This window comes from Hymenobacter sp. NBH84, from assembly GCF_014217645.1.
Classification (GTDB): domain Bacteria; phylum Bacteroidota; class Bacteroidia; order Cytophagales; family Hymenobacteraceae; genus Hymenobacter; species Hymenobacter profundi.
This window is the reverse complement of sequence record NZ_CP043644.1, coordinates 4,072,501-4,130,171: the sequence shown is the minus strand read 5'-3', so window position 1 is coordinate 4,130,171 and position 57,671 is coordinate 4,072,501. Positions and strand designations below refer to the sequence as shown.

The window sequence follows — 57,671 nt, the reverse complement described above, 5'->3', positions numbered from 1 at the left end:
TCGCACCCTTGGCAAAACCGGCTTCTCTATCTCCGAAATTAGCCTAGGCACCTGGCAGGTAGGCGGCCGCTGGGGCGAGCCGTTCAGCCACGAAAACGCCGATGCCATTCTAAATGCCGCTGTAGATGGCGGTATCAACTTCATTGACACGGCTGACGTGTACGGCGACGGTGAGAGCGAAAAAGCGGTAGGTCGCCTCGTGCGCAACCGCCAGGAACGCATTTACGTGGCTACCAAGTGCGGCCGACAATTGCAGCCGCACACCAACGAGGCGTATCAGACTAAAGCCCTGCGGCAGTTTGTGGAAAACAGCCTGCGCAACATGCAATTGGAAACGCTGGACCTCATTCAGCTCCATTGCCCACCAACCGACGTGTACTACCGTCCCGAGATTTTTGAGTTATTTGATCGGCTCAAGGAAGAAGGCAAAATCCTAAATATGGGCGTGAGCGTAGAGCGCGTGGAAGAAGGCTTGAAAGCGCTTAGCTTCCCAAATGTGACCACCATTCAGCTCATCTTCAATATGTTCCGACAGCGCCCCACGCAGCTATTGTTTGCCGAAGCCAAGCGCCACGATGTGGGCTTGATTGTGCGCGTGCCGCTGGCCAGCGGCTTGCTCACGGGCAAATTCACGCCCCAAACCACCTTCGCACCCGACGACCACCGCCAGTTCAACCGCCACGGCGAGGCCTTTGATAAAGGCGAAACCTTCTCTGGTGTGGACTATGAAACGGGCCTCGCTGCTGTGGAGGAGCTAAAAAAGCTATTTCCTGATCAACCCAACCTCGCTCCTATCGCGCTTCGCTGGGTGCTGATGTTTGACGAAGTAAGCTGCGTGATTCCCGGCGCCTCCAAGCCCGAACAGCTCACGTCCAACCTGCAAGCCGCCGAGCTACCGACTCTTACGGAGGAGCAGATGCAAGCCGTACGCGCCGTATACGATCAGAAAATTCGCCCGCAAGTGCATCAAGTGTGGTAAAATCAATCGCACAGTAGATCGTCATTTCAAGCTGGTCGAGGAATCTCGCGCGCTGACAAAATATAGTATCCTACTTCAGCACGCGAGATTCCTCGACCAGCTTGAAATGACGGTCTTTTTACGCTTTGTTTGTCAAACAAGCTCTTTTAAAGCAACAACGCCCGCAGTAGATGCTACCGCGGGCGTTGTTGTATAAGGCAAAATTTAGCGTTTAAACCACTTCTGAGGCTTCGGCTGGGTCGCGGTGAATAGGTTGCACCGGATGTGCTTCGTGCGTAGGTTCAGCGAAGAAACGGCCCTGGAAAATCAGAATCAGCACTACGCCTACGAAGATGGCAGAATCGGCAATGTTGAAAATGGGCCACAGCGAGAGGTGCATGCCGCCCACCAGGGGCCACGACTCGGGCAGGAAACCTTCGTAGATGTCCACGTAAATCATGTCGATTACCTGGCCGTGCAGCCAGGGGGTAGGCGCGTTGAAAGGTGCATTATCATACACCACACCGTAGAAAATCGAGTCAACCAAGTTGCCGATGGCGCCGCCCAGAATAAGGCCACCACAGGCCAACAGGCCGGACGCCGCACCGAGGCGCCAGTACTTCTTAATCAGGTAGATAATGAAGCCTACGGCCACAATACGGAAGCTGGTGAGCAGCACCTTGCCGTAGGGCGGCGGTAGCTCTACCCCGAAGGCCATACCCGGATTCAGCGTGTAGTGTAGCTTCAGCCAGTCGCCGATGAGCGGGATTTCGCCGGGCATACCGGGTTGCATGTAGGTGTGCACGGCCCACTTCGAGAGCTGATCGACGAGGATGACCAGCAGGGCCACCAGGTAGTATTTCCAATACTTCATAGAGTACAAAGAGACGCTGAATTTTTGACTTTGCCGCACGGACTTCCTACCGCAGCTTCCGGGTAACAGTATATAAATTTCGGGCCGTTTGTGCCTTCTTGAACCAGAATCGGGAGGATTTGGACGGTTACATACGCCCTACCCCACCATTTAGACGCCGTTGTGCCTACCGACTTTTTTGTAGGAGCCGGTAGGCACTTCAGCTTTAGAAGCTGTTTGCGTTGCTAAGCGCACGGTGTAGAGACGCATATTTGCGTCTCGTCGTCTGCGCCCCGTGGCCAATGTCGTTCAACGACGAGACGCAAATATGCGTCTCTACACCGTTCAGATGGTCCAGAAGGCCCGTTTTAGCCATTTGCGACTTCCAGCCGCACGGGCACCGAATAATCATCGAATTCCAGCACCGATCCACCGTTTACGTCCGCCACAAAGTCCAGCGCCACGGCCTGCACTTCGGTGCGGATATAGTCGCCAAACGACTGCACGGCGGCTTTCAACTCGGGCTGATCGGCACCGAGCGTCACGCGGATTTTGTCCTGCACCTCCAGGCCCGAATCTTTGCGCAGGTTTTGGAGGCGGTTCACCAACTCGCGGGCCACGCCTTCCTGGCGCAGCTCGTCAGTTAGGGTCACGTCGAGGGCCACAGTCAGCGGGCCGTCGGTGGCTACCAGCCAGCCGGGCAGGTCCTGGGTGCGGATTTCCACGTCTTCCGGCGTCAGGGTATAGGCTTCGCCGTCAATTTCTACGGGTAGTGCGCCGGTCTTTTCCAGCTGGCTGATTTCCTCGGCCGTCATCTGCTGAATGCGGGCGCCTACTACTTTCAGCTTCGGACCGTATTGCTGACCCAAGCGCTTGAAATTAGGCTTCACCGACTTCACCAGCACGCCGCTCGTGTCGTCCAGGAACTCCACGTGCTTCACGTTCACCTCGGCGCAGATTAGGTCTTCTACCTTGCCTACCTGCTCACGCGTTGTTTCGTTGAGTACGGGCACCAGAATACGCTGCAAGGGCTGGCGCACCTTCAGTACCGACTTCTTCCGCATGGAGTGCGTGAGCGACGAAATGCGCTGGGCCAGCTCCATGCGTTCCTCCAAAGCCGTGTCAATCAGCTCCGTTTGGGCGGGTTGCAGCAGCGTCAGGTGCACCGATTCGGGCTTCTCCCCTACCTGCGCATTGGTCAGGTTTTGGTAGAGCCACTCGGCGAAGAACGGCGCGATGGGGGCCATTAACTGCCCCACGGCGTAGAGGCATTCGTAGAGCGTATCGAAGGCGGCACGCTTGTCGGCGGTCAGTTCGCCTTTCCAGAAGCGGCGGCGCGAGAGACGCACGTACCAGTTCGAGAGCTGGTCGGTCACGAAATCCTGCACAGCGCGGGCGGCTTTCGTGGGGTCGTAGCTGTCGTAGTGGCCGCCTACCTCCCGCACCAAAGATTGCAACTTGCTTAGCACCCAACGGTCCAACTCAGTACGCTCGGCGACGGGTACGGCCTGCTCCGGGGAGTAGGTGTACTGGTCGAGGTTGGCGTAGAGCGAGAAGAACGAGTAGGTGTTGAACAGCGTGCCGAAGAAGCGGCGCTGCACCTCCGTTACGCCGGCCGGGTCGAACTTGAGATTGTCCCATGGTGGCGCGTTCACAATCATGTACCAGCGGGTAGCATCTGGCCCAAACTGCCCAATGGTGGCAAACGGGTCCACGGCGTTGCCGAGGCGCTTGCTCATCTTGTTGCCGTTCTTGTCCAGCACCAAGCCGTTGGCCATCACGTTCTTATAGGCCACGGAATCTTCCAGCATCACGGCCAGCGCGTGCAGGGTGAAGAACCACCCGCGGGTCTGGTCCACGCCTTCGGCAATGAAATCGGCGGGGAAATTCTTCTGGAATTTCTCTTGGTTCTCGAAGGGGTAGTGCCACTGCGCATAGGGCATGGCACCCGAGTCAAACCACACGTCGATGAGGTCCGTCTCGCGGTACATGGGTAATCCGCTGGACGACACTAGGAAGATGTCGTCCACGTAGGGCCGGTGCAGGTCGATTTTTTGGCCGTTAGCTCTTAGCTGTTGGCTATCCGCTTGCTCGTTGGGCGACGTAGTGGGTAGGCCTTCTTGCAACGGATTTTTTGTCATGACGCCAGCCGCCACCGCCTTGTCAATCTCGGCGCTTAGCTGGGCAATGCTGCCGATACAGATTTCCTCCGTGCCGTCCTGGGTGCGCCAGATGGGTAGGGGCGTGCCCCAGTAGCGCGAGCGGCTCAGGTTCCAGTCCACCAGGTTCTCCAGCCAGTTGCCGAAGCGGCCGGTGCCGGTGCTTTCGGGCTTCCAGTTGATAGTTTTGTTGAGCTCGATGAGGCGGTCCTTAACTGCCGTGGTCTTGATAAACCACGAATCCAGCGGGTAGTAGAGCACCGGCTTATCGGTACGCCAGCAGTGGGGGTAGGTGTGCTCGTACTTCTCCACTTTGAACGCCCGGCCGCGCTCCTTCAGCCGTACGCTGATGTCCACGTCCAGCGTGCGGTAGTCGGCAGCCGATTCGTCGTGACCGTCGTAGTTCTTCACCCAACGGCCGCCAAACTCGCCCATTTGCTGCACGTAGCGGCCAGTGCGGTCCACGATGGGGCCTAGCTTGCCTTGGTCGTCGGCTACCAGTAGGGCCGGCACATCGTTTTGCTGGGCTACCTTAAAGTCATCCGCGCCGAAGGTGGGCGAGATGTGCACAATGCCGGTACCGTCTTCCGTCGTCACAAAGTCGCCGGGAATCACGCGGAAGGCTTTTTCCTCGCTTTCGAAGGCCGGGAAACCAGCTTCGTGACCAAACAGACGCTCGTAGTGAATTCCTACCAGCTCAGCGCCGCTGAACTCGCCTACCTGGCGCCACGGCAGCACTTTGTCACCGGCTTTGTAGTCTTCCAGCGACGCCTGCGCGCCTTTTTCCGTGAAGTAGCGACCCACCAGGACCTTTGCCAGCACCACTACCTGCGGCTCAAATGTGTAGGGATTGAAGGTGCGCACTACCGCGTAGCGGATGTTCTTACCCACCGCCAAACCCGTGTTGGCTGGCAGCGTCCACGGCGTGGTCGTCCAAGCCATGATGAACACCGGCAGGCCATCAGCCAACGCAAATAGCTTTTCCGACTGCTCGTCGCGCTTCACCTCAAACTCGGCCACAATCGTCGTGTCCTTCACGTCGCGGTAGGTACCGGGCTGGTTCAGCTCGTGCGACGACAAGCCGGTACCAGCCGCCGGGGAGTAGGGCTGAATGGTGTAGCCTTTGTAGAGCAATCCCTTGTCGTATAGCTTCTTAAGCAGCGCCCAACAGCTTTCGATGTACTCCGGCTCGAAGGTGATGTAGGGGTCGTTGAGGTCCACCCAGTAGCCCATCTTCTCGGTCAGGTCGTCCCACTGGGCTTTGAAGCGCATCACGGTTTCGCGGCAGCGCTGGTTGTAGTCCTCAATGCTGATTTTCTTCCCGATGTCCTCCTTCGTGATGCCCAGCTCCTTTTCTACCTGTAGCTCAATAGGTAGGCCGTGGGTGTCCCAGCCGCCTTTGCGCGGCACCTGCTTGCCCAGCATGGTGTGGTAGCGGCAGAAAATATCCTTCACCGTGCGCGCCATCACGTGGTGGATGCCGGGCGCGCCGTTGGCCGAGGGCGGTCCTTCGTAGAACACGTAGGTGGGCTGCCCTTCGCGGCTGCTCACGCTCTTTTCGAAGATGCCGTTCTGCTTCCACCAGGCCAGGATATCGGTACCGACCTGAGCGTAGTTGAGCGGCTGTTTTAAATTCGGGGTAGTTCATATATGCGTTGTGGGGAGCGTATGCAAAACTGTCATCCTGAGCTTGCGAAGGACCTTCTCACGATAGATTGTAATTATCTGACGTGTGGTCGTTCTAGCGTGAGAAGGTCCTTCGCAGGCTCAGGATGACAACTACTTTTAAGGGGTTAACTGTTCAACCGTTTCACCTGCATCTTATCCAGGTTCAATTCCACGTCGTCGTCTTCCTCGTGGTATTGGTCGTCGTAGTGGCGTAGGCCAGAGCGGTCAATTTCCTCGTCTACCCCGTGCTCGAAAGTAACCAGCAGGGAGGGTAGCAAAATCAGGTTGGAGAAGTTAGTAATTAGAAGACTAGCCGACATTAGTAGGCCCAGGGCCTTGGTGCCGCCAAACTCGGAGAAGGCAAACACCGCGAAGCCCAGAAACAGCGTGATGCTGGTGTAAATCATGCTAGTACCAGCCTCGCGCAGGGTAGTGCTGATAGCAGCGCGCACGTGGCGGCCGTTGGAAGCCAGTTCCTGCCGGAACTTGGCCAGCAGGTGAATGGAATTGTCGCCATCAATGCCCAGCGCAATGCTGAAAATGAGGGCCGTGCTGGGTTTCAAGGGAATGCCAAACAGGCCCATCAGCCCGCCCGTGAGCACCAGCGTAACGAGGTTAGGTAGGAGCGTGAAGAACACCGCTCGCACCGAGCGAAACAGCAGCAGCACCACCAGCCCTACCAATCCAAAGGCCCAGGCCAGGCTTTCTTTGAGGGTATTGATGAGGTACTCGTTGCCCTTGGTGAAGATGATGGTAGTGCCCGTCATTCTCACATCCATGCCCGTGCCGTTGAAGATTTCCCGGATTTGAGGCTGAATCTTATTGGCAAGCAGCGTATCGAGGTTGCGGGAGCCGATGTCGGCCACCTTCAGCGAGATGCGCGCCTGCTGGCTCGAATCGTCTACGAAGGAGCGCAGCAGCTTGCTGTTCATGGGGCCGCCGTTGCCCTGCGAGCGGGCCAGGTAGCTCAGGATGAAGTTCTTCTCGGAGTTATCGGGTAGGCGGTAGTAGTCCGGCTCGCCGTTGTAGAACGTTTGGGTAGCGGCTTTCAAAAAGGTCACGATGCTGACGGGGGCCGTTAGCTCGGGCTGGGTGCGCAGGTAGTTTTCCAGCCGGTCGATGCGCTCCAGGTTTTTCAGTTTCAGAATCCCCTTTTTCCGGCCCGTATCCACCACAATTTCCAGGGGCATAATGCCATTGAAATGCTGCTCAAAGAAGCTCAGGTCGGCATTCACCGACGAATCCTTGGGCAGGTCGTCCACCATGTAGGAAATGGCCTTCACGCGTGTGATGCTCAGCGCCGACAGCCCCACCAGCGCCAGGGCCAGAATGTATACCGTGCCGCGCCGCTCCAGTACCAGGTGCTCAAAGAACTCCAGCAGCTTGGTCAGCGGCTTGGCGTCTAGGTGCTCCAGCTGCTTGGGGGTAGGCGGCGGCAGGTAGGTGAAGATGGCCGGAATCATGATAAACGAGATGACGAAGGCGGCGAAAATGTTGATGGTCGCCACCAGCCCGAACTCGTAGAGAATGGCAATGTTGGTGAAGCAAAACACGAAAAAGCCGATGGCCGTGGTCGTGTTGTTCATCAACGTTACGAGCCCAATTTTGCGTACCACGCGCGTCATGGCCAGCACCTGGTTGCCGGATTTGCGGTAGTCGTAGTGGTAGCGCGAGAGTAGGTAAGTGCAGTTGGGGATGCCAATTACGATGAGAATGCTCGGAATCAGGCCCGTGAGCAGGCTGATTTTGAAGCCTAACAGCACCATGGAGCCAATGCACCACACCACCACAATCAGCACAATAAGCAGCGGAAACACCACGGCCGCCCACGAGCGGAAGAACATCAGCAGGGTAGCGCCCATGATGAGTACCGTCAGCAGCACGAAAAACTTCATCTCGCCGGCTACCTTGCTCGTCATGGTAGACCGCACGTAGGGTAGGCCGGCGTAGTGCAGCCGGATGCCGGTTTTCTTGCTGAAACGCTCGGCGTGGCCCAGAATCTTATCCATCACAGCCTGGCGGCGGCTGGAGTTCAGGTACTTCGGGTCCATCGTTAGAGCCAGCAGGGTAGCCCCGGTGCGCGGCGAAATCAGCTGGCCTTTGTAGAATTCCTGCTGGTTCACGATCTGCATCAGCGAGTCCAGCTGGGCCTGCGTCTGCGGAAACGTGCGGAAGATGGGCACCGCCTGGAACTGCCGGTTGGCCGTATCCTTGTCCAGCCGAATGAGCTTGGTGATGCTCAGCACACCACTCACGCCCTGCACTTTACCCAGGGTATCGGTGAGGGTGCGCAGCTCGTTGAAGTTGCCGAGCCGGTAGATACTGCTATCCTGCAAGCCCAGCACCAGCACGTTGCCGTCTTCCCCAAACTGCTTTTTGAAGCGTTGGAAATACACCATGTCCGGGTCATCGGGCCGGACCACCTGGGCAAAGTCGTAGGTCATTTCTACGTCTTTGGCTTTCCAGGCCATAAACACCGTAATAGCCGCCAGCAGCAGAAGTAGCAGCCGCCGGTTCTTGATGATGAATAAGGCGAGTTTACTCCACATAGGCTGCTAAAATGGAGCAAAGGTACGCAAAGCGGGGCAGCTAGTCTACGGCGTCGAAAAATGCACTAAAGCAACGGCAATGGCGTTTATAAAAAAAATGTAGGTACATACATAAAATTATATTTTAAATATAGCGACCTTTACCATTACGCTATACAGGTATAATACAATATAGTGTCGCATTTTTGCTGTATAAATGCATTTTAACATGGTATCATTACCATTGTTTTTCTCGCCTGATGATTTTGTTTCCAGCTCCGGAAGTCTTACTTACTTACCATCGTAAGACGGATATGTTGCAACTCACGTATAGTGCCACTAGCCTCTCTATGTCGTTTGGACAGGCTTATCAGCTGGCATTGGATGAGATGTTGCGTAAAAACGTGGGTAAGCTTCTGTTGGACCTCAAGCGCAACGCCCCACCAGCCGACGACGAAGAATATCTGCTGGAGCCATTGGCCCGCACCTTTCCCCCTACCCTCGACCGGCCGGTGTACATTGCCGCTGTGTTGTCTGAGGGACAGTACCAACACCAGATCGGCAGCTACCTGATGGGCAACACCAGCCTGACGCCCGCACAGGTGGAGTTCAACTATTTCACCTCCCGCCACGAAGCCAGCGCCTGGCTGAGTGATAATTGAGTTTTCTACCCTTTCTAACAACAGAAACGGCCCCGATTGCTCGGGGCCGTTTCTGTTGTTACTCAGTTCAATCACGCTTACAGCTTCTCGAAAATTCGGGCGAAGCTTACGGCCTGGCCAATGTAGGCGCGCAACTCCGAGATGGACATGCGGGTCTGCTCGCGCGAGTCGCGGTGGCGGACGGTTACGGTGTCGTCTTCCAGCGTTTGGCCATCTACCACAATGCAGAACGGTGTGCCGATGAGGTCCTGACGGGTATAGCGCTTACCAATGGCATCGCGCTCCTCCATAATCACGGGGAAGTCGAAACGTAGGCTGTTGAAGATTTCCTCGGCCTTCTCGGGCATTCCATCCTTTTTCACCAGCGGGAAAATGGCCGCTTTGATGGGCGCCAGCGCCGGGTGCAGCTTCAGGAACGTGCGGGTTTTGGTTTGCTCCTTTTCGCCTTCGCCCTCTGTAATGGTTTCTTCCTGGTAGGCCTGGCACAGGGTAGCCAGAAACAGGCGGTCGGCGCCTACCGAGGTTTCCACTACGTAGGGCACGTAGTTGCCGTAGGGCTTGCCGGTCTCGGGATTCACGTCGTTGTCGAAGTACTGCTGCTTCTTGCGGCTCAATTCCTGGTGCTGGGTCAGGTCGAAGTCGGAGCGGGAGTGGATGCCTTCGATTTCTTTGAAGCCGAAGGGAAACTCGTACTCGATGTCCACGGCAGCCTTGGCGTAGTGGGCCAGCTTGTCGTGGTCGTGGAAGCGCAGCTTCTCGGGCGCCAAGCCCACGGCCTCGTGGAAACGGCGGCGGGCGGCCTTCCAGGTGTCGTACCACTCACCTTCGGTGCCAGGGCGCACAAAGAATTGCATTTCCATCTGCTCGAATTCCCGCATGCGGAAGATGAACTGGCGGGCCACAATTTCGTTGCGGAAGGCCTTGCCAATCTGAGCAATACCAAACGGCACCTTCTGCCGCGCCGATTTCTGCACGTTCAGGAAGTTCACGAAGATACCCTGGGCGGTTTCGGGGCGCAGGTAAATCTGGGCGGCGTCGCCTTCCACGGCCGAGCCCTGGGTGGAATACATCAGGTTGAACTGGCGCACGTCGGTCCAGTTGCAGGTGCCGGAGATGGGGCACACAATCTTCTCCGACACAATCAGCTCCTTCACGGCGGCCAGGTCGTTGTCGGTAAGCAGGCGGCCGAGGGTAGTGAGCAAGTCGGCGGCGCGGTCTTGCTGACCGGCGGCTTCGTACTCGGCGGCTTTGTCTTCCACCAGCACGTCGGCGCGGTAGCGCTTCTTGCTGTCAAGGTTATCCACCAAGGGGTCGTTGAAGCCGGCTACGTGGCCAGAGGCAACCCAGGTTTGCGGCGCCATGAAAATGGCCGCGTCAATGCCCACCACGTTCTGGTGCAGCTGCGTCATGGCCTGCCACCAGAGGCGCTTGAGGTTGTTTTTCAGCTCCACGCCGTTGGGGCCGTAGTCATACACGGCGGCCAGGCCGTCGTAGATTTCACTGGACGGAAACACAAAGCCGTATTCCTTGGCGTGGCTGACAATATCTTTCAGCTGGGTATTCTCGATGGAGGATTTCTGCGGGGCGTTGCTCATAGCTGCAAAAGTATCACGGATTAGCGCGGATTTTAACGGATTTCACGGATTTTGTGGCGACTCAATGGCGTGGAGCTGTGCGCCGTGCCGTCTAGTAGCTGGCCTCTGGCCTACTCACTCGGATAACTTTTTCCCGAATATCGCCATTGGCGCGGACGACCGCAGGCCAGAGGCCTTGCTACTAGACGGCACGGACACAGCCTCGCGCCATCGTTCAGTCCTTGCTCATCTCTACCCTAATTAGTCTCCCAGTTCTTTAGCTTATCAGATTACCCATAAGTTACCGATTCGGCAATTCCAGTAACAATTTCATAATCTTGCTACCCTTTGGGGTACCTGTACCTTTGACTGCTGAAATCTGATTTCTCACCAACTACCCTCTTATGTTCGGCTTAGAGCCTCACGTGCTACTACTGCTGCTAGTTTGTTTGCTGGCAGCCTGCGCGTTCGAATTCGTTAACGGTTTCCACGACACAGCTAATGCCGTGGCTACCGTCATCTACACCAACACCCTGCGTCCGTGGGTGGCCGTGGTATGGTCGGCATTCTGGAATTTCATCGGCGTATTTTCCGGTGGTATTGGCGTTGCGATGGGTATTATCTACCTATTGCCCGTCGAAAGCTTAGTTGATCAGAACGTGTACCACGGCATTGCCATGGTAGGCGCCCTCATTCTGGCTGCCATTATCTGGAACGTGGGCACATGGTACTACGGCCTACCCTCGTCGTCGTCGCACGCCCTCATTGGGTCCATCCTAGGGGTAGGCATTGCGTTCAGCCTGATTTCGGGTGGTAATGGCTCCGGCGTGAACTGGGGCAAAGCCGGCGAGGCAGGCCTTGCCCTACTGGTAGGGCCGCTGTTCGGCTTCACGCTCACTATTTTGCTGATGTATATGCTCAAGCGCTTTGTGAAGAGCAAAACCATCTTCAAAGAGCCACACAAGCGCAAGCCCCCACCCCTCTGGATTCGTCTGACGCTGGTAACCACTTGTACGCTGGTGAGCTTTTTCCACGGCTTCCAACGACGGTCAGAAAGGCGTGGGCCTGATTATGCTGATCCTGATTGGCATTGTGCCTACCTACTTCGCCATCGACCAAACCTTGAACCCACTGGACATGCGCGAGTCATTGCAGCGGGTGGAGCTGGTGATGAACAAAGTAAACCCGCAGGAGCTCAGTGCCGATAATCGCCAGAATCTGCTAGAAGTGAAGTCCCAGACCGCTACCCTCGACAGCATCTTCAGCGGCAAAACCGACGTATCGCAGCTTCCCCAGGCCGAGCGGTTCCGCATTCGCAAGGCTATTCTGCTTACCTATAGCAGCGCTAAGAAAATCATTGGCAGCGATAAGGTGAGCCTAAGCACCAACGACCGCAACACCTACGAAGCCGCCATCACCGATATGCGCCGCTTCACGGATTACGCCCCGTGGTGGGTGCTCCTCATGGTGTCCCTATCCCTGGGTATTGGTACGATGGTAGGCTGGGAACGCATTGTGAAAACGATTGGTGAGCGAATTGGCAAGGAGCACCTAACGTATGCCCAAGGCGCTTCCTCGGAGCTGGTAGCAGCGGCTATGATTGGTGGCTCTACCTGGTTGAGCTTGCCATCCTCTACCACCCACGTATTATCGTCGGCCATTGCAGGTAGCATGGTGGCCAACCGCGGCGTGAAGAACCTGAACCCGCAGATGATTCGCAGCATTGCCTTGGCCTGGATACTCACGCTGCCTGTAACCATGTTCCTGGCTGGCAGTTTGTTCCTGCTATTCCGAGCGCTGATTTAGAGTAGCTGCTAGCTTCTTTTTGAGCTGAGAAGACAAAAGCCGCTCCCATTGTGGGAGCGGCTTTTGCGTTGTTAACAGCTGTGTTGATAACGTGGTTGCTAACACGCTTAGATTAGCAAAGTGAGATCAATTCACTAGAAAACCAATGAGTTATCCACTTATCCACACTGTTTTAGTCTGATTTTGTGGATAACTCCAGTTTTAGGCCGGCCATTGTACCTCCATGTCGTCGTCTATGAACACACCGAAGTTGACAAATTGCAGTTCGCCTTCGTCGAAATACAGGTCAATCATCTGGTCTTCATAGGAAAGACGCATCTCACCGGTATCCATTTTTTCCACTTCTGGGTCTTCCACGTTGTTGCGGCGCATCAGGTCCTGAATCTCCTCCACCGACTTGCCGTGGATAGACTCGCCGAACAAGCGCATAGCGGGGTAGTCCGTTTCGATGCAGCTCAGGCGGTAGTCGTCCTCGCGGTCGAAGTACAGGGAGTAGCCTTCGTCGAGGTAGTTCCAAGCTTGGTGCTCAAACTCGTCGTCGTCATCCGACTCTTCAATTTCTTCGGGCTCGCCCATCAGCTGACGCACCTCGTCGCGGGTGGCGCCAAACTTCAAGGGACCCATACCGGTGCCTAGGATGATTTCGTGTTCTTCCAACGTATCGTCGGGGGTATTAGGGGTCGTTTGCATAGGGGTAGGGGTTTGGTGAAGGAGAGTAAAGGTAGGAGTTCAGTTGCCGGTTGGCCGTTGAGAGTTATCAGTACGCTGATTTTATCCACACTGACAACTCATTTTCCGTAGCGCTGTTCGAAGTCGGCTTTCTGCTCTTGGTAGAGAGGGTAGGCCCGGGCCGCATCCCACTTCTCTTTGAAGATGCGGGCGGCCTCGGCTTTGGTGGGGTCTTCGGAGGCGCGGGGTAGCTCGGCGCGGCCATGGGCGCCACTCTGGCCTTTTTTGTCGTCCGGCACAGGGCCGTCGTACTTCTTGCCGCCACGGTGGTTGGCGTAGCGCCGGGCGCGGGTGTAGCCCATCTGCAAAAACTTGCGGGCCATATCGGCACCCACAAAGTCCTCATCGCGCAAATACGCCTCAAACAGCGCGTAAATCTTCTCCGACGACTCCTGGGCCACCTCGGGCGTACGGAAGCGCCAGTGAGGCAGAATCTCCGACTTATAGGGCTCTACCAGCAGCACACCCTGCTCGCCCTTGCCCACCCGGTACAGTTCCGGGTGCTGGCGGAAGTCGGTATGGTGGAAATCCAGGTTGTAGTCGAAGGGCATGGCAGGCGAAGTTCAGAGAAGTTTATACGCTGAAAACCGACGAGCGGCCATTTAACCTACTTATCCACCACCCTGCGGCTAAATCGTGGATAACTGCCGCCCAGCGCCCCCCGTGTGCGAAGCCCGGTTCTGCCTACTCGCCCGACCGCAACCTGGTTCTACCTAACTGCCCAACTGCCCAAGTGAAGCTCGGCTCTGCCCAACCGCCTGAACGAAGCCTTTCGCTTTTCCACAGAGTTAATAACTTTTTAAATTCATTTTTTAAATTTTTCTCTTTTATCCCTGTTGTTAGGAGTGTGCATAAGTGGATAAATCGGAAGGGTTATCAACATGGCTGATAACTTGTGAATAAAAAAGCAGTTATCCACTGTCTATCAACAGGGTATGTGGATACTAAACAACAGATATTAAAGCAGTTAAATCGATTATTCACAATCCACAGGCTTGTCCACAAATCCACAATCCACACGCACATCGCAGTGTGGATTGTGGGTTTTTTAGGGGATAGTTATCCACCCTTATCCACAGCCAATTTCACCTGTAAGGGTTATTCACGGTGCAAAAAAACTTATCCGCTTTTTATCCACGAGTTATCCCCAGGTTTCCACCATATTATCCACACATTATGTGGGTTGCGGAAAAGGCAGTGGATAAATATGTGGATAAAAGGGAGGGTGCCGCACTACAAGCCCGTACGGGCACTTTTGAGTGTGAATAACTCATATAGCCGACATTCTATTCATCCTATTAAACCCAAAATCAGGGCAAGCTGCAAAAACAAAGGCCTGACTGAAAAGCCAGGCCTTGCGCTGCAACGGGGGTAGGAAAAGGGTAGGCTTATGACGGTGCTAGGTCTGAGTTGGCGGGTCCCATCAGCAGCTTGCCGTACGCATCGAAACGGGAGCCGTGACACGGGCAATCCCAGCTGGTTTCCAACTCATTCCAATGCACCACGCAACCTAGGTGCGGGCAAATGGCGGAGCACTCGTGTACCTGTCCCTGCTGGTCTTTATACACAGCCACCTTCGTGACGCCGTGCCGCAGTACGGCGCCGCTGCCGGGTGCAATAGCATCGGCTGAGGCCACGTCGCCCCCCGTAAGCAGGTCGGTATAGTCGGCTACTACGCGGGCATTTTCGCGGGCAAACTCTTTGAGCGATTCTGCTTTGAGCGTTACGCGGCCGGGGTCGTATAGCTCCGCCCAGGGGTTGGAGCGTTCCAGGATGAGGTCGCGCAGCAGCATAGCGCCCAGCGTGCCGTGCGTCATGCCGTGGCCCGAGTCGCCGGTGATGATGTACACGTTGGGCTCGTCCAGCGGATTGCGTCCGGCGTAGGCTAGGCTGTCGTTGGGCTCCAGCACCTGCCCCGACCAGCGGAAATCGATGGAAGTAATAGCCGGAAAATGCGCCCGTGTCCATTCTTCCAGGCAAGCCAGCCGGGCCTGCGGATCGTCGTGCCCCACTGAATTGTCCTCACCGCCTACAATCAATAGATCGTGCGAATCAGAATCCGGTACTGGCTGCACGCGGATGTAGTGGTACGGATCGGCCATATCCCAATACAGGGCAGTGGTAACGGCGCCACGCGGCACCTGGGCGCCCAGCGCGTAGGTGCGGTAGGCGCCCTGCTTGGTGTGCATCACTACACGGTCGATGCAGGGCGTGTTGGTGGCTACTACCACGGCCTGGGCGCGTACCTCAAAGCCTTCGGTGGTGCGCACCAGCGCTGTGTCGCCGCCTTGCACTTCGGTGGCGTGGGAGTGCGTGAAGATTTGGCCACCTTGCGCCACAATGGCTTTCGCTACCCCGCGCAGGTACTTCAAAATATGAAACTGGCCCTGGTTGGGAAAGCGCAGGCACTCGCCGGTCTGGAAGCCCTGGGTACCAGCATCAGGTAGCCACTCTACCCCGGTAAGCCCGGCGCGGTGCGCGGCGTCGCGCTCGTCCAAGAGCTCTTGGTGGGTGTTTTCTTTCGCCAGAAACAGGTAGCCATCTAAGCGGCTGAAATCACAATCAATCTGCTCATCGGCTACTATTTGCTCAATTTGGTCGATGGCAGCACCATGACTTTCGGCGGCCAGGCGGGCGCCCTCCTGTCCAAACAACTGCTCCAGCGTGGTGTAGCGGTCATCCAGCGCATTGGAAAGGTGAGCTGTGGTGCGGCCGGTTTCGCCGCTGGCTATTTCACCATCTTCCAGCACGGCTACGCGCTTTCCTTCTTTGCCCAGCAGGTAGGCCGTGGTAAGACCGGCAATGCCCGCACCTACCACTACCACATCTACCATGAGGTTTTGGCGTAGGGGCGAAAAAGCAGGTAGCGCTTCGGTGGTGGCAAACCAGGTAGACTGGGTAGCACCGGAGGTGTGGGTAGGGTCGATGGTGTCGGACATGGCGAAGGAAGTGGGGTACCCCAGCACGTACGGGTAGGGCGGAGCGGTAGTTAACGACGAGCTTGCGCCTTACCCATGCGCATAAGCAGACGCCTGCAAGAATGCCATCAATAAAAAAGCCCCTGCCATACGTAGGCAGGGGCTTTGAGTCCGAGAAAACAATTCTAAAAGACCAGCTTAATCTCTTCCTGATCCCACCCGGCCCGCACAGGTTGTAGCACTGGGCCGAGGTAAATCGGCTCGGGAGGCACTTGCAGATTCGGGTCGCTGCCCTGCCAGGTGCCGTCGTTGTTGGCGTCGATGAGCACCCGCAGGCGGTAGGTGCCGGGCGGCAGGTTATCGAAGCGGAACGTCTTTTTGGGGCTTTTGAGCACTGCTATCGGCTGGGCTTTCTGGTCAATTACCTGCACCTCGTAGCTGGTATACTTGGTCTGTATGGTACCCGACAACGACCCAGAAGCCGGCTGCTCGCTCACGCCCAGCTTCAGCGGCCGGAAGCCCAACGACTGCCCCGTGACGGCCTGAATGTTGGTACTATCAAACTGAAAAACCAGCGTTTTCTCGGCCTTGGTATCCAGGTTAATGGTTAGCTCCGTGCGGGTATCGTTCAGGCGGCCGTCTTTGGGTAGGCGCAGGGGGCGTTTGGCTGCGGTAGAGTCTTCAGTGAGGGTAGCAAAGGGCTTGTCTGGCGCAATGCGTACGGGCACCGCGAACTTCACCCGCACCTGACCCTGGCGGTACACTTGCTGCGGATTGCCTTCCACGGCGTAGCCTACTGCCCGGCGCGTTGGTTCTTTGCCCTGAAAGCGCACGTCGAGGGTGTCGCGGCCTACGTTGCCGGCACTATCGGCGGCCGTGAGTACGTAGCGGCCCTCCGTAAAGGTGGGCGTTTTGAAGACTAATAGCGTCTTGCCCTCCTCAGCTAGCAATATGCCTTGGTTGAGGGTAGCCGTGTCGGGGCGGGCGGCGGTGCCGGGCAGTGGAGCCAGGCGCGCCCGGCTTACTCCCTCGTTGAAGGATACCTTGAACCGGGTAGGCTCGGGCTGCTGACCAGTAATGAGCGCCCGGCGGGCGTCGGGGCGCACCAGTTGTAGGCGCACCGAGTCGAGTGTTTCGCCTACCTGAATGGGCTCGGGGAGGTAGGCAATTTTCTCCCCGTCTTCATAGCGGAAGCTCTGGTTTTTATCCACCAAAGCATACAGCCGGTACGGGCCTGCCTTCAGGTTTTCCAGAGTGAAAGCGCCGGATTTGTCGGTGCGAGTGAGGTAGTAGGGCCTACCCTTGCGCACCGAAAAGGCGGTGTCGTTGGCGGGGTATAGCATCACGGAGGCATTCTCGGCAGGCTTGGTCGTGAGCAGGTCCGTCACCACGCCGCGCACCATGCCCGAGTCGAGCTGCGGGCCGGTACTGAACGCCAGCCGCACGTTTTTGGCCTTGTTCTTCTCGGTGATATCCACTACGGCATCCCCAAAGTTGAAGGAGTAGGTGGTATTCGGCGCAAACGGCTTATCGTAAATCAGCGAAATAGCCGTGCGGTCCTCGCGCACTTTGTAGTGGTTCTCATCCGGAATCAGCGGGGCCACAATCAGGTTTTTGGCTAAGTCCTGCAACTGCACTTCCTCCGAGAACTCCAGCCGAATGGTTTGGGTCGTCACGTTGCGGGCGCCCTGTTCTGGGTTAGTGCTCACCAACTCGGGCGGAACCAGGTCGCGTGCACCACCATCGGGCGAGGCAATGGTAGCGCAACCGCTCAGCAGCGCCATACCGGCTACCCACCGTATCCAACCAGCACGCACAAATTGCATCATAAATAAACAGACAAAAACAGTGACGGCGGCACGAAGCGTAGGCTTCGCTCACCGCCGCCCACTATCACTCAACTTAACAATCAACTACATAGCCCCTCCCCTACCCCATTGGGGAACAGGCTTAGCGCCGAGTAGCTACGTAAATCAGGCTGGAATATTGCCCGCCGTGCTGGGCCGCGTAGCGGTTCGACTGGTAGCCGGCTTTCAACACGGCCAACATGCCCTGGCCCTGCTCGGCGCGGTGTTTCTCGCTGAGCATGCTCACATAATAGGCATCCAAGGCCATGGGTAGGGTTTCGCGCACCTGCATTTTGTGCTTTTTCAGCAACTGACGCATGGTATTGGGCGCAAAATGGTAGAGATGGCGCGGCACGTCGTAGGCTGCCCAATCCTGGCGGTAGTGCTGGGCGTCGAGGCTTTCTACGTTGGGAACGGCAATGATAAGCACACCCTCCGGCTTCAAGAGCTGAATGAGCTGGCGCAGGGTTTCGTTCAGGGTATGAACGTGTTCCAATACGTGCCACAGCGTAATCACGTCGAAGGAGCCGGCCGGTAGCTTGCCGAGGTCTTCGGGCGTGCCCACGTTGGCCCCTACCCTACGCATCGCCTCTTCGCGGGCGCGGGGGTTGGGTTCCAGGCCGTGCACCTGCCAGCCGTCGGTCTTGGCCGCCGCTACAAAATGACCCGTACCGCAGCCGTAGTCTAGCAGTTTGCCTTTGCTTGGCACCAGCCGATTGAGCAGAGCCACTTTGCGTCGTAGGGTAAAAAAGCGGGCTACTTTATACGCTTGGTTGATGAGGCCAGCCGCGCCGCTGTTGTGCGACACATATTCATCCGACTCGTAGTAGCGCCCAATATGGGCCGCATCGGGGCGCGGATTGGTGAGCTGAAATTTGCACGCCGTACACTGCTGAATAGCGAAGCTCTCCTTGCTCACCGACTTATCTTCAACCACCAGCTTATTCTGGAAGTCCGATTTCCCGCACACCGGGCAAGCCTCTAAACGTTCGTAAGACACAGAAATGAGATGTTGAATAGTAAGCGCATGAACGTCGTGCTTCATCTGGCGTCCGCGCAGCCGAAGCATCTCTACCGCAATAGTAATTCTTATTGAGAAAGATTACGGCTGCAGTAGAGATGCTTCGGCTGCGCGGACGCCAGATGAAGCACGACACGCTCTATCACTTAACACAAAAACTATCTACCCAAGTACACCATCAGCACCGAAACGTCGGCTGGTGAGACGCCACTGATGCGGCTGGCCTGGCCCAAGGTTTCGGGCTGAATCTTGAGCAGCTTCTCGCGGGCCTCGTGCGAGAGGGCGGGCATAGCCTTATAGTCAAGCCTACCCTGAATTACGAAGTTTTCCAGCTCCTGCACGCGGGCGGCTTGCTGGTGTTCCTTGGCTAAGTAGTTCTCGTATTTCACCAAGATAATGGCCTGCTCCAGCGCCTCGGCGCGGTAGGGAGCCAGCGCCAGCGTGAGGCCGGGCAGTACGCGGGTGAGGTCGGCCAGCTCCACGTTGGGGCGGCGCAGCAAGTTCACGGCGCGGGTTTTCTCGTGGATGGTAGCCGAGCCCAGTTCCTCCAACAGACTGTTAATTTCGTGGGGCTCGATGGCAAACTTGCCTAGCAGCGTCAGCACCTCCTGGGTTTGCTGTTCCTTCTGGCGCACCAGTTCCATACGCTCCTCCGACGCCAAGCCCAGCTCGTAACCCAGCGGCGTGAGGCGCAGGTCGGCGTTGTCCTGTCGCAGCAGGATGCGGTGTTCGGCGCGGCTCGTGAACATGCGGTAGGGCTCGTCAGTGCCTTTGTTCACCAGGTCGTCGATGAGCACACCGATGTAGGCCTCGCTGCGCTTGAGCACGAAGGGCGCCTTGCCGTGCACTTTGTTGTGCGCATTGATGCCGGCCATCAGGCCCTGGCACGCGGCTTCCTCGTAGCCCGTGGTGCCGTTGATCTGGCCCGCGAAGTACAGATTCTTGATCCGCTTGGTTTCCAGCGTGAGGCTGAGTTGGGTAGGCGGGAAGAAGTCGTACTCGATGGCGTAGCCAGGCCGGAACATCTTGGCATTCTCGAAGCCCGCAATCTTGCGCAGGGCGCGATACTGCACGTCCTCGGGTAGGGACGAGCTGAAACCATTCACGTACACTTCCACCGTGCTCCAACCCTCGGGCTCCACAAAAATCTGGTGGCGGTCCTTGTCGGCAAAGCGGTTGATTTTGTCCTCCACACTGGGGCAGTAGCGCGGCCCCAAGCCCTTGATGCGGCCCTGAAACATCGGCGACTTCTCGAAACCCTCGCGTAGGATTTCGTGCACCTCGGCGTTGGTGTAGGTGATGTAGCAGGGGCGCTGCTTGCTGAGGGCGGGCGTGTCGAGGTAGGAGAATTTGCTGGGCACGTCGTCGCCGGCCTGCTCCTCCATTTTGGAGTAGTCCAGGGAGCGGCCGTCTACGCGGGGCGGGGTGCCGGTTTTCATGCGGCCAGCCTCAAAGCCCAGCTCCTTCAGCTGCTCCGTGATGCCAGTGCTGCCGCGCTCGGCAGCCCTACCCCCACCAAAGTTCTTTTCACCGATGTGAATGAGACCGTTTAGGAAGGTGCCATTGGTGAGCACCACCGACTTACCCCGGAACTCAATGCCGAGCTGCGTTTTCACGCCTACCACCGTATCGTTTTCCACCACCAAACCCAGCACGGCTTCTTGCCAGAAGTCTACGTTGGCAATGCCTTCCAGCGTGAGGCGCCATTCCTCGGCAAAGCGCATCCGGTCCGATTGCGCCCGCGGGCTCCACATGGCGGGGCCTTTGGAGCGGTTCAGCATCCGGAACTGAATCATGGTTTTGTCGGTGATGATGCCCGACTGCCCTCCCAAGGCGTCTACCTCGCGCACAATCTGCCCCTTGGCTACCCCGCCCATGGCAGGGTTGCACGACATCTGCGCGATGGTGTTCATGTTCATAGTCACCAGCAGCACTTTCGAGCCCAGGTTGGCGGCAGCGGCGGCAGCCTCGCAGCCCGCATGGCCCGCGCCTACCACAATCACATCGTATTCTTCTTGCTGAAACATGCCTTCTTAATAGAATTTTTTCGCCCGGAGTTCACGCAAGCTTGAAAGGCGAGTTTGAGAGTGTTAAAAACCCAGCAAACACCTCTACTTGCGAGTGGATACCCTTCACTGCGAAAAGCGTGTGCAAAGATACAATTCAGGCAGTTAGTCTAGTTCCTGCTCGTCCCAATCAAGCATCAGCTCAGTGGCTTGCCGGTTCACCTCTTCCCAGGTAAATGGGAGCCACTGGTCGCGTAGGCAGTTGAACACCTCCGTAGCAGGTAGGCAGGGAAACAGCTTGTAGTCGAACTTGGGGTAATCATGCACTAAGTAGCCAGGGTAGTAATACTGCATGTGCTGCTGGCGGGCGTGGTTTATTTTCAACAGCATCAGGTACTTGCCTAGACTGTTTTTGCGGTAGGCAGGGTCATAGAAATTCATGATGCCGGCCAAGCTGCGCGTGCCGCTATCGAAAATACCGGCCGCAATCAGCTGCCCGTTGTCGCGCACTTCCAGCACCTCGGTGGTGAAGATGTTATGGGTAGCGCCGGCCAGCAGAAAGGCCTCCACAGTAGGCGGCGCGTCGAAGGTGATGGAGGCGCGGTACTGCGCGTACAGCATCTCGTATTCATCGGTAAGCCGGAAAGGCCGGATGGAAACGCCGAACGGCTCGTTTAGGCGCAGCAAGCGGCGCTGCTCCGGCCCCCACGTCACGTTGTCGAGCGCCAGTCGGAGCCAATGCACCGTGTGCAGCATGTCGTTGATGGGTAGAAAACGGCACGTGAATAAGTCCTGATGCATCCGGTAATAACCCTGGCCCAGGTAATAATCCAGCATGTTGCCCGGAATAATAGGAAATGGAGGGGGCACGGCGGACATAGAAAGATAACGTGGGTAGGGATTGTCATTCCGAGCAGCGCGAGGAATCTGGATAACTGGCCTCGGCGAGACTTGCTCAGATTCCTCGCGCTGCTCGGAATGACAACGGGTAGGCAACAATACAGAAAACGCCCGCATTTCGGCGGGCGTTCCTGAAAAATCAATCCATAAAAAACGGATGCAAAACGCCTAGAATGTGCGTAGCAAGAGGCAGTCGTCTTCCTTTTTGCGCATGGCTGTCTGGCTCAGCAAGTCCTTATCGGCGTAGCCCAGCAGGTGTAGCACACCGTGAATCATTACGCGGTGCAATTCGTCGCGGAACGTGACGCCCAATTGCTGGGCATTTTCGCGGATGCGCTCCACCGAAATGAAAATGTCGCCCTCAATCACATCCGAAGTATCCGAGTTATCGAAGGTGATAACGTCGGTGTACGTGTCGTGGTCAAGGTACTCCACGTTCACCTGGTGCAAGTACTCGTCAGAGCAAAAGATGTAGGTCAGCTGAACGATTTCGTGCTCGTGCACCGCCGCAATCCGCTCAATCCAGGAGGTGAGTTCGGCAGCGTCGGCCAACTCGAAATCCACTTCCTCTACGATAAACTCGATGCCAGGCGTTTCGTGGCGCGGCTCCTCGTGCAAAAACTCGTCGTGTTCAGCTGTGTTCATACCAGGGCTTAGGCCGTGACGTGGTCAGATGGAGAATCGGAAGTGGCAGGCGCAGGGGCGAGTAGGAACGTGAGTTGCACGTTGCGACCCTCCTGGGTGAACTCCACCTCGTCGGCGAGGTGGCGAATGAGGAAGATACCGCGGCCACCGGGGTTTTCTAGGTTTTCGGGAGCCGTGGGGTCCAGTAGGTTATCGTAGTCGAAGCCTTCGCCTTCGTCCTGTACTTCAAACTTCAGACGGTCCTGATCTACGTAAAGCGACAGAAATACGTTCTTGTCCTTGTCGAACTTATTTCCGTGCCGGATGGCGTTGTTCACCGCTTCGGTGACGGCCACCATAATGTTGCCGTAGATGTCGTCTTCAATATGGAAGGTATCCTTCGAATTGTCGATGAAACTTTCCACTACTCGGATGTTCTCGACCAGCGAAGGAATTTGAATTTTAACCTGCTTCATAAGGGGTTGGTAAGAGGGGCAGCGGCGGTAAAAATAAGGAGAGCTATTTCATTTTCTGAAAATATTCACTGACCTCCCGCTGATAATAGGGCGTGAGGGCGGGCGGAACGGTACGGAGCAGCTCGGTTTGCCAGGTTTTCTGCTGCTTGTATTTTTCAAAAGCAGGCGGAAATACCGGCGGGCGGTTCTGCGCCGTTTGCGCTTCCCGACGTTCTTCCTGATCGCGCTCCTGGGCCGATTTCTCGGCTTCCAGTAAACGAGTAAGGATTTGTTGCTGGCGCATAATGGTTTGCTCCGTCAGCCGCTTGTTTACGAGGTCGGTTTCGGTTTGTTCCATCATTTTTTTGAGTTCGCCGGTACCGCTTCCACCGCCCTCGCCTTTGCCTTCCTTGCCGCCGGGCTTCATCTGGTCCATTTTCTGCAAGGCGTCGCGCAGCATTTGCTGCTGCCCAGCTAGTTTGGCTAGTTCTTCGGACAGCGCCCTACCCGATTTACCACTCTGTTGGAGCTGCTGAATCTGCTGGTTGAGCTGCTGCTGCATGCGGCCCAGCTGGCCTTCGCCGGCGCTGCTACCCTTCTTCTTTTTGCGGCCGGGCTTGCCGCCGCCCTGCTGCTGCTGTTGCTGGCTTTGGCGCTGCTGTTCCTGCATTTGCTTCAGGGCGTCGTTCAGCATCAGGGCCAGGTTGTTCATGCTGGTCATGGCCTGCTGCTGGCTGGCGGTGGCGCGGCGCACATCGCGCTGCTGGATGTGGTTCATCGACTCGTCCATGCGGCCGTTCATCTCCCCTACCTCCCGCGTCACGAAGCTCTGGAGCTGGAACACTTTTTTGGCTAAGGCATAGAGCGAATCCTGCACCACGCGGGCGTCGTCGCGGAGCTTGCGTTGCTGCTGGCCTAGCTGCACAAAGCGCGGGTCCTGCTGGTCTACCTGCCGGAACTGCTTCATCACGCCTTCCTCGTCGAAGCTCAGCTTGAGCAGATTTTCCAGGATGTCGCGCAGGCCGTCGATGTTCTGCTGTTGCTGGTCCTGCTCCTCCTGGTCCATCTGCTGTTGCATTTCCTGGGCCATTTGCTGCATTTTCTGAGCGGCTTGCTTCTGGGCCTGGCTGGCCTTTTGGTTCTGATTTTTTTGGAGTTGCTGCTGGCTTTCCTGCATCTGCTGGTCTACCTGCTGTTGCTCCTGCTTCATCTCATCGGCCTCGTTTTCGCCGCCCAGCTGCTCGTCCATTTTCTTCAGGTCCTGCAAGTCCTGCTTGATTTCCTCAAACTGCTCCTTGGCCTGCTGCTGCTGCTGTTTCAGCTCCTCGTTCTTTTGCTTCTGCTGCTCGTTGCTGAGCTTATTGTCCTGGTTGCTCTTGTCGTTTTGCTGGGTTTGCTCGGCTAGTTTCTTTTGCTCCTCAGCTAGTTTTTGCAGCTTGTCGAGGGCAGCGTCCTGCTTCTGCTCAAACTGCAATTGCTTGAACATCTCTAAAGCCCGCTCCAACTCCTTCTGCAAGGTTTGCTCTTTGTTTTCGAGCTTTTGCAGAAGTTGCTGCATGTCCAGCTGGTTGTGGTCTTGCTGGTTTTCCAGGAGCTTTTGTAGCTCTTCGTAGAGCTTCTTGGTTTCGGGGTCCAGCAAGGTTTCCATCAGCTTTTGCAGCTCCTGCGCCTTTTCAGCCAGTTCCTGGCTTTTGGGGTCCAGCTCATTTTGCTGCTGCATCATCTGCTCGAAGGCCTGTTTCATGTCGGCCAACTGCTGATCTACCTGCTTCTTTTCTTGCAGCATATTCTGCAACTGCTTGCGGTCCTGAAAGCTCAGCTCGCGCTTGGTTTTCAGCTTGTTGTCGGTTTTAGCCATTTCGCGCTCCAGCTGTTTGCTCTGCTCGCCGGCACGGCTCAACTGGTTCTGCACTGCCGCCGACTTCTGCGCCAATTGCTCGCGCTGGGCCGCCCGCGAGGGTAGGCGGTACTCGGCCTGCCGCGTGCGTGCCGACTTGGGGCCGTGCACGCCATCGTTGTCCCACACCTGCACGAAGTACTCCAGCCGGTCGCCGGGCTTCAGGTTGAGGGCGCGCACGTCCCACTGGTAGGCATAGGCCTGGGCCGTACCAGATTGCAAGGGTAGGGCGCGGGTCTTGTAGGGTGCGCCGGGGCTGCCGCCCGCCACGCGGTAGTGCAGTTGCAGACGCGAGAGGCCGTAGTCGTCGCGCACGGTACCGCCCAGGGCCAGAAACTGCCGGGCCGTGGTGTCGGCAAAGGTTTCCAGGGTGATGTCAGGGGCCTGGTCGGGTAGGGCCGTGAGCTGGTATTGGATCGGGTCGCGGTTGAGGCTGGCGGGGTTGCGCAGGCGCACCAGGTAGGGCTGGCTACGCATCACCCGCCGCGAGGCCGTGAACTCGTCACCGTCGGCAGCGGCCGTCACGGTTTCGTTGGGGTTTTGGAAAACGAGTTGCAATTCGTCGGTGGCTTCGGTGGCGAAGTTCCACTGCACGGTGCTACCCTCCGGCACGGTCAGGTTGCCGGTGTTGCGAATGGTTTCGGCAGCTTTGCCCAAGTAGGCAGGGTAGGAAACGCGCACCGAAAAATCGCGCAAATCAGGCCGCTGGCGCACGCGCAAGTCGTACTCATCGGAGGTGAAACCGGCAGCGGCTAACTGAAAGGAAATGTTCTTCTGCAACTGCTTGAACTCGTAGCGGTAGCGGCCGTTGGCTTGCTTGCTAAGGTGCCGCTCCCGGCCATCGTAGCGAACCGTAATATCGTTGGGTAGGGCGTCGCCTTCTACAGCTACTTCCAAGGCAAAGTCTTCGCCCTTAAAGGCTTGCAGATTCTTATTCTCTACCACAAACCGAAACGGCGCGGGCGGCGAGTAGGCGCGGTTATAATGCAAAATGCGCTCCGTGCCTTGCACGAACAGCGCCGGGTACACCAGCAGCAGCAAGGCAATAATGCCCGCCGGTACGGCCACGTATTTCCACAACGGCCGCGTCTGGGTTTTGAGGTCAATGCCCTTCGTGAACTCAAAACCGGCGAGCTGACCAGCGCGCTGCTCCAGGCTGGCGGCAATCAGGGCGTTTTCGCGGGCTTGGCCTTGCAGCTGTAAGGCGTTCAAGAGCTTGTCTTGTACTTCTGGAAACAACTCCCCTACCCTACTAGCGGCTTGCTCGTCGGAGAGTAGGCGCCGCAGGTTAGTGAGGGCGGCCAAGGGATGCCAAATCCAGCGCACAAAGGCGTACACTACTAAGCCAAGAAAGCCAAATAGCAGCCCGCCGCGCACCCAGGTGGGCAGGTACAAAAAGTACTCGAGCAGGTTGAAGACCACAAATAAGGTCAGCAACAGGCCCAGGGCTACCAGCCCGCCGCGCACCAGCAGGCTCAGGTAAAACTTGCGCTTAAAGGCTTCCAGCTGGTCCAGCACCCGTTGTAGGGCTGGCAGCGGCGGCGTTGTAGTATCTCTGTTTTCCACTAGCGATAGGACTCAGTTCGGTTCAGGCAAGATACGGATTTGCCCGCCGGTATGAGAACGACAACGGAGGGTAGGAAAATTGTTCCGGAGGGGCGTATGGTACTGTAGGGGCGCCTTGCAGGCGCTCGTCGTTGAACGGCTTGGCCCCACACTTACGCACAAAGCCCTACCCTCAGCAACGACGGGCACCTGTAAGGCGCCTCTACAGCACCACGAAGGCCGGGCAATGGTCGGAGTGTACCGCGTCAGGCAGCAGGCCGGCTTCCAGAATACGCGGCTCTAACTGTTTATCTACCAGCAGGTGGTCGAGGCGCCAGCCTACATTGCGGGCGCGGGCGCCGGCGCGGTAGGTCCACCAGGAGTAGTGGGCGATGGCGTCGCCGTGATGGTGGCGGAAAGAGTCGGTGAAGCCATCGGCCAGAAAATCCCGGAACCACTGGCGCTCCTCGGGTGTGAAGCCGGGGCTCTGCTGGTTGGCTTTGGGGTTGTGCAGGTCGATGTCGGTCTGACAGCAGTTGAAGTCGCCGCCGATGATGAGCGGGGGCACGCCGGCCACTTGCAGCTCGCGCACGTAGCGCCGGAAAAAGTGCAGCCACTCTACTTTAAATGCCTGCCGCTCCGGCCCGCTGGTGCCCGAGGGCATGTAGGTATTCAGCACCGAAAAGTCGTCGAAATCCAGCCGTAGCACCCTACCCTCCGAGTCGTAATCGGCGGTGCCGCAGCCTACGGCGACGTTGTTGGGCTTCACTTTTGAGAACGTAGCCACGCCACTGTAACCCGGCTTTTCGGCTGGATGCAGGTAGGCGTGGTAACCCAGGTCGGCAAAGCCCGCCACATTCAGGGCATCCCTACCCGCTTTAATTTCCTGTAAACACAGCACGTCGGGCTGGACTTGGGCTACCCAATCGAGTAGGCCTTTGCTCAGGGCTGAGCGCAAGCCGTTGACGTTGTAGGTGATGATGTTCAAAATGAGGATAATTTTTTGTCATCCTGAACGCAGCGGAGCGTAGTGAAGGACCTTATCACGCTGGCGCGAGCCGTTATTGTAATGGTTGTTCTTACGTGATAAGGTTCTTCACTACGCTCCGCTGCGTTCAGGATGACAGCCTTAATTACTCGTCTTCCAGCGAATCAAAATACTCCACAATGTGCCATTGCAGCATGCGCTCTTGCTCCTTAAGGTTAGCAAAAGGCACGGGGCGCACCAGGCGGTAGTGCGGCCAGCCTTCTTCATCCACGCGCTCCAGCTCGTAGTAGCCCGAGATGCTGAAGACCCGGCAGGTAGCAATGTGCATCAGGTCCTGTTTCTGCTCTTTGGTGAAGGGTCCCGCACCCTGGCCCAGCTCCTGCACACCAATGAGCAGGAGCATGGCGTTCAGGTCGGGCTTCTTGCCGAAGCGGGCCTTCATCTCGTTGCGTAGCTTCAGCCAGCGGTACTCAAAATCCGCTTCCGATTCGTGTTCCATCATACGTTGGCAGCGCTAGCGGCTTCTTCTTTCAGCACTTCCCAGTACTCCACGGCGCGGCGGAAGTGCGGAATCACAATGCTGCCGCCGATGAGGTTGGCAATGGCAAAGACTTCGTAAATCTCAGTGTCGGTTAGGCCTTCTTCGTGGCACTTACCCAGGTGATATTTGATGCAGTCGTCGCAGCGCAACACCATGGAGCAGGCCAGGCCAATCATCTCCTTGGTCTTCACATCCACGGCGCCTTCCTGGTAGGTGTTGGTGTCGAGGTTGAAGAAACGCTTGATTACCTTGTTATCAGCCGCCATGATCTTATCGTTCATCTGTTGGCGGTAGTCGTTGAATTCGGTGACGAGGGACATAGGGTGCGAGTAGAATTCGGTTCCGTACCGCTCAAAGGGCGGAGAGGAACACGAGTGGTTGATTGTAGGAATGAAATCCAAAATTAACCACAAACGCCGCTCTTAGTTACATCCGCGGCTCAACGAACCTCAAACTCGACGGTGTACCTCCTTTCAGGAATTTCACCTATCTGCTCATTATTTTGATAAAGTGCGATAGGGGTAGTGAAGGAGGAATAATAGCGGCCAACGGGGAGAAACTGTTTAGACAGCACACTACAAAAGTGGGTAGTGGTCAGCACTGTGCTATCTGCTACCCACGGAATCTGTATGGTTTGACTGCCGTGAGCTGGCAGCACATGTCCTCCCTAATAAGTACAGAAGATGCTATTATAGGGCTTGCGCTCGGCGCTGCTACCTCGCTTGCGTACTTCACAGAAGCGCTGATCAAGAAAAATAGGGTTGTCTAGTAGGAGCATCTGATCTGACTGGTTCGTGATCTGAAGCATAAATACCACATTTTCACCTGCCTTGAAAACAGAGGTTTGCTGACCTTGAGTGTTCAGCACCACGAAGCGTACATCTACCTGACTCTGTACTACGTCAGCATCCTCCTTACATCCTTCGAGTAGCAACACCGAGCTTATCGCCGCAATGGCCATGTATTTGTATGGAATCATTGATATACAGATAGGTAGAAGTAAAAGGAGCGCAGAAAGAAGAGTTGATTATGCGATAAATAGTTGCATGAAAAGAAAGCAATAAGCTGATTTTTATTCAGTTACGCCTAAAAATCCAATAAACTCTGAGCTTAAAATTCAAACTCCCATACCCACCGTGCTACTCGCCCCGCTTGCCGACTTCGTTTCCCTGCTTTTCCCGCGTGTGTGTCTGGCCTGCGATGAACCCTTGGCGCGGGGCGAAAACCATATCTGCACCGGCTGCCGCGCTCAACTGCCCTACACCGACTACCATCTCCTACCCCCTACCGACAACCCCTTGGCCCGGCGCTTTTGGGGCAAAGTGCCCGTAGCGCACGCGTTTAGCTATCTGCGGTTTCTGCGGCGCGGCCGGGTGCAGCACCTGTTGCACCAGCTCAAATACCGCGGACAGCGGCACGTAGGTGTGGTGCTGGGCGAGTGGTACGGTGCTGAGCTGCGTCAGCACGGTCTGCACGAAGCCTTCGACTTAATTGTGCCAGTGCCGTTGCACCCGCGCAAGCTGGCGAAGCGCGGCTATAATCAGTCTGATTGCGTGGCCGAGGGTTTTGCTAACGGCTTGCAACTCCCGTGGCACGCCCATGCGTTGCGCCGCACCGAGCATACCAGCTCTCAGACCCGCAAAACACGCCTGGAGCGGTGGCAAAACGTAGCCACTGTGTTTGAGGTAGCCACGCCCGAGCTAGTAGCCGGCCAGCGTATCTTGCTGGTAGATGATGTGCTGACGACTGGTGCCACCCTCGAAGCCTGTGCTGCCGTGCTGCTAACAGCCGGCGCCAGTAGTGTCAGCATTGCTACCCTGGCCTGCGCCGATAGGTAGGGCTATGCCAACGGGCGCCGTACTTTTGCGGTTTCGCTTGTTATAAATGTATGCCGATTTCTGATCTGACCCTGTACGACCCTTTCGAGGGCATGCGCTTTGGCCCTGAGCAATGCTTTTTGTGTGGCACGCCTACTACACCCCCTACCGATGCCGTGCCGGTGTTTGCACCGTGGCTGATGGAGCGCTACCACCTGGCCGAGCGGCCTATTCAGCTGCTCGATCAAAGCATCACTACCTATCAAAACCTCACCATCTCGTGCTGCGCCCGCTGCCGCACCCAGCACGTAGAGCCGCTGGAGGCGCAGGTAGCCGAAGCCGCCGCAGCCGGATTGGACGGCCTGCGGGCACTAGACGAGAAAACGCTGTTCCTGTGGTTGGGTAAGATGTTCTACGGGGTGCTGGTCACGGAACTGCTCACGGAGCTGAATCCGCTGATTAAGCCACGCTACCCGCTGGCCGAAAACGCCCAAATGTTCCGCCGCTTTCAGGCGTATTTCCAAACGTTGCAGGCCCTGCGCGTGCCCGTGGAGTTTGATGATTTTGTGCCGGCGTCCATCTTTATTCTGGAAGCCGATGCCACGCAACCTGCCCTACCCTTCGAGTACGACGACGACCTGACCACCATGGTGTTCAGTATCAAACTCGATAATGCGGTGATTACGAGCTGCTTGGTCGATAACGGGATTATTCGCCAAGCCATGCGCGGTATCTATCAGCAGGCCCAGCGGCCGCTACACCCGGCCCAGATTGCCGAGTTTAAGGCGCGCGTGTACTATGCGGCCTACCTGTTCAATGTAGTGCCCGACTACTTCGCTCGACCCGTGCAAGCCGGCGACGACCACGTAGTAATGGATACCCTGATAGATGATGTGACGGGGCCAGTTTTCAACCCCTGGGACAACAGCGGCTACGGCCAGGCGCTGCTGGAAATGTGGAAGCCGTGGCATATTCCGCTGGCGGAAATCATGCAAAATCCAGCGCAACCACTTAGCTATCTGTATGATGAGGATGGAAACCCGCAACCGGTAGAAAAGGTAGCGGAGCTGCTGGCGCAGCGTCCCGAGGATAAAAGCCGGCTTAACTAGCCTGCCATTCGGGGAGTACGGGCGGCGTGTCTTCCACCTTCTTGATGGTCACGTCGTCCCACTTGCCGTATATTTTTTCGTGCCGGCCTACCAGCAAGTCAATCGTGCGGTGCAGGCGGCGGTTCATGGTGTCGTGGATGACATACACGCCATCTAACTCTGGCGAAATGCCTTTCACGCGTACGGAGTCACCGAAATCAAATTTACCACCCCAGTTCTTCAGCATGTCCCGGGAAAGGGCCATCCAGCGCCGTTTGCTGGTGTGATGACGCGAGATGCGTGAGTTATCGGCCGTAACAAACGGTTCACTATCCGTCTGATTTTTCCTAGCAGAGTAGACCGTTGCTGTTACCCGGTACGAAGTCAGACGGCGCGGTGTGTGGTGTACCAGGGGCACCAGGCGGGGTAGCAGCAGTGCTACCGGACGTGGGCTCAGTTGGGCTACCGTAGAGGGTAGGGCCGCCGGTTGCATGATAACGCGGGGCGGAAAGAGGAACGTGAGCAGAAATAAAGCAATGGACATCAAGGTAGCTTTAGTGGACTCTTGCTTAGCCTGAAGAGGGTAGGCAGCCGGCAAATTCCGGCTAACAAGAAAGGCAATCTGCAGCGAAAAACGCTTGCAAAGCCAATGTGTTCAGAAGAGATGGAGAAGCCTGATTAAGCTAGTAAAGCAGGAAAAGAGGCGATTTAGCTGCTTGTTAACAGTAATAAGCAGGACATTTATCACCTGCTTGCTGGCAAAGGTACAACTATTTATTAATTGAATCCTGTGGAGCCGTTGCGACGGGTTGTGCTGCAAGGCAAAGCGAAGGTAAAAAAAGCGTGCTAAAAAAATTAGCGTCAGGGTGCCGTTGTTATTCCATTCTTTGAGGTGCCATAGTACGGCGCATACGCCATAGGGTTTGGCATAGAAGTAAAAAATTGACTTGGATTGGTCCTAACGCCGTTTGTCGAGCGCCGTATGAGAAGAAGTTTTCCTTGCGCTATAGCCCTTTTCCTCACCTCCATTTCTCCCCTCTATGCTTTCTTATTTTTCTTTTGCTCACCGCCGTGCAAGCTCACTTGCCGTAGCTGGTGCGCTGGCACTGCTGGCTGCTAGCTGCTCTTCTCCTACCCCTGGTACTACCATGGCAGACAATGCCGCCAACGATACCACGGCGCTGGTAGGGCGGGCCGCAGCTCCTAAAGGCGATGCTAACTCCCCGCTGCAAATTGTGGCCGCCTTCCGCGAGCCGCAGATTGTGGGCGTAGCTGTGCTGCCCGACGGCCGCGTGTTTGGCGATTTTCCGCGCTGGGATAACAACCCGGTGTTCCCCATTGCCGAAGTTGGGGCCAACAACTCCCTCAAACCCTACCCCAATGCAGCGTGGTGCACCTGGAACGAAACGGTGCGCAACGAGCCCCAGAAGCACTGGATTTGTCCGCAGAGCGTATACGCCGACCGCGCCGGTATGCTGTGGGTGCTCGACCCCGCCTCGCCCGGCCTGAAAGCCACCGTACCCGGCGGCCCGAAGCTGGTGAAAATCGACCCCAAGACGAATACGGTCGTGCAGAACATCGCTTTCCCCGAGAATGTAGCCCCGCGCAAGTCCTACCTCAACGACGTGCGCGTGGACACGCAGCAGAACTACGCCTACATCACGGAGTCGGGTGAGGGTAGTTTGGTGGTAGTAGACCTGGGCTCGGGCAAAGCACGCCGGTTGCTGGTGAAGCACCCCTCGATGGTAGGCGACACCACCCTGAATATTAAGGCCGATGGTAAGCTATTGGTGGACCCTACCGGCAAACAGGGCCAGTTCAACGCCGACGGCATTGCCCTGAGCCAAGACGGGCAGTACCTCTACTGGAAGCCGCTGACCAGCTACGCCCTGTACCGTATCAAAACCGAAGCGCTGCGCAATACCAGCCTAAGCGACGCACAACTGGCCGCGCAGATTGAAGACCTGGGCAAAGTACCTGCCTGCGACGGTATGATTCTCGACGCGCAGAACAACCTTTACTTGACGGCTTTTGAAGATCATTCCATCAAGCGGCGCACGCCGGCGGGCAAGATTGAAACCGTAGTGCAGGACCCCCGCCTGGAGTGGCCGGATACGTTTGCATTCTCCGCCGATGGCACTACTTTATATGTAACGAACTCGGCCATCCACAAAACACCTACCTGGAGCAAAGGTGTTGGCCAACAGGATCAGCCGTATCATATCTTTAAAATGAGTCTGCCCAAGTAAAGACAGATAAATGCATATGTTTTTGAAAGCCTTTTCCGCCAGGAAAAGGCTTTTTTTTATTACTTATAGCCTATAACCTCGTAAGAATACAGAGTTCAATTTGCAGTATTACTGTAAAGTTTTGATTGTAAAGTTTATTTGAAAACACGAATATGAGTTTTTGACTTCTATTCAAGTACTTTACTTTTGCTTTCAACTCACATAGCGCCCTTACCTCACCCCCACCTATGGATGCTTACTCCTATATCGCCAACGCGCACGGCGAGTATATCGACCAACTGTACCAAGCGTACAAGCAGGACCCCGATTCGGTAGATTTCGGCTGGCGAAAATTCTTCGAGGGTTTCGACTTCTCGCAGCAATATCCCGCCGATGGCGAGACGCCCGTTGCAACCAACGGCACGGCTACGGCTGCCCCGTCTACGCCTCCCGCCCCCGCTGCGCCTACCTTAGAAGCCATTCCGGAGCAGCGTCCCGGCTATGGCGTGCTGAACACCAGCGCTTCTACCGATGATGCCGGCGCGTTGCGCAACAGCAACGAGGCCGCGCCGGATAAGGAAACGGCCGTGCGTAACCTAATCTACGCCTACCGCAGCCGCGGCCACCTGTTGGCCAAAACCAACCCGGTGCGCCAGCGCAAAGACCGCAAAGCCCGCCTCGATCTGGCGAACTTTGGTCTGAGTGAAGCCGATTTGGACACGCCGTTCCGCAACGGCTCTATTTTGGGATTGGGTGAGGCGCCTACCCTGCGCGAAATTATTGCTGGCTTGCAGTCCATCTACACCGGCACGGTGGGCTTCGAGTACATGTATATCCGCGACCCGCAGGTGCTGGACTGGTTCCGCACGAAAGCGGAGCACGACGCGCTGAACTTCAACCCTTCGGACGATTACAAGAAGCGGATTCTGCGCAAGCTGAACGAAGCCGTAGTGTTCGAAAACTTCCTGCATACCAAGTTCCTGGGGCAGAAGCGCTTCTCATTGGAAGGCGGCGAAACAGCCATTCCAGCACTTGATGCCATCATTGAAAAGGGTGCTGAGTTGGGCGTGCGCGAAGTGGTGATTGGCATGGCCCACCGCGGCCGCTTGAACGTGCTGGCCAACATCATGGGCAAAACGTACGAGCAGATCTTCTCGGAGTTTGAAGGTACGGCCAAGCCCGACCTAACCATGGGCGACGGCGACGTGAAGTACCACATGGGCTACTCGTCGGAGGTAGACACCGAATCGGGCCACCAAGTGAACCTGAAGCTGGCGCCCAACCCCTCGCACCTGGAAGCGGTGAACCCCGTGGTAGAAGGTCTGGTGCGCGCCAAGATTGAGCACGAGTACCAAGACGATTATCACAAGATCCTACCCATTCTCATCCACGGCGATGCTGCCCTGGCTGGCCAAGGCATTGGCTACGAGGTAACGCAGATGTCGCAGCTGGAAGGCTACAAGACGGGCGGTACCATTCACTTCGTCATCAACAACCAGGTAGGCTTTACCACAGATTTCGAGGACGCCCGCTCGTCTATCTACAGCACAGATCTGGCGAAGATTATCGACGCGCCCGTGATTCACGTGAACGGCGACGACCCCGAGGCAGTCGTATTCGCTGTGCGCCTGGCTACAGAATACCGCCAGCAGTTCCACGCCGATATTTTTGTGGATATGGTGTGCTACCGCCGCCACGGCCACAACGAGTCGGACGAGCCGAAGTTCACGCAGCCTACCCTCTACAATATCATCTCGAAGCACAAGAACCCGCGCGAGATTTACAACGCTCGCCTGGTAGAGCGCGGCGACGTAGACGCGGAGTTGGCCAAGCAGATGGACCGCGAGTTCCGCGACCTGCTGCAAGCCCGCCTCGATCAGGTGAAACAGCAGCCCCTACCCTACAAGTATCAGCCTCTGGAAAATGAGTGGCGCAACCTGCGCCGCAGCACCAACCAGGACTTCGAGCAGTCGCCGGAAACGGGTGTGAGCGAGGAAACGGTGCAGAAGGTAGGCGAGGCCTTGACTACCTTACCCGAAGGATTCAAGCCCCTCAAGCAGATTGATAATCTGCTGAAGGAGCGTCGCAAGATGTTCTTCGAGACGCGGCAACTGAACTGGGCCGCCGGCGAACTGCTAGCCTACGGCTCGTTGCTGGCCGAAAATCACATTGTGCGTGTGAGCGGCCAGGACTGCCAGCGCGGCACGTTCTCGCACCGCCACGCCGTGCTGCACGACGCCGAAACCTCGGCGCCCTACAACTCGCTCAACCACCTGAAAGGCGACCACGAAAACCTGCGCATCTACAACTCGCTGTTGAGCGAGTATGCGGTGTTGGGCTTCGAGTTCGGCTACGCCATGGCCAACCCCACCGCGCTGGTGGTGTGGGAAGCCCAATTCGGTGACTTCGCCAACGGTGCCCAGACGATGATTGACCAGTTTGTGGTGTCGTCGGAAAGTAAGTGGCAGCGCATGAACGGCGTGGTGATGCTCCTACCCCACGGCTACGAAGGTCAGGGCCCCGAGCACTCCAACGCCCGCCCCGAGCGCTTCCTGCAACTGGCCGCCGAGAATAATATTGTGGTAGCCAACATTACCACACCTGCCAACTTCTTCCACGCCCTGCGCCGTCAGTTGACTTGGGAGTTCCGCAAGCCGCTGGTGGTGATGTCGCCGAAGTCGATGCTGCGCCACCCACTGTGCGTGTCGCCGGTGGAGGACTTCACGTCGGGCCGCTTCGAGGAAGTGCTGGGTGATGACTATGCCGATGCCAAGAAGGTGAAGCGCGTGTTGCTGTGTTCGGGCAAGGTCTACTACGATCTGCTGGACGAGCAGCAGCAGTCGGGCCGCACCGACGTGGCAATTGTGCGGATGGAGCAGCTGCACCCCTTCCCCAAAAAGCAGCTGGATGCCGAGCTGGCAAAGTATCCCAAAGCCAAGATCTACTGGGTACAGGAAGAGCCCGAAAACATGGGCTACTGGAACTACCTGCTGCGCTTCATGCGCCGCGAGTTGGAAGACGTGGTAGCCCGCAAAGCCTCAGCCTCGCCTGCTACCGGCTACAACAAAGTGCACGTGAAAGAGCAGAAAGACTTGGTAGCGCGTGCCTTCGACAAGCCCCGCGAAGAGGTAGCCGACGAGAACATCAAGGAAACCGTAGAAGAAGCCAAGAAGCTCGATTAATTCAGTTGCCTACCCGGCTGCTGGCTCTCAGTCAGCAGCCGGGTAGAAATGCTTATCCCATCGCCCCACAACCCTTAACTCTCCCACCTATGGGTCTGGAAATTAAAATACCCGCCGTTGGCGAATCCATTACGGAAGTAACCATTGCCAAATGGTTGAAAAAAGACGGCGAAGCCGTGAAACGCGACGAAATCATTGCCGAGCTGGAATCGGATAAGGCAACGTTTGAGTTGCCCGCCGAAGCTGATGGCACGCTGAGTATCCAAGTAGCTGAAGGCGAAACGATTGGCATCGGAACAACGATTGCCGAAATCGGTGGTGCCAATGCCCCGGCGGCAGACGCTACCCCAGACGCTACGAAACCCGCTGCGACTCCTGCTGCTGCACCTAGCAACGACCCCATCTCTAAAGGCGAGGAAAACCCCGCGGCCAGCGACCAAGCCGGCTACGGCGGTACGCCCGAAGGCAGTGATACATCGGACGCGGCTCCTGCCGAAGTTCCCAGCAGCGGTGGCGCTATCGAAATGAAGATTCCGACAGTAGGCGAATCCATCACGGAAGTAACCGTATCGAAGTGGCTGAAGCCCGACGGCGCCCAAGTGGACCGCGACGAGGTAATTGCCGAGCTGGAATCGGACAAGGCCACGTTTGAGTTGCCCGCCGAGGCAGCCGGCACCCTACGCCACGCCGTAGGTGAAGGCGAAACTATTGCCATTGGTACCGTAGTAGCTCGCATCGAAGGTGGTAACAGTGGCGCTTCAGCGGCCCCGGCTGCTGCGCCGGCCAGTGCGCAAGCTGCACCTACCCCATCGCAACCTGCTGCCAACGCTGGCACTACCTCCTACGCTACGGGCACGCCTTCTCCGGCTGCCGGCAAAATTCTCGGCGAAAAAGGTATCAACGCTGCCGACGTGCAGGGTAGCGGCCGCGACGGCCGGATCACCAAGGAAGACGCCCAAAACGCTCAAGCAAAGCCCGCTGCTCCCGCACCGCAGGCTGCCCCAGCGCCAGCCGCTCCGGCCCCTGCCGCCTCTGAAACTGCTACCGGCAACCGCAACTCACGCCGCGAGCGGATGAGCAACCTGCGCAAGACGGTGGCCCGTCGCCTGGTGTCGGTGAAAAACGAAACGGCCATGCTCACCACCTTCAACGAGGTGAACATGCAGCCGATTATGGACCTGCGCAACAAGTTTAAAGACAAGTTCAAGGAGAAGCACTCGGTGGGCCTCGGCTTCATGTCGTTCTTCACCAAAGCGGTGTGCGTAGCCCTGAAAGAGTGGCCCGCCGTGAATGCCCAAATCGACGGTGGCGACATCGTGTACAACGATTTCTGCGACATCAGCATTGCAGTATCGGCTCCCAAAGGCTTGGTAGTCCCTGTCATTCGCAATGCCGAGGAGTTATCGTTTGATGGTATTGAGAAGGAAATCGTGCGCCTTGCTGGCTTGGCCCGCGACAACAAGCTGACCATTGAGCAGATGACCGGCGGCACGTTCACCATCACCAATGGCGGCGTATTTGGCTCTATGATGAGCACGCCCATCATCAACGCGCCGCAATCGGCTATTCTGGGGATGCACAACATTATCCAGCGCCCCGTGGCCGAGAACGGGCAGGTAGTGGTTCGCCCTATGATGTACCTAGCCCTGAGCTACGACCACCGCATCATCGACGGCCGCGAGTCGGTATCGTTCCTGGTGCGCGTGAAGGAGTTGCTCGAAGACCCTACGCGTCTGCTGCTGGGTGTATAAGGTAGGAAACACAAAAACGAAGCGGCCGCTCACCAGATGGTGAGCGGCCGCTTCGTTTTTACTAAATAATGATCAGCAGATTAGGCACCCGATGCCATGCTCATCATTTTCAGTTTGGCTTCTTCAGCTTTTGAGCCGGAAAAATGTTCTGCTACCGTACCGTAAAATAAGTTTACCCAACGCTGAAAGTTGGGGCTGGTAACTGGTAGAACCAGGTTGTGGGGAATGGCTTCGCCGTTGACATCCGTTCTGCCACTCAGCAACGTGCTACTCCAGTACTGATACATGGAGGTGAGGTGGTAGGGCCAGTGAATACGAGCCATGGCATTGAACGCCGGGGCTAATACTTCGTCGTTGTAAAGGTGCTGACAAAAAGAGTCGACCAACGTCTTGATGTCCCCTTCCGTACGGATGTCGGGCAAAGTGGTAGTAGCCATAGCGGTCAGGAAAAGATTAATTGTGGGTAGATGTATTTCCGAGATACGTTATTATCGAGTAGGAGTTGCGGCAACGAAGGTACAAATGAATTAACTTAAAAGTTATATATATTATCAGTAAAGTTTTATTGACGAGTTTCGATGTATAAGATTAGAGTGAATAGATAAGCCATTGTTCAGCAGTTGATTGTAGGAAAACAAAAAGCTGTTGTCGCTTCGAACAGTCAGCATAGTTTCGAGAAGCTCTATTTTAGAGCCTGGTTTCGTTTTGTTACTTTTCTTATTGCCTGTGGAGCATGTTATTCTGGGGATTAACTGTAGCGGTTTTCATGCCTCTGCGTGTTTGCTAAGTCCCGATGGGCTCGTGCAGGTTGCCATTGCCGAGGAGCGGCTTTCCCGCGTGAAGCAGGATAAGTCGTTTCCGCGTCGGGCTATTACCTATTGCTGTGCTGCCGCAGGTAGGAAGATTACGGACGTTACTGACGTTTTCGTAGGCTGGAACCCTGCGCCCTACCTTGCGCAGCCTACCCTCACCACCACCGAAGCCTTGCGCGACCGGAGCCAACTGGCCCAACTCACTCTAAACGAGCTAGCCGCCCTACGCACCGATGTGCGCGGCGTGCAGCAAACGCTGCTCGGCGAACTGGGTAATACCACGCGCTTGCACTACGTAGACCACCACCAGGCGCACTTGGCCAATGCGCTGCGGCAGTCAGGATTTGGAGGTGAAGCTGATTTTTTGGTAGCCGATGGCTTTGGCGAAACTACCACCGGGCTGCTGGGCACTGTCCAGGGTGGCACGGTGCGCGAGCTAGCTGCCAACCGCACGCCGCATTCGCTGGGCCTGTTCTACGCCGCTTTCACCGATTTCCTCGGGTTTCGGCCCAACAGCGACGAGTGGAAGGTGATGGCACTGGCGGCCCGTGGCAACTGGCGCACCTATTATCAACTGCTTCGCCCGCTCATCACCGTAGAAGGGCTGCATTACGAAATTGACCTGCGCTACTTTGAGTTTTTCCTGTTTTTCACGCCCCGCTACTACTCACCTAAGCTAGAGGCCCTGCTAGGCCCAGCCCTACCCACCGGCGCACCACTTACGCAGCGCGAATACGACATTGTGGCGGCCGTGCAGCGCATTACGGAGGAGGTAGTGTTTGAGCTATTAACTAATCTGCACGCCCAAACTGGTCAGCGGCGTTTGGTGCTAGGCGGCGGCGTGTTGATGAATTCGGTGCTCAACGGCAAGCTGCGTAGCCACACACCTTACCAGGAAATCTTCATTGGTGGCACGCCCGATGACACTGGCATCAGCTTGGGTAGCGCCTTATATGGTTTTCAGCAGCTGACAGGAAACCCGCCCGGCACAGGAAAGGCTGCCCGGCACAATTTCTTTGGCCGCGCATATATGGAGGAGGAAATAGCCGCTGAGCTACACCGCTGCCGCCTACCCCACCAGCGCCCCACGGACGTAGTTGCTGCCACTGCCGATCTGTTGGCTGCCGGCCAAGTGGTCGGCTGGTTTCAGGGAGCATCGGAGCTGGGGCAGCGGGCCTTGGGCCACCGCAGCATCCTGGCCGATCCTACCCTCCCCGATATGCAGGCGCGCGTGAATGCCAGCGTGAAGCACCGCGAGGCCTTCCGGCCTTTTGCGCCGGCCGTGCCCGAGGAGCGCCAGGATGAGTTCTTCGAGTTGCCCGCCGGTGAAACGTCATACTTCATGGAACGCGTGTTTCCACTGCGCCCCGAAGCGCGCCTGCGCCTACCCGCCGTAACGCACGACGACGGCACGGGTCGCCTGCAAACCGTGCGCGCCGCTGATAATGCATTGTTTCATCAACTACTGTTGGCGTTTGAGCAACGGCGCGGTGTACCGGTGTTGCTCAATACGTCGTTCAACGTCAACGGTATGCCCCTGGTAGAGTCGCCGGCTGATGCGCTGGATTGCTACTTTCAGTCGGGGCTGGATGCGCTGGTGCTGGGGCCGTTTCTGTTGCGGAAGCAGTAGGGTGTCATTCTGCGGGTGGGAAGTAATCTGGCGGAGCTGTGTCCGTGTTTTCTCAAATTCCTCGCTGCGCTCGGAATGACAACCATCAGCCCAATCTTGCCTACCTTGCCCCTATGCGTCTTTCTCATAGTATTCTACTGGCTGCTGGACTGAGTTTGTCCAGCGCTGCTTCGGCCCAATTGCTGCAACCCAAACCCGCCACTTTCACCCGCGCCGACTCGCTCCGTGGCAACATCGACAGCCCCCTGCGTACTTGCTACGACCTGAACTACTACCACCTCGACGTGCGCCTGGACCCGGCCAAGCGGTTTCTAAGCGGTAGTAACCTGTTCCGCTTCACGGCCACGCGGAATTTCACGCGTTTGCAGTTCGACCTATTTGCCAATTTAACGGTAGAAAAGGTTGAGTATAAAGGCAAATCGGTGCCGTTCACCCGCGAGGCTAATGCGGTGTTTGTCACGTTCCCACAGTCCATCAAACAGGGTAGCCGCGAGGAATTTACGGTGCATTACTCCGGCCAGCCTACCGTGGCCGAGCACGCACCCTGGGACGGCGGCTTGGTATATGCGCAGGATGCAGCCGGCAAGCCCTGGGTAGCTTCGGCTTGTCAGGGGGTAGGCGCCAGTATTTGGTGGCCCAATAAAGATCAGCAGGCCGATGAGGTAGACAGTATGCTGATCAGCGTGACGGTGCCCAAAGGCCTGAAAGACGTATCTAACGGCCGCTTGCGCAAGGTTACTACCCTGAAAGACGGTGCTGCTCGCTTCGACTGGGCCGTGCGCAACCCCATCAACAACTACGATGTGGCCCTGAACGTGGGCGATTTTCAGCACTTCGGCGATACCTACCAGGGCGAGAAAGGCAAGCTGACGCTCGACTATTGGGTGCTACCCGAAAACCTGGCAAAAGCCAAAAAGCAGTTTGCGGCCAATGTGAAGCCCATGCTAAAATCGATGGAAAGCTGGTTTGGTCCCTACCCCTTCTATGAGGATGGCTACAAGCTCATCGACGCGCCGCACCTGGGCATGGAGCACCAAAGCGCGGTGGCTTACGGCAATAAGTACCTGAACGGCTACCTCGGTAACGACCGCTCGGGTACGGGTTGGGGCGACAAGTGGGACTTCATCATCATCCACGAAAGTGGGCACGAGTGGTTCGGCAACAACATCACCACCAAGGATATTGCCGACATGTGGGTGCACGAGTCATTCACCACATATTCCGAGTCGTTGTTTGTAGAAACGATGTTTGGTAAGCAGGCGGGGCAGGAGTACCTGCACGGCCAGCGCCGCAACATTCAGAACGACAAGCCCATCATTGGTCCCTACGGCGTGAATACCGAGGGCTCCAGCGACATGTATGATAAGGGTGCAAACATGCTAAACATGCTGCGCACCATTATCAACGACGACGCCAAATGGCGGCAGTTGCTGCGGGGCTTAGGGCAGACATTCTACCATCAGACCGTCACCACGGTGCAGATCATCAACTATTTCAACCAACAAACCGGCCGCGACCTTACGCCTATTTTCGACCAATACCTGCGCCACGCCTCCCTACCCGTGCTGGAAATGCGAGTGGTACAGAATAAGTTGCTAGCCCGTTGGATTGCCGAAGCGCCCGGCTTTGCCATGCCTGTGCGCGTTCGGACCAAGGGTAGCGAGTACCAGTTCATCACGCCCACTACCCGTCTGCAACCCGTGGCCCTACCCGGCGCCACCCGCGACAATGTGGAGGTCGATACCTTTAATTACTACATAGGGGTGCTGGTTGAATAAGGGAAATGGGGTTTGGTATTTTGATCTGATAATGAGTTTGTTACGCGGATGGTATCATTTTAGCTATTTAGCTTCTTATTAAATAGCCTATGTAGGCTACGTATGAGGTTTTGAGCAAAGTGATTTTCCTATGGCAGTACCGTATAAAACAGCTCCTACCAGTTGCCAGAATTGCCCGTATTTGACCCAATCCCTCATGAGTACGTGCCAAAAGGAGGAATTAGAATTAATTTCTACCAGCAAAATATCGCAGAGCTATAAGAAGGGACAGAGCATTTTTCAGACGAATAATCGCCTGCCCGGATTGTACTGCATTCACCAGGGCAAGGTGAAAGTGTCCCGCATCAGCAGCGACGGCAAAGAGCAAATTATGCGCTTGGCGCAGGAAGGCGATGCTTTGGGCTACCGCTCGCTCATGGTAGGCAACACCGCTACTACCTCAGCCATAGCTCTCAGTGACTGTGTAGTGTGCATGGTTCCTCGCCCCGATTTTTTTAGTGTGATTGGACAGAATGCACAGTTTTCGACTGCCCTTACTAAGTTGCTGGCCAAGGATTTAGGTAGAATGGAAGAACGAATGATGCACGCTGCTTTCAAGCCCGTACGTGGCCGGCTGGCCGAAGCGTTGCTGATGCTGCACGAACTGTTTCGGCCTGCTACGGAAATGCGCTTTAGTATTCCCGTTACGCGCGAAGACCTTGCAGCGCTTACAAGCACTGCTAAGGAAACGGCCAGCCGGCTCTTATCAGAATTTCGAGAAGAGGGCTTGGTGTCGACCTATGGCAGCCGCATCACCATTTTGAACCTAGAGAAGATTACGCAGCTTTCGGCGCTCTATGAATAGTGATAAAGCTAACTTTTTTCAAATTTTATAAAACCCTTTTTCCAGTCTGTACGTAAGTGACCCAGCAACCCCGATTGCTGGGTTTTTTTGTGCAGATAGAAGGTAGGGTAGCAAGACTTATAGGACTTTTTCCCATATTGGTGTCCCATAATTGAACGGGCGGGAAAAAGCTGATAACAATCATTTCCTGAGTTGATAACAATCATTTTTTAGCCGGAAGAATCGGGGGAGTTTTGTAGAACAAGTCGGTCTGGTTTTTTTGGTCTAATCCACCACACAGACAGTTCTTCGGCTACTTTCCTTCTGATTCTGATTGCCAGTAAGCAGGCCAACGCGTGGGCCTGATCAGGATACTAGAAACAGGATGGAGGTTGACCGGAGTGGATTGTTTCCCTTCCTCCTTATCCGTTCGTTTCAATGGCTTACTCAGTCAATAATCCCGCAGGAAAAGTAATACAAGGCGTTATCGACGATTTGCCCGCACTATTAGCCGTGGCTGTAGTGGATGTGAACTCGGGCATGAGCCTAGCATCGCATTCTAACGTGCAAAACATCAACCCCGATACGGCCGCTGCCTACAACACGGAGGTAGTAAAGCAAAAGCAGAAAGCTATGGCCGCGCTGAAGCTAAACGGTGAGAAAATTGAGGATATCCTGATTTCGCTCACCAACCAGCTGCACCTGCTGAAGCTCACCGAAGCCGGTAACAAGTTTATCTATCTAGTGGTAAACGCCCGCGATACCAACCTGGCTATTGCCCGCGAAGTACTGCGTCAGCACGCCGCGCAACTCAATTAATTATTCTCCTGCTGGCGGCATGGGCAGTGCGCAGATTCCTCTGTGTTCAGACCAACTCCTCAGCTGCGACAAGCCAGCAGTGCCCTGTGTCTACGCCGTAATTTTATGGTAGCACGGTGGGTTTTCGCAGGCCATCATGCAAATTCCCTTTCTCAATCGTCTTCAGTCTCTTTCCGGTGCAACCATTAACAAGGTGGTGCCGGCTGGCAATGGTGCTGAGCACCAGGAGGCCGCCCAGGTATTGCAGCAGGTCTTGGAAGGCTTGCCGGAGCTGGTAGCAGCAGCCGTGGTGCAGATAGACTCGGGGCAGGCCGTGGCAACCTACACGACTTCCCGGGACTTCAATCCAGCTAAAATTGCCGGATTTAATGCCGCACTGGTAAGAGGACAGTACAACGTGCTGGCCGCGCTGCAACCTGATGCTGACGAGCAGCTAGAGGAAATCGTGATTACCCTACCTACCCAACTGCACTTGCTGCGGATCCTGACCAACAAGCAACAATTTCTCTACGTGGCCGTCGAAAGCCGCGACACCAACCTAGGTATTGCCCGCGAGGTCATGCGTACCTGCGAGTAAAAGCCGCCCCTCCCACACCTCTATTCTATTCCTATCCCCTTCTCTCAACGATTTCAATTTCCCTTATTTCTCACCTTAATCCATTTATGGTATGAAACTTACCGCATCTCCCTTCGACCCCCAAACCGGTGAGCTGCTGCCGGTATATCGGGATGCTTATCTCAATGGCGACCTGAGCCGATCTTCTGCCCAAGCCGTAGAAAATTATTTGCGTCGTGATGCCGACGTAGCGCACGATACTCTTACGCGCTGGGAGGAACTACAAGCTACCGACGAGGTGGAAGTAGCCCCTACCTGGGTGCAAAAACAGATTCAATATATCCGGGCCGAGCCCGTACGTTTTCGCCGCCGCGCTACCTCTATGGTAGCTTCCGCCGTGCTAGTGGGCTCTATGGTATTTGCCGGCACTAGCCTGCCCGGCGCACGGGGCAACAACTCCAATTTCTCGGCAGTACAGGAAACGGCTACTGCCGAAGCCACCGCCGAAGCACTGGCCAGCAATACCGCTTCGGTAGCGGCTGCCGTATCGGCTAAGCGTATGATTATGGTGCAGGGGCGCATTCTGGATGAAAACGGCAAGCCCCTACCCGGTGCTACCGTGATGCAGCCCGGCAGCCGTCAGATTGCCGTTACAAATGCGGCTGGCGAATACGTGCTGCGCGTGCCGGCCGGCACCAACTCGCTGAAGTATGGCTATGGTGGTTATCAGGACGAAGAAATAAAAGTATCCGACGCTGGTACCGATGTAACGCTGCTACCTAGCGAGAAAATCAAGCGTCATTGGTGGAATTTCTAGGCGTTACCTACGTCGCTCAGTGGTAGCTTGTAGTATCTTGTCCGCGTGAAACCCAAGAATTACCGCAGAAAAGCTACCCGTCAATCCGGGTTATCGAAAACAAATAACTTAATTGCTCCGCCTGAGGATCAGGCGGAGCAATTGGTACATCAAATCCTGGCGGTTCTGCCATCATTGCGGCTAGTGGCTGTGGTGGATGTGGCCGATGGTCGTTGCCAGGCTGGCTGGTCGGGGCTGGATGATGTAACTCCGCAGACGGCCGCCCAGCACAGCGCTGCCTTGGTCCGGTACCAACAACTCGCTGTTCACCAGTTGGAGGAAGAGGCAGTGGAAGAAATGTCCTTCCTGCTGTCTACACAACTGCACTTAGTACGGATGCTGCCCGGTGGGCAACAATTTTTGTATCTGGTAGGTGAAAAAGAGTCTATTAGTTTGGGCCTAGTGCGTGAACAATTGCGCGGGCAATTACAACCATTGATGTTGTCGAATTGATAGGCACTATTTAGCTAAGCTATATATACAAGCGCCTCTTCCACTTACGGAAGGGGCGCTTGTGTTCGTGCCTACCTTAGGCAAAACAGCCAGTAGCCGGTTGTGTAGGGTAGCAGCACTTAGCATTCTGCGCAACCAGCGCGTTTCCGCCGGGCTGCTATTTCCGCCTCCGGTTTCTTCCGTACCTTCGCCCCTTGTTGACTACCAACGAATTCACCGCATCATGAATCAATACGACGTTACTGTTATCGGCTCCGGACCGGGGGGCTACGTGGCTGCCATCCGTTGCGCACAGCTGGGGATGAAAACCGCCCTTATTGAGAAGTACCCTACCCTGGGCGGCACTTGCCTGAACGTAGGCTGCATTCCCAGCAAAGCCCTGCTCGATTCGACAGAACACTACCATAATGCCCACACTACCTTCAAGGAGCATGGCATTGAGCTGAGTGACTTGCAGATCAATATGAACCAACTGATTGACCGCAAGAACGGCGTAGTGAAAGCCAACACCGACGGCATTCAGTTCCTGATGAAGAAGAATAAAATCGACGTGCTGCGGGGCGTGGGTTCGTTTGTCGACAAAACGCATATCAAAATCACGCCTACTGAAGGCGGCGAGGAGCAGCAGATCGAAACCAAAAAGGTGATTATCGCCTCCGGTTCCAAGCCTACTGTCCTACCCTTCATCAAGCAGGACAAGCAGCGCATCATCACCAGCACCGAGGCCCTGAACATTCGGGAAGTGCCCAAGCACATGATTGTGATTGGCGGCGGCGTTATCGGGCTGGAAATGGCTTCTGTATACGCCCGCCTGGGTGCGAAAGTATCGGTGGTAGAGTTCCTGGATTCGCTGATTCCGACCATGGACCGCGCCCTTGGCAAGGAGCTGAAGCGCATCCTGGGTAAAATCGGCATTGAGTTTTACCTCAGCCACAAAGTAACTGGCGCCACCCGCGAGGGCGACGCCGTGACCGTAACCGCCACCAACCCCAAGGGTGAGGAAATTAAGCTGGAAGGCGACTACTGCTTGGTAGCGGTGGGCCGTGCGCCCTATACCGAAGGCCTAAACCTGGAAGCGGCCGGCGTGCAGCTGGAAGAGCGCGGCCGCATTAAGGTAGACGAGCACATGCAAACCACCACGCCCGGCATCTACGCCATCGGTGATGTGGTGCGCGGTGCCATGCTGGCCCACAAGGCTGAGGAAGAAGGCGTATTCGTGGCTGAAACCATTGCTGGCCAAAAGCCCCACGTGAACTATTTACTCATTCCAGGAGTGGTCTACACCTGGCCCGAAGTGGCTGGGGTAGGCTATACCGAGGAGCAGTTGAAGGAGCAGGGCAAAGCCTACAAAACCGGCAACTTCCCCTTCCGCGCTTCGGGCCGCGCCCGCGCCTCCATGGACCTCGACGGCTTCGTGAAAGTGCTGGCCGATAAGGAGACCGACGAAATCTTGGGCGTCCACATGATCGGGCCGCGCATTGCCGACCTGATTGCCGAAGCCGTAACGGCCATGGAGTTCCGCGCCTCCGCTGAGGACGTAGCCCGCATGAGCCACGCTCACCCTACCTACGCCGAAGCCATGAAAGAAGCTTGTCTGGCGGCTACTGAGAACCGGGCGATACATATGTAAGTCTGCGCTTGCATAACTACACGCAAAAAGCGGCTGGAGCTACTAGAGCTCCAGCCGCTTTTTTGCGTGTAGGTTTAGCTACAAGGGATATTCTTTAATCAAGATGAATTTAACTTAATAAAGGTATCGTAAACAGGAGGTAACATTGGCTTAAACGTGCGCCTGTAGTTTTGTCGCTTTAAAAGTGCACGCTCAACTCCACGGTTCCATTTTCCTGTTCTAGTTTGTGTCGCAGGTAATTATTTGGAAAAGTGATGCTTACATCTGGCTACCACATAGCAGCTGTACCAAAAGATTTTCTGTGTTCGTAGATTTCGCTACCTGCGGAGGGGTAGGGTGGTCTTGTGTGGCCGGTGGGAGAGTGCGTGCGCTTTTGTATTTCCCTTTCTCACCCTTATCACCACCTGATGAGACATTTTTTACTGACGGGGCTACTCGTGTTGCTAGCCGCTTTGGGCCTGCAAGCCCAGGTTACGACCAGTAGCCTGACGGGCCTGATTAGAGACAGCGGCGGCGAAGCATCTATTGGCGCCACCGTGCAAGCCACGCACGTGCCCAGCGGCACCAAGTACGGTGTGGCTACCAATGCCGAGGGCCGCTATACCATCCAAAACATGCGTGTTGGTGGGCCTTACACTGTGACCGTGAGCTACATCGGCTACAAAGAGCAGACATTCAATGACATCAGCCTGACGCTGGGCCAGCCCTACGTGCTGAACGCTACCCTGACGACCGAGGGCACAGAACTGCAAGGCGTGACGGTGACGGCCAACCCCGGCTCTATCCTAAACGCCGACAAAACCGGCGCCATCACCAATATCGACCGCACCGCTCTGCAGCGCCTACCATCCATCAGCCGCTCGCTCGACGACTTCACTCGTCTCACACCCCAAGCCAACGGCACGGCTATTGGCGGCGGCAGCAACCGCTCCAACTATTTCAGCGTCGACGGCTCCGACTTTAACAACAATTTCGGTATTGGTACCGGTGGCAATCTACCAGCTGGTGGAGCTCCTATTTCGCTAGATGCCATTGAGGAAATATCGGTGAACGTGACGCCGTTTGACGTGCGCCAATCGGGCTTTACCGGAGCGGCTATTAATGCCGTAACGCGTTCAGGGAACAATGACTTCTCCGGCTCAGTCTACGGCTACTACCGCAACCAGAACTACCAGGGCGACAAGGTAGGCGACCAGCGCGTGGTACTACAGGACCAGCGCTTCTATCAGTATGGCTTCCGCCTAGGTGGCCCCATCATCAAGAACAAGCTGTTCTTCTTCGCCAACTTTGAGGACGAAGAAAACCGCACTCCTGGCCAGCAGCGTGTGGCCGCTACCGATGCCGCGCCGTTTGGCAGTGGCACTAACGTAGCCCGCCCCACGGCCGCCGAACTGGACCAGATCAGCAATTACCTGCGCACTACCTACGGCTACGAAACCGGTCCCTACCAAGGCTACAGCTTCACGGCTCCGCGCACCAAGATCCTGGGTCGCCTGGACTGGAATATCAGCCAGAAGCACCGCGTGAATGTGCGCTACAGTCAGGTAGAAAGCCGAAACAGCAGCTTCCCCAGCACGTCGCGTAGTCCGTTCGGCAACTACACGTATCCTAACCCAGATCCGACTGGTACAAATCCGCCAGCTTTTGTGGCGGGTAGCGGCAACCGCCAAGCAAATACGGCGTTGTTCTTCCGCAACGCTACCTACTATCAGGAGGCAAACTTTTACTCGTTGGCGGCTGAGTTAAACTCGACCTTCGGTAACAACAAGTTCAATACGCTACGCGCTACCTACACCCGCCAAAACGACCCACGCAGCTCCGATAGCCAGCTGTTCCCCTTCGTGGATATTCTGAAGGAGGGTACGCCGTTCACGTCGTTCGGCTACGAGCCCTTCACCTACGGCAACCTGCGCGACGTGAAGATTCTGTCCTTCAAAGATGACTTCAACTGGATTCTGGGTCGCCACAACGTAACCCTGGGTGCACAGGTAGACCTGAGCGAGACGAAGAACGGCTTCCAGCGCTTCGGCACCGGCTATTATACGTTTGCTTCCTGGAACGACTTTGTACAGGGCAACGCGCCGGTAGACTTTGGTATCACCTACCCCCTCTCGGCCGATTACTCGCAGCAGTTCCCCAGCTTTAAGTACGGTCAGTATTCAGTCTACGCCCAAGACGAAATTGCCGTGACCGACCGCCTGCGCATCACGCCCGGCTTGCGTGTAGACCTGACCAGCTACCCCAACAAGCTGGCCGAGCACCCGCTGATTACGCCGCTGTCATTTGCCGGTGGCGAGCAGATCAACGTGGCTAACCTGCCCAAGACCCAACTGCTGTGGTCACCGCGGGTAGGCTTCAACTTCGACGTGCTGGGCGACCGTTCTTTGCAGCTGCGCGGTGGTACAGGCATCTTCACGGGCCGTGTGCCCTACGTATGGATTGTGAGCCAAGCCGGCGATGCAGGCCTGCTCCAGATTACGCAGACCTACGGTTCCTCACCCGGTACCAGCGGCCCCATTGGCGACATTCGGTTCGACCCCAGCCCCACCGGCAACCGCCCCGACACGCCGCCCGTCGCTGGCACTGTTATTCCGAGCACCACCTCGTCGCTGGCCCGTAATTTCCGCTTCCCGCAGACTTGGAAATCCAGTCTGGCCGTGGATGCCAAGCTGCCTTTTGGGGTAGTGGGTACGCTGGAAGGTATTCTGAACCGCGACATCAACGCGGCCGTGTTCCGCAACGCGAACCTGGTTAAGCCCATCAATAGCTCACTGTACGTGAGCAACTACCCTGATAACCGCATCATCTACCCCAGCGCTAATACCAACAAGTACGTCAATCCGCTCATCAACGGGAAGCCAGTGGCCAATGGTACGTCTGGCGGCGGTGCTTACAATGCCATTGTGCTCGACAATGCCTCGCGTGGGTACTACTTCTCGCTGACTGGCAAGCTCGATAAGCAGTTCGACAACGGGCTGTTTGGCTCAGTGGCCTACACCTACACGGCTTCCAAGAACCTATTTGATGGTGGTGGTAGCCAGCCACTGTCGGCGTGGCAGGAAACGGCTACGGTGAACGGGGCTAACAATTTGGCACTAGGCTACAACGGTAACACCCTACCCCACCGCGTGGTAGGTTCCTTGTCGTATCGTCGCGAGTACCTAGGCCACTTGGCTACCACTATTTCGTTGTTCTACGACGGCGCCAGTCAAGGGCGCGCTTCCTACCTGTACTCGTCGGATTTCAACCGCGACGGCGCCAATGCCGACCTGATGTATATCCCGCGCGATGCGTCGGAAATCACCTTTGTGCCCATCACCACGGGTACCGGCGCCAGTCAGCAGACGCTCTTCACACCGCAACAGCAAAGCGACGCATTCTTTGCTTTCATTGACCAGGATGATTACCTGCGCAAGCGCAAAGGCAAGTATGCTGAGCGCAATGGTGCTACCTTCCCCTGGCGCAACCAGTTCGACGTGAAAATTCTGCAGGACCTCTTCACCGACATAGGCGGCAAGCGCAATACCTTACAGCTGAGCTTCGATGTGTTCAATGTGGGCAACTTGCTGAACAACAGCTGGGGCCGCTTCCAGCAGCGCACATTCAATAACGCTGCTATTCTGGAGCCCGCTAACACAAACAGCCTAGCGCCTACCCTAACGGCTAACGGCACACGGCCTACCTTCCGCATGAGCCGCGACAACGTAACGGGTCAACTGCTGACCAACACCTACCGCGACGCCGTGAGTCTGTCCTCTACCTACTACATGCAGATTGGCCTGCGCTACATCTTCAACTAAGTTTTCAAGCAATCTGAAAAGCCTGCTGCGTGTAGTAGCAGGCTTTTTTATGCCTCACTTTTCAGACTTACCACCCTACTGTCATGTACAAGAAAATCAGCTTAGTAGCTTTATTTTTCGCCCTGCCGTTTAGCCTGCTGGCCTGGGGCGTAGAGGGCCACCGCGTTATCGGGAAAATTGCCGAAAACCACCTCAGCAAGAAAGCCCGCGCCCAGATACAGCAGTTGCTGGGCACCGAGCGGCTGCCGCTGGTGAGCACCTTCCCCGACGAAATCCGCTCCTACCCGGAGTTTGCCCACACCTCGCCCTGGCACTACGTGAACGCATCCGTGGGCCTTAGCCAAGATGAGTACATTCGCACCATCACCACGATGGAAAAGCCCAACGCCTATCGGGCCTTGCAGGAGCAACTACAGAAATTGAAGGACCCTGCTACCTCGAAAGAGGACAAGGTGTTTGCGCTGAAATTCATCGTGCACATTGTGGGCGACGTGCACCAGCCCATGCATACGGCCACGGCCGAAACCAGCGGCGGCAACAAGATCAAGGTGAAATTCCGGGGCCGAGATTCGAATCTGCACAGCGTGTGGGACTCAGGCCTGGTAGACTATCCCGCCATCACCTACCTGGAAATGGCCCAGCAGCTCGACCACGCCACGAAATCTGAGGTGCGGCAGTGGCAGCAGGCAGCTCCCGCCACGTGGTTCTGGGAGTCCTACCAGCTCAGCCAACCCCTCCTCACCGAAGCCGAGCAACACCCCGACCTCGACTATACTTACTACCCCAAATACGCCCCTACTGTAGAGCAGCGCCTATTGCAAGCCGGCATCCGGCTGGCGGGCGTGCTGAATGAGGTGTACGGTGGTTGAAGGGTGGTCCTGTAGATAATTCTACACTAGAGATAGAAACACAAAGCAGGTAGTAAATGAGAAAGGCTACCATTTTGGTAGCCTTTCAACATATTGATGGGGTCTGACTTACTCTTTTACCAAGCGCAAGGTAGTCCTCTGTTGGTCTTTGGTGATAATCAACAGCGTGTACACGCCTGCACGCAACGACGATACGTTAAGCTCATTGCTGCTGCTCAGCGTGCCTTGGGCATTCACCAGACCATAGGCGTCGGTAATCTGGTATTGGCTGCCAGCAAGAGGTAGGGTAGAAACTAAGTGCAGTTTATCGGTTACCGGGTTGGGGTACAACTGCACGGTAGGCGCAGCGGTGATGGAAGCGGTGGCGGTTGCTTTGGCTGCTACGCTGCTGCCAGCTTGGCTAATGCGCATCCAGTTGAGGTTCCAGCCACCAGTTTGCGCAAATACGCCGAAGCTGTAAGTGCCCGCCGCCACACTCACCGTTTGCGATACGGTGGTCCAGGTTTGCCAGCCGCCGGTAGCCGGAATAGTTACTTTGCCTAGCTGAATCGAGCCCGAGTTGAAATCCGACGACAGCGTGCCGCCGCTGGGGGTGGCCACGCGGTACTCAATGGTGTAGGTGCCGGTGGTAGGAAAGGTGATATTGCTGTAGGCCATCCAATCGCCGGCATCAATGTAGCCCACATTCTGGCCGCCGCCCGTGTCGGTAGTAGTTTGGGTTTGCACCCCCGACATGCTGCTGTAGCTCTCCGCTTCCAGGTTGATGGTGGTGGAAGTAGCAGCGGCAGGCCCATATACCTCTACCTCGTAGATGGAATAGCCGTAGGTGGTGGCGCGGCGCGTGCCGTAGATACGCAGGTAACGGCCCCGGCCAGCCAGGCCAGTAATGTCGTCAATGCCACCGTCGCCGTTGATGACGGAGTGAATGGCGGTCCAGGAGGAGCCATCAAGCGAAGTTTGTAGCTGATAGTCTTTGCCGTAAGCTGCTTCCCAGTTAATCTTGACCCGTGAGATATCCTTCACCGTGCCCAAATCGAGCTGCAAGTACTGCGGATCGGCGAAGGCGCTGGCCCAGCGGGAAGTCAGGTTGCCATCAATGGCCTTCGCGGCGGCGGTGCCACTATTTTCGCTGGACGAAGCCACGGCAGCAACGGGCGTCAGGCGGGTAGGGGTAGGCGTAGGTGTGCTGCCGCTGAAGGGTAGGCTCACGTACAGCTGGCCCAGTTCGGTGAGCTGGCCCGAGGCAGCGCCAAGCAGGTTGATATTGGGTATCTCGTTGTTGCGGCCCGAAAACCAAGCGTAGCGAAACACTGCCGGCTCGTTTTCCAGGTAATTCACGGCGGCGGTAAGGTAGCGCTTCTGCACATCCAGCGTAATCTGGTTCTGGGGCATATCACCGCACGAAAACTCCGTGAGCCAGATCGGCTTGCCGTACTTTTTCAGCTCCCCAATCTTATCGCGCAGCCACTGCTCCTCGCACACATAGGTGTGCACGGCAATATAATCGACCTGGCAAGTAGGGCAGGCGGCGAAGAAAGCATCAAGGTACTGCGTGGGCGAGTAGTAGGTAGTGCCGTTTTCCGTTACACAGTCGCCGCAGTAGTTTACCGCCGGCGACACCAGCTTGAGGTTTTTGCGGCGGGCTACTTCCTGTAGCGTAGGCCACAGGGCTGCGGCCTGGGTAGGCGTAAGGTTGGCCTGACTACGGAAGTTGGGCTCATTAAACCCCAGCAAGTATTTGGCCCCGGCCGGAATATTGGCCGCCAATCGGTCGGCGGTGAAGGGAGTGCCGTCCAGGTCGCGGCCCCACTGCATTGGCACGTAGTCGATGCCTAGGTTGGTGTAGACACTTGCCGCCCCAGCTTCGGGCTTGGAGTACCAGTTGTACCACCAGCTGATGCCGGGCGCCAGCGCTTGCATGTCGGCAGCCGAGTGGTAGCCGTAGGCGATGCCACGCTTTGCGCTTTTGGTTTGCGCAGTGGCTTGCTGTGGCCAGCAACTCAGTAAGGCCGCAGCGCCGAGCAGCCAGCCCGTAGCTTGCCGGTGAAAAATCTTGTAAAGCTTGTGCATAGTAGGAAGGTGAAGTAGTGCAGTAGGGCGTTTAGCACCAGTTGGTTAGACGTGGTGTTTTTCAAAGATAGCTGCAATAAAGAAAGACCACCGTATAGGGTGGTCTTTCTTTATGAAGAACAGAACGGTGCGCTTAAGCTTAGCCTGTTTGCCTAATGATGGCGCACAGCCATGGCATCCCAAGTGCAGCATACACTAAGCTATATACCTGCCTTGCTTATGCTGAACAGGTAAACCGAAAGCGGCTGAAGCTTCAGTCGCTTTTCGTCCTACACTGCTTTCCTACCTCCGCTTTTCCCGCCACGCCTGTTGCTGCGCCGCATCCAAAAACGTCCAGGCTACAATGCGGCTTATCTTATGCCCTTGCGCCATCGGAATGGTGCGCACCTCCGTAGCTCCTAGCTTTTGCAGCGACTTGTACAAGCCCGGCAATGTTTCTTTCTTCGACACGAGGGTAGTAAACCAATAGCACGACTCCCGAAACAACGCGCTTTCCTCGGCCATGCGCCACAAAAAAGTCGCCTCGCCGCCGGGATACCACAGTTCTGTACTCTGCCCGCCAAAGTTGGGGGTAGGCCGTGCCTGTCGATTCGTGCCCAAATTCCGCTCTTTGCGCCGGTTGCTGGCTTCGGCCTCAGCTGCCGAGCTATGAAAGGGCGGATTGCACATTGTCGCATCAAAGACCTCGCGCGGCTTCAGTATACCGCTGAAGATGGAATTGCGGTCGGGTTGGTGCCGGAGCTCCAGGGCGCCCGTGAGGGTAGGGTTACTAGCTGCGAGCTGCTTGCCCACCCGCAGGGCCGTTGTGTCTACATCGGTGCCTACAAAGCGCCACCCGTACTCATGGTGTCCGATGATGGGGTAAATGCAATTGGCGCCTACCCCCACATCCAGCACGCGCACAGCTTTGCCAGTGGGCACAACGCCCGCATTGCCATCGGCCAGCAAATCAGCGAGGTAATGGATATAGTCGGCACGACCGGGGATGGGCGGGCACAGGTAGCCAGCCGGAATATCCCACTGCCGCATGCCGTAGAATTGCTTCAGCAACGCCCGGTTCAGCGCCTTCACGGCAGCCGGATCAGCAAAATCCAGGCTAGCATCGCCCGAAGGAGTAGCCATGACAAATGCGGCTAGTTCGGGCGCGGTGTGTACTAGCTGCGCAAAGTCGTAGCGGCCGTGGTGACGGTTGCGTGGGTGCAGGGTAGTAGGGGTGGCGTTGGATGGCTGCGGCATCAGTAAGGCGTAGAGGGTAGGGCTAGAAACAGAAAGCGGCTGAAGCCACAGGAGCTTCAGCCGCTTGGGCTTATCGAGAGGTAAATTTACGCAACGGCGGCCGCTTTCACGTCGGTGGCGCTGGGGCCTTTGGGTCCCATTTCCACTTCAAAGGTCACGCGGTCATTCTCCTTGATGGGGTTGCGCAGGTTGTTGGCGTGCACAAATACGCTTTCTTGCGTCTCCGAATCCTTAATGAAACCGTAGCCCTTCGACTCGTTGAAGAACGTCACAATACCAGTACGAATCAAATCGGCCGGATCCATGTCTTCCCGGCGCACTACGCCAATCTGAATGTCCTCGGTCTTGATTTCCTTCTTTTTCTTCGGATCTGGCGGAGTATCTACAATGTTGCCATTCTCGTCTACGTAAGCCATCATCTCGTCCAGGCTCTGGCCTTTCTGGGCATTGGCTTGACGTTCCTCCTTTTTCTCGGCTTTATCCAGCCGCTTCTTCAGGCGTTTCTTTTCGTTTTCTTTCTTACCAAACGTTGCTTGGGATCTACCCATGTCTTTTACCAGCTTTATAGGGTGGATGCGTTGGCCGATAAAGCCAAGCATTAGTATTCGTGAATACAATAGTACAGGTAACTTTCCGGTAAAGTTCAGCAGAGCTCCATAGAAACTACCTACTAACCTGTTTACTAGCTACGAAAGGCCGAAACAGACCTGTTCTACCCGTTATTCAGTTCCGCCTCCTGACAACTTAGCGCGAAGGAAACCACTTCTCGCGCCTCGCCCGCCGCTAAATCTCCGAGCCATATATCCCCTACCCGCACGCGCACCAAGCGCAAGGTAGGAAACCCTGCCGCCGCCGTCATCTTCCGGATCTGCCGGAATTTACCTTCTGTTACCGTAATCGACACCCAACTGGTAGGCCCGTGGCGGTCGTCGCGAATTTTGCGGGTACGAGGAGGAAAGTTTGGGGCAGTTTCGAGGCGCCGTACCGCGCAAGGTAGCGTTTGGTACCGCACATCTCGAATACCGATTTCTACACCTTGTTGCAGTTGGGCTACCGCTTCGTCGGTAATGAGGCCATCCACCTGAGCATAATATTCCTTCTCTACCTTCCGGCCACGCACATACTCGCTCATGCGGCCGTCGGTGGTGAGCAGCAGCAAGCCTTCACTATGCTCGTCTAGACGCCCAATAGCCATAGTACCAGCCGGAAAATCATACAACTCCCCCAGCAGTTTCTTCTTTCGCAATTCGCATACAAACTGACTGAGGTAACCGAATGGCTTGTGAAGTAAGAAATGCTGATGCGTACTCATGTGCTGCAAGGTAGCGCTTTCGGCTGTTCTCCTACCCCGATTCCTTGTCGCGGCGGCGCAATACAGCTACTGCAATACCTACCAAGCCGGCTACTACCAAGCCTTTCACCCAAGAGCTAATCACAGGCGGCGGCACCGACACCACCCCCGAAGCATCGGCCACAGCCGGGTGTCCTACGTAGCGCCCCTTTGTCGGCACAGCTTGCGTCTGAAAATGGTCACGTAGCTCTTGCAGTTGGCGGCGCAATTCGTTGCCGTGCATAGCAATACCGTGTCCCGTAGCGGCTACCTCCGGCTCTAGGTCAGCCAGCAACTCCACTGAAGCTCGCGCAGCTTCCCAATCAGGCGTGAAGTAAGCGGGCGGCCCATGTACCTCTTGCTTTTGCTGCCAAGTAGCCACCACCGATTCACCTTTCACCGTTACGAAAGCGTCGCCGGCTAATAGCGTACGGTCGCTCTCACGAAAAAATGACACGTGCCCCGGCGTATGCCCCGGTGTATGCACCCAGCGCCACCCCGGCAGATGCGGAACTGATCTATCGTCTAATAACGCTTTCACCCGACTACCTAGATCCAATGGCTTTTTAGGGTAGAGAAAGGATATAGCGGCCATACCACCGCCACCTACTGTTGGGTCGGGTGGGGGGTAAGATGAAAGTCCTGTGAGGTAAGGCAACTCCAACGGATGCGCATACACCTGCACAGTAGGCCACGCTTCCAGCAAATCGGGTAGCGCTCCTACATGGTCGAAGTGTCCATGCGTAAGTAAAATGGCTTGCGGCGGATTCGCTGGCCCAAATAGCTGTGCGGCATATTCTTGAATATGCGCTGCCGACAAGGGTAGACCCGCATCGAGTAGTACCCAAGGTCTGCCTATTCCGGCCACTTCCTGCTCATTTATATAATATAGATTGACAAAGACATTACGCCACCCCACGATACCAGGAACTATAGGCTGTAAAGCAGGAGTATGAGCGCGTTTGGTGTTGTTGGAGAGCATAGGGTAGGTGGCAAAGTGACCAGATAAGCTCTTTACGTATAGAGTATAGTGCCGTTCTCGACAGTAGCATATAAAAATAGCCGTCATCTACTCTCATCTTATTAGCTACCTATAGCGCCAATAAGAATGACGTTTAAGATAAGAAGTTGACATGCTTACTACAGCATTGCTATAAAAACTGCACTACTTATGAAACAGGCTGATTATACAGATAGCAAAAGCAAGGGCACTCAAACAACAGAAGAACTCTACTTTATGTATGTAAGACAAATTATTAGAAAG

The 57,671-nt window shown here is 56.2% G+C and carries 43 protein-coding genes and 1 pseudogene (1 of these 44 running past the window's edge); 19 read left to right on the top strand and 25 right to left on the bottom strand.

Annotated features, from left to right (window positions below; translation table 11 throughout):
* Positions 1-979, top strand: the 3' portion of a protein-coding gene (locus tag F1C16_RS17310; RefSeq protein WP_185281851.1) for an aldo/keto reductase. Its footprint begins 8 nt before the window's first position; 979 of the gene's 987 nt are visible here — the last part of the coding sequence; the start codon falls outside the window, past its left edge; its stop codon occupies positions 977-979.
* A 211-nt stretch (positions 980-1,190) separates the two neighbouring features.
* Here the strand turns inward: F1C16_RS17310 and F1C16_RS17305 are convergent, their stop codons facing one another.
* The 3 genes from F1C16_RS17305 to F1C16_RS17295 all read right to left on the bottom strand — a co-directional run bounded on the left by F1C16_RS17305 (position 1,191) and on the right by F1C16_RS17295 (position 8,187).
* Positions 1,191-1,832: a lipoprotein signal peptidase gene (locus F1C16_RS17305; protein ID WP_185281850.1), complete on the bottom strand. Its 642-nt coding sequence runs from the start codon at positions 1,830-1,832 to the stop codon at positions 1,191-1,193.
* 347 nt (positions 1,833-2,179) lie between these two features.
* Positions 2,180-5,563: an isoleucine--tRNA ligase gene (gene ileS / locus F1C16_RS17300; protein ID WP_185284381.1), complete on the bottom strand. Its 3,384-nt coding sequence runs from the start codon at positions 5,561-5,563 to the stop codon at positions 2,180-2,182.
* Positions 5,564-5,763: 200 nt separating this feature from the next.
* Positions 5,764-8,187: an RND family transporter gene (locus F1C16_RS17295; RefSeq protein ID WP_185281849.1), complete on the bottom strand. Its 2,424-nt coding sequence runs from the start codon at positions 8,185-8,187 to the stop codon at positions 5,764-5,766.
* Positions 8,188-8,426: 239 nt separating this feature from the next.
* On the opposite strand from F1C16_RS17295, the gene F1C16_RS17290 reads away from it, so the two are divergent.
* Entirely contained in the window at positions 8,427-8,828 is a 402-nt protein-coding gene (locus tag F1C16_RS17290; protein WP_185281848.1) for a hypothetical protein, read from the top strand.
* A 77-nt stretch (positions 8,829-8,905) separates the two neighbouring features.
* Here F1C16_RS17290 and F1C16_RS17285 read toward each other — a convergent pair whose 3' ends face one another.
* The gene (locus F1C16_RS17285; RefSeq protein ID WP_185281847.1) at positions 8,906-10,423 is read right to left on the bottom strand and encodes a glycine--tRNA ligase; all 1,518 of its coding nucleotides are present in this window, start codon (positions 10,421-10,423) and stop codon (positions 8,906-8,908) included.
* Positions 10,424-10,908: 485 nt separating this feature from the next.
* Here F1C16_RS17285 and F1C16_RS23255 point away from each other — a divergent pair, with 485 nt between their 5' ends.
* Both F1C16_RS23255 and F1C16_RS23250 read left to right on the top strand, forming a co-directional pair.
* Positions 10,909-11,610: an inorganic phosphate transporter gene (locus F1C16_RS23255; protein ID WP_308461637.1), complete on the top strand. Its 702-nt coding sequence runs from the start codon at positions 10,909-10,911 to the stop codon at positions 11,608-11,610.
* The gene (locus tag F1C16_RS23250; RefSeq protein ID WP_374940605.1) at positions 11,495-12,208 is read left to right on the top strand and encodes an inorganic phosphate transporter; all 714 of its coding nucleotides are present in this window, start codon (positions 11,495-11,497) and stop codon (positions 12,206-12,208) included. The genes F1C16_RS23255 and F1C16_RS23250 overlap by 116 nt, the downstream gene beginning before the upstream one ends.
* Positions 12,209-12,409: 201 nt before the next feature.
* On the opposite strand, the gene F1C16_RS17275 is transcribed toward F1C16_RS23250, so the two are convergent.
* The 14 genes and pseudogenes from F1C16_RS17275 to F1C16_RS17210 all read right to left on the bottom strand — a co-directional run bounded on the left by F1C16_RS17275 (position 12,410) and on the right by F1C16_RS17210 (position 28,658).
* Positions 12,410-12,898 carry a hypothetical protein gene (locus tag F1C16_RS17275; RefSeq protein WP_185281846.1) on the bottom strand — a complete coding sequence of 163 codons (489 nt, stop codon included), beginning with the start codon at positions 12,896-12,898 and terminating at the stop codon, positions 12,410-12,412.
* Positions 12,899-12,996: 98 nt separating this feature from the next.
* Positions 12,997-13,488 (bottom strand): DUF4385 domain-containing protein, encoded by a 492-nt coding sequence (locus F1C16_RS17270; RefSeq protein WP_185281845.1) that lies wholly within the window; start codon positions 13,486-13,488, stop codon positions 12,997-12,999.
* A gap of 837 nt (positions 13,489-14,325) precedes the next feature.
* Complete coding sequence (locus F1C16_RS17265; protein WP_185281844.1) at positions 14,326-15,876, bottom strand: FAD-dependent oxidoreductase; 1,551 nt, start codon at positions 15,874-15,876, stop codon at positions 14,326-14,328.
* A gap of 1,415 nt (positions 15,877-17,291) precedes the next feature.
* Positions 17,292-17,639 (bottom strand): annotated as a pseudogene (locus tag F1C16_RS23390) (Ig-like domain-containing protein); the annotation flags it as partial.
* 166 nt (positions 17,640-17,805) lie between these two features.
* Complete coding sequence (locus tag F1C16_RS17255) at positions 17,806-18,702, bottom strand: bifunctional 2-polyprenyl-6-hydroxyphenol methylase/3-demethylubiquinol 3-O-methyltransferase UbiG (RefSeq protein WP_185281842.1); 897 nt, start codon at positions 18,700-18,702, stop codon at positions 17,806-17,808.
* Positions 18,703-18,881: 179 nt separating this feature from the next.
* Positions 18,882-20,750: a tRNA uridine-5-carboxymethylaminomethyl(34) synthesis enzyme MnmG gene (mnmG, locus tag F1C16_RS17250; protein ID WP_185281841.1), complete on the bottom strand. Its 1,869-nt coding sequence runs from the start codon at positions 20,748-20,750 to the stop codon at positions 18,882-18,884.
* 144 nt (positions 20,751-20,894) lie between these two features.
* A complete protein-coding gene (locus tag F1C16_RS17245; RefSeq protein WP_258048948.1) occupies positions 20,895-21,608 on the bottom strand; it encodes a GNAT family N-acetyltransferase in 714 nt (237 codons plus the stop codon).
* Positions 21,609-21,797: 189 nt separating this feature from the next.
* The gene (gene ybeY / locus F1C16_RS17240) at positions 21,798-22,274 is read right to left on the bottom strand and encodes an rRNA maturation RNase YbeY (protein ID WP_185281840.1); all 477 of its coding nucleotides are present in this window, start codon (positions 22,272-22,274) and stop codon (positions 21,798-21,800) included.
* An 8-nt stretch (positions 22,275-22,282) separates the two neighbouring features.
* Positions 22,283-22,729 (bottom strand): ATP-binding protein, encoded by a 447-nt coding sequence (locus tag F1C16_RS17235; protein ID WP_185281839.1) that lies wholly within the window; start codon positions 22,727-22,729, stop codon positions 22,283-22,285.
* Between the two features lie 43 nt (positions 22,730-22,772).
* Positions 22,773-26,171 carry a DUF4175 domain-containing protein gene (locus F1C16_RS17230; RefSeq protein WP_258048947.1) on the bottom strand — a complete coding sequence of 1,133 codons (3,399 nt, stop codon included), beginning with the start codon at positions 26,169-26,171 and terminating at the stop codon, positions 22,773-22,775.
* A 202-nt stretch (positions 26,172-26,373) separates the two neighbouring features.
* On the bottom strand, positions 26,374-27,138 hold the full coding sequence (locus tag F1C16_RS17225) for an exodeoxyribonuclease III (protein WP_185281838.1): 765 nt from the start codon (positions 27,136-27,138) through the stop codon (positions 26,374-26,376).
* A 145-nt stretch (positions 27,139-27,283) separates the two neighbouring features.
* On the bottom strand, positions 27,284-27,637 hold the full coding sequence (locus tag F1C16_RS17220) for a hypothetical protein (protein ID WP_185284378.1): 354 nt from the start codon (positions 27,635-27,637) through the stop codon (positions 27,284-27,286).
* Complete coding sequence (locus F1C16_RS17215) at positions 27,637-27,999, bottom strand: carboxymuconolactone decarboxylase family protein (RefSeq protein WP_185281837.1); 363 nt, start codon at positions 27,997-27,999, stop codon at positions 27,637-27,639. The genes F1C16_RS17220 and F1C16_RS17215 overlap by 1 nt, the downstream gene beginning before the upstream one ends.
* 347 nt (positions 28,000-28,346) lie before the next feature.
* Positions 28,347-28,658: a hypothetical protein gene (locus F1C16_RS17210; protein ID WP_185281836.1), complete on the bottom strand. Its 312-nt coding sequence runs from the start codon at positions 28,656-28,658 to the stop codon at positions 28,347-28,349.
* Positions 28,659-28,815: 157 nt separating this feature from the next.
* Between F1C16_RS17210 and F1C16_RS17205 the strand changes: the two genes are divergently transcribed.
* Together F1C16_RS17205 and F1C16_RS17200 are read left to right on the top strand one after the other, a co-directional pair.
* Complete coding sequence (locus tag F1C16_RS17205; protein ID WP_219733347.1) at positions 28,816-29,517, top strand: ComF family protein; 702 nt, start codon at positions 28,816-28,818, stop codon at positions 29,515-29,517.
* A 50-nt stretch (positions 29,518-29,567) separates the two neighbouring features.
* Positions 29,568-30,605, top strand: coding sequence for a hypothetical protein (locus F1C16_RS17200; protein WP_258048946.1), 1,038 nt, complete (start codon positions 29,568-29,570; stop codon positions 30,603-30,605).
* On the opposite strand, the gene F1C16_RS17195 is transcribed toward F1C16_RS17200, so the two are convergent.
* Complete coding sequence (locus F1C16_RS17195) at positions 30,598-31,128, bottom strand: hypothetical protein (RefSeq protein WP_185281835.1); 531 nt, start codon at positions 31,126-31,128, stop codon at positions 30,598-30,600. The two genes, F1C16_RS17200 and F1C16_RS17195, sit on opposite strands and share 8 nt — an antisense overlap.
* Before the next feature lie 496 nt (positions 31,129-31,624).
* Between F1C16_RS17195 and F1C16_RS17190 the strand changes: the two genes are divergently transcribed.
* From F1C16_RS17190 to odhB, 3 genes are all read left to right on the top strand, one after another.
* Positions 31,625-32,833, top strand: coding sequence for an SMP-30/gluconolactonase/LRE family protein (locus tag F1C16_RS17190; RefSeq protein ID WP_185281834.1), 1,209 nt, complete (start codon positions 31,625-31,627; stop codon positions 32,831-32,833).
* Between the two features lie 227 nt (positions 32,834-33,060).
* The gene (locus tag F1C16_RS17185) at positions 33,061-35,994 is read left to right on the top strand and encodes a 2-oxoglutarate dehydrogenase E1 component (RefSeq protein ID WP_185281833.1); all 2,934 of its coding nucleotides are present in this window, start codon (positions 33,061-33,063) and stop codon (positions 35,992-35,994) included.
* Between the two features lie 89 nt (positions 35,995-36,083).
* On the top strand, positions 36,084-37,745 hold the full coding sequence (gene odhB / locus F1C16_RS17180) for a 2-oxoglutarate dehydrogenase complex dihydrolipoyllysine-residue succinyltransferase (RefSeq protein WP_185281832.1): 1,662 nt from the start codon (positions 36,084-36,086) through the stop codon (positions 37,743-37,745).
* 80 nt (positions 37,746-37,825) lie between these two features.
* On the opposite strand, the gene F1C16_RS17175 is transcribed toward odhB, so the two are convergent.
* On the bottom strand, positions 37,826-38,182 hold the full coding sequence (locus F1C16_RS17175) for a group III truncated hemoglobin (RefSeq protein WP_185281831.1): 357 nt from the start codon (positions 38,180-38,182) through the stop codon (positions 37,826-37,828).
* Between the two features lie 289 nt (positions 38,183-38,471).
* Between F1C16_RS17175 and F1C16_RS17170 the strand changes: the two genes are divergently transcribed.
* The 10 genes from F1C16_RS17170 (at position 38,472) to F1C16_RS17125 (ending at position 51,771) form a co-directional block, all read left to right on the top strand.
* Positions 38,472-40,187 (top strand): carbamoyltransferase C-terminal domain-containing protein, encoded by a 1,716-nt coding sequence (locus tag F1C16_RS17170; RefSeq protein WP_185281830.1) that lies wholly within the window; start codon positions 38,472-38,474, stop codon positions 40,185-40,187.
* 113 nt (positions 40,188-40,300) lie between these two features.
* Entirely contained in the window at positions 40,301-41,965 is a 1,665-nt protein-coding gene (locus F1C16_RS17165) for a M1 family metallopeptidase (RefSeq protein ID WP_185281829.1), read from the top strand.
* Between the two features lie 196 nt (positions 41,966-42,161).
* On the top strand, positions 42,162-42,809 hold the full coding sequence (locus F1C16_RS17160) for a Crp/Fnr family transcriptional regulator (protein ID WP_185281828.1): 648 nt from the start codon (positions 42,162-42,164) through the stop codon (positions 42,807-42,809).
* Between the two features lie 417 nt (positions 42,810-43,226).
* Complete coding sequence (locus F1C16_RS17155; protein WP_185281827.1) at positions 43,227-43,607, top strand: hypothetical protein; 381 nt, start codon at positions 43,227-43,229, stop codon at positions 43,605-43,607.
* A 136-nt stretch (positions 43,608-43,743) separates the two neighbouring features.
* Positions 43,744-44,184: a hypothetical protein gene (locus tag F1C16_RS17150; protein ID WP_185281826.1), complete on the top strand. Its 441-nt coding sequence runs from the start codon at positions 43,744-43,746 to the stop codon at positions 44,182-44,184.
* A 91-nt stretch (positions 44,185-44,275) separates the two neighbouring features.
* Complete coding sequence (locus tag F1C16_RS17145) at positions 44,276-44,980, top strand: carboxypeptidase-like regulatory domain-containing protein (protein ID WP_185281825.1); 705 nt, start codon at positions 44,276-44,278, stop codon at positions 44,978-44,980.
* Between the two features lie 45 nt (positions 44,981-45,025).
* Entirely contained in the window at positions 45,026-45,472 is a 447-nt protein-coding gene (locus F1C16_RS17140; RefSeq protein WP_185281824.1) for a hypothetical protein, read from the top strand.
* 223 nt (positions 45,473-45,695) lie between these two features.
* On the top strand, positions 45,696-47,102 hold the full coding sequence (gene lpdA, locus F1C16_RS17135) for a dihydrolipoyl dehydrogenase (RefSeq protein ID WP_185281823.1): 1,407 nt from the start codon (positions 45,696-45,698) through the stop codon (positions 47,100-47,102).
* Between the two features lie 407 nt (positions 47,103-47,509).
* Positions 47,510-50,902: a TonB-dependent receptor domain-containing protein gene (locus F1C16_RS17130; protein WP_185281822.1), complete on the top strand. Its 3,393-nt coding sequence runs from the start codon at positions 47,510-47,512 to the stop codon at positions 50,900-50,902.
* 83 nt (positions 50,903-50,985) lie between these two features.
* Complete coding sequence (locus F1C16_RS17125) at positions 50,986-51,771, top strand: S1/P1 nuclease (RefSeq protein WP_185281821.1); 786 nt, start codon at positions 50,986-50,988, stop codon at positions 51,769-51,771.
* A gap of 108 nt (positions 51,772-51,879) precedes the next feature.
* Here F1C16_RS17125 and F1C16_RS17120 read toward each other — a convergent pair whose 3' ends face one another.
* The 5 genes from F1C16_RS17120 to F1C16_RS17100 all read right to left on the bottom strand — a co-directional run bounded on the left by F1C16_RS17120 (position 51,880) and on the right by F1C16_RS17100 (position 57,389).
* Positions 51,880-53,841 carry a glycosyl hydrolase gene (locus F1C16_RS17120; RefSeq protein WP_185281820.1) on the bottom strand — a complete coding sequence of 654 codons (1,962 nt, stop codon included), beginning with the start codon at positions 53,839-53,841 and terminating at the stop codon, positions 51,880-51,882.
* A gap of 282 nt (positions 53,842-54,123) precedes the next feature.
* On the bottom strand, positions 54,124-55,077 hold the full coding sequence (gene rlmF, locus F1C16_RS17115) for a 23S rRNA (adenine(1618)-N(6))-methyltransferase RlmF (RefSeq protein WP_185281819.1): 954 nt from the start codon (positions 55,075-55,077) through the stop codon (positions 54,124-54,126).
* 86 nt (positions 55,078-55,163) lie between these two features.
* Positions 55,164-55,625: a cold-shock protein gene (locus F1C16_RS17110; RefSeq protein WP_185281818.1), complete on the bottom strand. Its 462-nt coding sequence runs from the start codon at positions 55,623-55,625 to the stop codon at positions 55,164-55,166.
* Between the two features lie 164 nt (positions 55,626-55,789).
* Positions 55,790-56,389, bottom strand: a complete 600-nt coding sequence (locus tag F1C16_RS17105) for a pseudouridine synthase (protein ID WP_185281817.1) — start codon at positions 56,387-56,389, stop codon at positions 55,790-55,792.
* Between the two features lie 31 nt (positions 56,390-56,420).
* On the bottom strand, positions 56,421-57,389 hold the full coding sequence (locus F1C16_RS17100; protein WP_185281816.1) for an MBL fold metallo-hydrolase: 969 nt from the start codon (positions 57,387-57,389) through the stop codon (positions 56,421-56,423).
* Between the last annotated feature and the right edge of the window lie 282 nt (positions 57,390-57,671).

What these genes read in the sequence shown, in the direction of transcription:
- F1C16_RS17165 (WP_185281829.1), top strand. Translation starts at nt 40,301, where the DNA reads ATGCGTCTTTCTCATAGTATTCTACTGGCTGCTGGACTGAGTTTGTCC.
- F1C16_RS17275 (WP_185281846.1), bottom strand. Translation starts at nt 12,898, where the DNA reads ATGCAAACGACCCCTAATACCCCCGACGATACGTTGGAAGAACACGAA.
- F1C16_RS17215 (WP_185281837.1), bottom strand. Translation starts at nt 27,999, where the DNA reads ATGTCCCTCGTCACCGAATTCAACGACTACCGCCAACAGATGAACGAT.
- F1C16_RS17305 (WP_185281850.1), bottom strand. Translation starts at nt 1,832, where the DNA reads ATGAAGTATTGGAAATACTACCTGGTGGCCCTGCTGGTCATCCTCGTC.
- F1C16_RS17150 (WP_185281826.1), top strand. Translation starts at nt 43,744, where the DNA reads ATGCAAATTCCCTTTCTCAATCGTCTTCAGTCTCTTTCCGGTGCAACC.
- F1C16_RS17155 (WP_185281827.1), top strand. Translation starts at nt 43,227, where the DNA reads ATGGCTTACTCAGTCAATAATCCCGCAGGAAAAGTAATACAAGGCGTT.
- F1C16_RS17190 (WP_185281834.1), top strand. Translation starts at nt 31,625, where the DNA reads ATGCTTTCTTATTTTTCTTTTGCTCACCGCCGTGCAAGCTCACTTGCC.
- F1C16_RS17200 (WP_258048946.1), top strand. Translation starts at nt 29,568, where the DNA reads ATGCCGATTTCTGATCTGACCCTGTACGACCCTTTCGAGGGCATGCGC.
- F1C16_RS17125 (WP_185281821.1), top strand. Translation starts at nt 50,986, where the DNA reads ATGTACAAGAAAATCAGCTTAGTAGCTTTATTTTTCGCCCTGCCGTTT.
- F1C16_RS17100 (WP_185281816.1), bottom strand. Translation starts at nt 57,389, where the DNA reads ATGCTCTCCAACAACACCAAACGCGCTCATACTCCTGCTTTACAGCCT.
- F1C16_RS17160 (WP_185281828.1), top strand. Translation starts at nt 42,162, where the DNA reads ATGAGTACGTGCCAAAAGGAGGAATTAGAATTAATTTCTACCAGCAAA.
- odhB (WP_185281832.1), top strand. Translation starts at nt 36,084, where the DNA reads ATGGGTCTGGAAATTAAAATACCCGCCGTTGGCGAATCCATTACGGAA.
- F1C16_RS17220 (WP_185284378.1), bottom strand. Translation starts at nt 27,637, where the DNA reads ATGGAACACGAATCGGAAGCGGATTTTGAGTACCGCTGGCTGAAGCTA.
- F1C16_RS17105 (WP_185281817.1), bottom strand. Translation starts at nt 56,389, where the DNA reads ATGAGTACGCATCAGCATTTCTTACTTCACAAGCCATTCGGTTACCTC.
- F1C16_RS17120 (WP_185281820.1), bottom strand. Translation starts at nt 53,841, where the DNA reads ATGCACAAGCTTTACAAGATTTTTCACCGGCAAGCTACGGGCTGGCTG.
- F1C16_RS17270 (WP_185281845.1), bottom strand. Translation starts at nt 13,488, where the DNA reads ATGCCCTTCGACTACAACCTGGATTTCCACCATACCGACTTCCGCCAG.
- F1C16_RS17110 (WP_185281818.1), bottom strand. Translation starts at nt 55,625, where the DNA reads ATGGGTAGATCCCAAGCAACGTTTGGTAAGAAAGAAAACGAAAAGAAA.
- F1C16_RS17175 (WP_185281831.1), bottom strand. Translation starts at nt 38,182, where the DNA reads ATGGCTACTACCACTTTGCCCGACATCCGTACGGAAGGGGACATCAAG.
- F1C16_RS17130 (WP_185281822.1), top strand. Translation starts at nt 47,510, where the DNA reads ATGAGACATTTTTTACTGACGGGGCTACTCGTGTTGCTAGCCGCTTTG.
- mnmG (WP_185281841.1), bottom strand. Translation starts at nt 20,750, where the DNA reads ATGTTTCAGCAAGAAGAATACGATGTGATTGTGGTAGGCGCGGGCCAT.
- F1C16_RS17195 (WP_185281835.1), bottom strand. Translation starts at nt 31,128, where the DNA reads ATGTCCATTGCTTTATTTCTGCTCACGTTCCTCTTTCCGCCCCGCGTT.
- F1C16_RS17210 (WP_185281836.1), bottom strand. Translation starts at nt 28,658, where the DNA reads ATGATTCCATACAAATACATGGCCATTGCGGCGATAAGCTCGGTGTTG.
- F1C16_RS17295 (WP_185281849.1), bottom strand. Translation starts at nt 8,187, where the DNA reads ATGTGGAGTAAACTCGCCTTATTCATCATCAAGAACCGGCGGCTGCTA.
- F1C16_RS17185 (WP_185281833.1), top strand. Translation starts at nt 33,061, where the DNA reads ATGGATGCTTACTCCTATATCGCCAACGCGCACGGCGAGTATATCGAC.
- F1C16_RS17290 (WP_185281848.1), top strand. Translation starts at nt 8,427, where the DNA reads ATGATTTTGTTTCCAGCTCCGGAAGTCTTACTTACTTACCATCGTAAG.
- ybeY (WP_185281840.1), bottom strand. Translation starts at nt 22,274, where the DNA reads ATGAACACAGCTGAACACGACGAGTTTTTGCACGAGGAGCCGCGCCAC.
- F1C16_RS17285 (WP_185281847.1), bottom strand. Translation starts at nt 10,423, where the DNA reads ATGAGCAACGCCCCGCAGAAATCCTCCATCGAGAATACCCAGCTGAAA.
- rlmF (WP_185281819.1), bottom strand. Translation starts at nt 55,077, where the DNA reads ATGCCGCAGCCATCCAACGCCACCCCTACTACCCTGCACCCACGCAAC.
- F1C16_RS17265 (WP_185281844.1), bottom strand. Translation starts at nt 15,876, where the DNA reads ATGTCCGACACCATCGACCCTACCCACACCTCCGGTGCTACCCAGTCT.
- F1C16_RS17235 (WP_185281839.1), bottom strand. Translation starts at nt 22,729, where the DNA reads ATGAAGCAGGTTAAAATTCAAATTCCTTCGCTGGTCGAGAACATCCGA.
- F1C16_RS17245 (WP_258048948.1), bottom strand. Translation starts at nt 21,608, where the DNA reads ATGTCCGCCGTGCCCCCTCCATTTCCTATTATTCCGGGCAACATGCTG.
- F1C16_RS17145 (WP_185281825.1), top strand. Translation starts at nt 44,276, where the DNA reads ATGAAACTTACCGCATCTCCCTTCGACCCCCAAACCGGTGAGCTGCTG.
- lpdA (WP_185281823.1), top strand. Translation starts at nt 45,696, where the DNA reads ATGAATCAATACGACGTTACTGTTATCGGCTCCGGACCGGGGGGCTAC.